Raw genomic sequence first — 55,354 nt, 5'->3', positions numbered from 1 at the left:
CGGGCCTGCTGGCAGAAGGCACCACCCAAGTCACCGAGCCGGCTCTCTCTCGGGACCACTCGGAACGGATGTTGCGGGCCTTCGGAGCCGACATTCACGTGGATCCAGAGGCGAAAACCGTGGCCGTGGTGGGGGGATCCCGCCTGGTGGGCCAGAGAGTTCAGGTGCCGGGAGATATCAGCTCGGCAGCCTTTTGGCTGGTGGCCGCCTCCATTGTGCCCGAGAGCGAATTGCTGCTCCGGGATGTGGGCCTCAACCCCACCCGTACCGGTGCACTACGGGTGTTGCAGGAGATGGGGGCTGACATCCAAATTGAGAACCTCCGGGAAATGGCCGGCGAGCCCCTGGGAGATCTGCGGGTGCGTTCGGCCCGCTTGCGCGGCTGCACCATCGCCGGCGATCTCATCCCCACCCTGATCGACGAGATCCCGGTTTTGGCGGTGGCGGCGGCCTTTGCCGAGGGGATCACGGTGATTCGCGATGCCGCAGAGCTGCGGGTGAAAGAAAGCGACCGTCTGGCTGCCATAGCCCAAGAGCTGAGCCGCATGGGAGCCCAGGTCACTGAATATCCTGATGGCCTGGAAATCAAGGGAGGGATCCCTCTTCACGGGGCCGAGGTCGACAGCCACGAGGATCACCGCATCGCCATGAGCCTGATGGTGGCAGCTCTAGGAGCGCAGGGATCCACCCTCCTCAGGGGAGCCGACTGTGCCCGCATCTCCTACCCCGACTTCATTCCCACCCTGCAACGATTGACTGCTTCCCCCCTGGAGTCTTGAGAGGGCCCATCTTTAACTTTGCCGCCTCTGCTCCTATGTCGACCTGCCCCAGCCCGCCCGGCCCTATCGCCATCGAACATCTCTGCTTCCGGGTTCCTCCCGGTGGGCAAGCAGCCTTTCTTGAGCAAGACGAGCGGGTTTGGGGATCCGCCCTGCGCCGGCATCCGGGTTTTCTGGGCAAAGAAGTTTGGCTGGATCAGCAGGATCCTGAACTTGTCCACCTCATCCTCCGCTGGGCCAGCCGCGCTGATTGGAAAGCCTTTTCCCCCGAGCAAGTGGAGGCATTGGATCGGCAAATGCGGCCTTTTTATGTGCGCTTGGAACAGGCCAAAGAATACCAGCTCTGGCAGCCCGGCCCTTCTGCAGGGACAGGAAAGCAGGATTAAGGGATCCCTTCAGTCTCAAAACCTACCTCAGAGCCCACCGAGTCAGCCCTGGGGGATCCTGCCACCCGCTCCTGCTCCACCAGCTCCCGCAAACTGGGCATGGTCACGGCCAAAGCTCCTTCTCGCCGCTGCAGCCCCGCTTCAAAACTCTCAGGGGTGACAATGCCGCCGGAAATGAGCATCTTAAAAGCATCTTCCACCGGCATGAACACTTCCACCACCTGGTCTTCCGGCACAATGGCGTACCAGCCCGTCGTTGGATTGGGGGTGGTGGGCACAAACAGGCCAAGGGAGCGCTGCGGCCCATCGGGCCGAATGGGAGTTTGAATGGTGCCCGTCACAAAGGCCAGCGCCCAAGCTCCTGGTCGGGGATATTCCACCAGCACCACCCGCCGAAAGCGCTGATTGTTGGGGGCAAACAAAACACTGACCAATTGCTTCAAGGTCTTGTACACCAGCCCCGCCACCGGAATCGCATGGAGCAACTGTTCGCTGAGATTGAGCAGCCACTGGCCGACAATGTTGCGGGCCATGAAGCCAATCAACAGGATGAGCACAATCGGCGTCAACAGGCCCACCGCCAGATCGATGAGGTTGATCAAGATCGGGTGCAAACCCTGGATGGGATTGAACTGCTTCGGAATGCTGGTCAGAAAGCCAATGCTCCAGGTGGCCACCTCCACCGTCAGCCAAATGGTAGTTGCCAGAGGGATCACCACCAGCAACCCCGCCACGAAGTAGTTCTTAAGATGCTGTTTCCATTGTGAAACCATGGTGAGGTCGTTCCGTCAAGTCAACCGAGTGGATGCACCGAACCTTTGCAAGTGGAGCTTGCAGATGGCAATCATGATACCTGCCTTCTGCATTGCCCTCATGGGGGGCAGCCGCAACTTGCTCGAAAAAGAAACCGGGCTGCCAAAAAGCGCAGAGCCCCAAACTTTCACGAGGCCGATAATGCTATCTTAGGTCGATATAAAATTTTGTAAAGGCAGGGATCCCGTCCCGAGGCGTTGTGGCCAAGCCCCTGGATGGTTTGTGTTTCTGCTGGGTGTTGCGTGGGAGGCCCTATGTCAGAGTCAGATTGGCTAGAGCATACCTGTCAGGTGGAGGTGCCTGTTCCCATTGAGCAGGTATGGGATTTGTGGGCCAACCTCACCCTCATGCCCCGCTGGATGAAGTGGATCCGCTCGGTGGAATTGCTGGATCAGGAGCTGTCCCGGTGGACACTGGATACCCGCGGCCTCACCTTCAGTTGGATCTCCCGCACCCACACGGTGGTGAAACACCAACACATCGGCTGGAGTTCGGTGGAGGGGCTGCCCAATCGGGGCGCGCTGCGCTTTTACGACCGCAAAGGCAGTACCATTGTGAAGCTGTCGGTGGCCTACAAGCTCCCGGGGATCCTCGGCAAAATCTTGGATGGCCTGTTTGTGGGCAAAGTGGTGGAGAGCACCATCCAGGCGGACCTGGAGCGCTTCAAGGCCTATGCCCTGGAGCATGCGGGGCCAACCGCCGAAGGTGCCTCGGCCAGCTAGCCTCAGTTTGTCAGGCCTAAGCGTTTTGTTGAACTTCCCCTTGCCAACCCTCACTGCTGCAAAGGTTTTCTTCATGCCCGATCCCTCTCCTGAGCCTGTCATTGCCCTCTCTCGTCAGCCGGTGGACAACCGCAACATTCGCTTCTCTCTGGAGCGGGGCGAGCTGGATCTGGATCAACTTCTCCTGCTGTTGAACCGCAACGCCTTTTGGGCGCAGAATCGCCGGCGGCAGGAGATGGAGCGGGCCGTTGCCCACAGCCATCCGGTGGTCAGCGCCTGGGATGGGGAGCGCCTGATTGGCTTTGGCCGCGCCACTTCCGATGGGGTTTACCGAGCCGTCCTCTGGGATATCGTGGTTGATCACGATTACCGACGTCAGGGCATTGGGCGCAAGTTGGTGGAAACCCTGATCAGCCATCCCCACCTGCAGTCGGTGGAGCGCATCTACCTGTTCACAACCCATCAGCGTGGCTTTTACGAGCGAATCGGCTTTGTGGAAAATCCCAGCACCACCTTGGTTTTACACGGGCGCCCTCTGGAGTTTTTAGTCCCGGCTGCCGAGCAGGAGCAGGCTTGACCGACAGGGATCCTGGGTGAGTGTATCTTGAACAACAGTGGGTTGGCTCTGCCTTGGGAGGAGGACGCGCTAGCCTGAAAAGCAAAAAGGGTGAGAGGGTGTACTCATGGCCAATCGCCTCGCCACAAGTTCCAGCCTTTACTTGCGCAAGCACGCCGAGAACCCGGTGGACTGGTGGCCTTGGATCCCAGAAGCTCTGGAGAAAGCGCGGGCCGAGGATAGGCCGATTTTCCTATCCATCGGCTATTCCAGTTGCCACTGGTGTACGGTCATGGAGGGCGAGGCTTTTTCCAACCCTGAAATTGCCGCCTTTTTGAATGCCCATTTTTTGCCCATCAAGGTGGATCGCGAGGAGCGGCCCGATCTCGACAGCATCTACATGCAGGCGTTGCAGCTCATGAGCGGGCAGGGGGGGTGGCCCCTCAATGTTTTCCTCACGCCCGATGACCTGGTGCCCTTTTACGCCGGCACCTATTTTCCCGTAGAGCCCCGCTTTGGCCGCCCGGGGTTTCTGGCCTTGCTGCAGCGCATCCTGCAGTTTTACCGGCAGGAAAAGGAAAAAATAGAGGAGATGAAAGGCCAGATTTTGACGGCTCTGACCACCCTCAGCGACTTAGTGCCGGAAGACCACATTCCCGCCGACCTGCTGCGCTCTGGGATCCCCAAGATCCAGCCTTTGCTCTCCAATGCCGGGGCGGTGCAGCAATTTCCCATGATGCCCTACGCTCAGTTGGTATTGCGTTCGGCCCGCTTCGACCCACCAGAAGGGATCCCCGGCTCGCAGAGCGCTCTGGAACGGGCCAAAGAGCGAGGCATGGCCTTGGTGCTGGGAGGGATCTTCGACCATGTGGCCGGAGGATTTCACCGCTACACCGTGGATCCCACCTGGACGGTGCCCCACTTTGAAAAGATGCTCTACGACAACGGGCAGATCCTAGAGTTTCTCTCCGATCTGTGGGCGCACGGTATCCAAGATCCGGCCATCGAGCGGGCGGTGCGGCTGACGGTGGAGTGGGTGGCGCGAGAGATGACCGCCCCTGCCGGGTATTTCTACGCCGCTCAAGATGCCGACAGCTTTGCCCGGGCAGAGGATCGAGAGCCAGAGGAGGGAGAGTTCTACGTCTGGCGCTGGCAGGAGCTGCAGGAGCTCTTGGGGGAAGAAACCTTCCGCGCCTTGCAGCAGGCGTTTGACCTATCGCCGGGGGGCAACTTCCCCGATCGGCCCGGCTGCATCGTCTTGCAGCGCCAACAGGGAGGAGCGTTGCCGCCAGAAGTTGAAGCCGCCTTGACCACCCATCTGTTTCAGGCACGCTATGGCTCTGCGGAGCGACGAGTTCCCTTCCCTCCGGCAGTGGATGCCCAGTCGGCCCGTCTGCAATCCTGGCCAGGGCGAATCCCACCTGTCACCGACACCAAGATGATCGTCTCTTGGAACGCCTTGATGATCTCCGGCCTGGCGCGGGCCTATCAAGTGTTCGGCAACGCAGACTATCTGCAATTCGCTCTGCGGGCAGCCCAATTCATCCTCAGCCAGCAGCGCCACCCTGAGACCGGATCCCTGTTGCGCCTGAACTACGATGGCACAGCTCAGGTGCCCGCCAAATCGGAAGATTACGCCCTGCTGATCAAGGCCCTGTTGGACTTGCAGCAAGCCTGCCTGCCCCTGGTGGGGGATCCCACCCCTCAAGACTGGTTGCAGGCTGCCCTCCAGCTCCAGCAGGAGATGGATGCGCAACTGTGGGATCCGGCCAGGGGGGGATACTTTGTCAGCGATGCCCAGAGTGCCCCTGAGCTGTTGGTGCGAGAGAAGGAGTTCCAGGACAACGCTACCCCTGCAGCCAATGGGGTGGCCATTGCCAACCTGGTGCGCCTGGCCGCCCTCACTGGAGATCTGGACTACCTGGAGCGGGCAGAGCAGGCCTTGAAAACCTTTGCCCACATCATGAGCACCCAGCCGCGCACCTGCCCCAGCCTTTTTGCCGGACTGGATTGGTATAGCAATTGGGTGAAAGTCACCCTGGAGGCCGATTCCATTCCCGCCTTTCAGCAACGATCTTGGCCCACCACCGTCTTTGCTCTCCCCACCGAAGCCGAACCTCTGCCGGAAGGAGCTCTAGGGCTGGTGTGCTGGGGCAACAAATGCCTGGCCCCTGCCAGTTCTCTCGAGCAAATCCAGTCGCAAATCGGCAAAGGCCAAAATCGAGCTTACTGACCTTTGCCCAACTTTTGCTCAGGGCAGCAGGGATCCCTTTGCCAAGGTTACTGCTGGGGCTCCGCAGGCTTTTCCACCCCAAAAAACTCAATGCGGTAACTTTGGATGCGGGTGCCCGTTTGTTGCTCCACTTGGGCCAGCAGTTCAGGCGGCAGCTCCACGTCCACATCCAAGATGCGGTTGCTATCCAGACAGTTCACGTGGCTGTGGGGATGGGTGCGGTTGCCGTAGCGGCGCCCATCGGCACGATCCAAGCACTCGACAATGTTGTGGCTGGCCAAAGCTTCCAGGTTTTGATAAACGGACGTGTGGCCAATCGGTTTGCCCTGCTGATTTAGGCGATCGTAAATCTCGCGGGCGGAGAGGTGCTCGCCACACTGCCACAGCAGCTCCAGGATGTAACGGCGCTGTCGGCTCAAACGCAGATTGCACTCCCGGCACCGTTCCAAAGCAGCTTCCAAAGAATCCAAGGGGCGAGGCATGGAAAACCTCAAGTCATACCGAGTCTGAGATAGGTAGTTGCTCATCTCTACCAAGGTAGCATTTGTGCGTCAACAGTTGTTCAAAAAACACCCCGAACTCTACAAGAGCTGCCGCGCATAGCCATCTTCGAGCCGAGTCCAGGCCGTGCGCAGATGGAAGAGCCCAACATCAGCCTTTTGATTTTCTACAATACCGCTGGAGTGTTGGGGGCAAAGATCATGCAGCGGCGCAAGGTAATTCTGGGTTTGTTGGGGTTGGCCAGCAGCAGTGGATTGGCAGGAGCCTATTGGGCCAGTCGGCAGCAGCCCTCTCATCTAGCCCCAGGGATGGGATCCCCTAGAGCCGCTCTCCCCTCTCCTACCCCCCAGCCCACCCCCACCGTCGTCCCCCATCCAGATGCCCCCCATGGCCTCTACATCCCCCCCCGCCGAGATCTGCGCCTCTTGGTCATCAGTGACATGAACGGCATCTACGGCTCGGTGGAATACGACCCAGAGGTGGATCGGGGCATCGGCCTCATCCCCTATCTTCAGCCGGATATTGTTTTGGGAGGAGGAGATATGGTGGCCGGTCAGGATCCCCGCCTGTCGGAGGAGCGCATTCGCGCCATGTGGGCAGCCTTCGACCGGCATGTGGCTGGCCCAATCCGTGCGGCCAAACTTCCCTACGGCTTTACCTTGGGCAATCACGATGCTTCCTGTGCCCGCACCACGCGGGGCGGCTTTCTCTTTCAAAAAGAACGGGATCTGGCCCGCGAGTTTTGGAACGATCCGGCCCACGACCCAGGTTTGAACTTTGTGGATCGGGGGGACTTTCCCTTCTACTACACCTTTGAAAAAGACGATGTGTTTTACCTAGTCTGGGATGCCACCTGCAATTACATCCCGCCCGAACAAATGGCCTGGGCGGAAGCGGCTCTGGCCAGCGAACGGGCTCAGAAGGCCAAGTTGCGCATTGTCATCGGCCATCTGCCCCTCTACGCCATCACTGTCGGGCGCGACGATCCGGGAGAAGTGCTGCTGGAGGCGGATGCCAAACGGGCTCTGCTGGAGAAGTACCGCGTCCACACCTACATCAGCGGCCACGACCACGGCTACTACCCTGGCCACAAAGGGCAACTGCAACTGCTTCACTGCGGCATTCTCGGCTCTGGCCCTCGTCCCCTCTTGGGCAGCCCTCTGCCCCCCCGCAAGACCCTCACCCTTATCGACGTGGATTTCGAGAGCCCAGATGTTACCTATTACACTACCTATCACATGCGGGATCTGAGCGTGATCGACCAAGCAGAGCTGCCCCGTTTCATCACTGGGCACAATGGCTTGGTGCTGCGCCGCGACGTCAATTGGGACAACCTCACCCCCCAAGAAATCGCCACCTGCCAAGCTCGTATTGGATCCCTGTGTCGGGATTAACGTCTCCGTCTTGGCAAAAGATTGATGAGCCGTTTGTAGATGCTCTCGCGAGGGTTCTGCACACTTCGCGAGCAGCCCAGGCTTTTCAACAGATGATTCAAAGCAGCTTTTTCCAGCAACACCAGCCATAGCCGGTGCAACTGTGTCTCTCGCATAACGGATCCCAGTGATTGATTTCAGCGAAACTGTGGAGAGCTTGTGAAGAAAGTGGTAACTGTACCACCGGCCTATACCTCACAGACTTGCCACAAATGCTTGCCCATTCATCCCGACTCTGGTAAGTCGTACCGGGATGGGAAGGGATTTAAGTGCGGGCATTGTGGTTGGGAAGGGGATGCTGATTTTAACGGTGCAAATGTGATTGCGCTTTTGGGGGCTGCTGTAAACCAGCCTAGAGGTCAAGCCTACGGCTCGCTTCGCGAACGTGGTTGGCTTGCCAACTACAGGGCTACCGTTCGCGCCAGCGGGCCGGAGGCCTTAAGCCTGCCCTGTACTGCGAAGCAGTCAGGGTCGGGTAGTTTACATGACCTATTTCCGAGAGCTGGACAAATCTTGGTACCTGACTCAAGCGGGCTTGGCGGAGTACCTCGATACCCTCAGCGAACTCACGGAACGCTTGGAAGGTTTGCAGTCTTTTGCGAATCTCTGTGAACAGGCCAATCAGAAAGATCCGTATCAACTGATCCCTTCTGAACCGGAAGGTCTGTATTTGCTTGCCTTCGAGTGAGATGCTGCCAAACTGGTTGATTGTCGCGCCTTTCCCCTGCCATCGAATCCATCAGCAGCCGCAGCGCAAAACTCCTGCTACCCTGGTTGGATGATGGTTTCGTTCCTGGTTGAGGTAGAGGGGAATTTGACAGATGAGCAGGTGCGGGAGGGATTCCACGCCCTCTCTGACCCGATTCGTCTGCGCGTGCTGCAACTGCTGCAGGGGCGTGAGTTGTGTGTTTGTGATCTCTGCGAGGAGCTGAAGGTGAGCCAATCCAAGCTCTCGTTTCACCTAAAAACCCTGCGGGATGCGAAATTGGTCAATGCTCGCCAGCAGGGGCGCTGGATTTACTACAGCCTCAACCCACCCGGTTTTCAGCTCCTGCAGCATTTTTTGGATAGATTGGGGCAAGCTGGCCCTGTCAAGGCCGCAGTTCCCTGTGTGGAAGACCTCTAAGGCGAGCAGGGATCCCAAAATGTCCCTAGAAAAACTGTCGGATCCCGCCCTTGTACATTCCGAAGACGGGCTTGCTGCAACACAAGAAATTACAGATGTGAATGGTGTTCCCTGCTGGCAACCCCAGGGATCCCGGCGGGTCAACTCGGAGAAAATGAGGATCCCATCTCCTAAAATCCATCAAAGTTCCCTGACACCGGCTCCCCTGTTGCTTAGTTAGGATTGATACAAGAGAGGTGGGAACAACATGATACGTGAACAGCGAGAAGAGTTGGAACGCATCCACCGAGCACACCTGTGGAATCGTCTCAAAGAGCGGGTGAAACGCGCCCAGTTAAATCCATCTCTGCTGGCTTTGCTGGCACGAGAGGCTTTTGAGTTGGGCTTTCCCCTTCCCTCTTTATCCGACCAACCCAAAGCCGATTCCCCTGCCGAGCAGCCAAAAGATGGAAGTAATCATCGCCGCACAAGGCCTCCGGCCCGCTGGCGCGAACGGTGAGCCCACCCTCTCGTCTGGCCGAGAAAACGGGCAGCCACGATCATCGCAGAACTTCTCTCCAGGGACTCTCAGAACAGCTAGTCTAGGCAATGATTTTGAATAAATCAGAGCCCATGATGAACACCGCCGAAGCCCTTCAGATTCTCAACCTTCCGCCGGACGCAACCGAGCGGCAGATCCGGGGGCGACTGTTTCAGGAATACCAAACCCTCAGTACTGCCCTCGCAGAACTGGAGGACGAGCGACAAAGACCCTTGCTAGAGGCGCAACTGGCGCGGCTGAATGAGGCGCGGGATGTATTGCTTAGCGGGGGATCCCAGGCTGAGAAGGGTTTGTCTTGGGTCAGCCCAGGAGACTTGCCCCCCCAGGTGATCGTGCTGCTTTACCAAGCCAATGGGCAGGAGGGAATCTGCACGCGCCAGGTTGGGGGTCAAGATATCGTCATTGCTTTCGAGAGCTCGTTTGCGGCAAGAAAATATGCGCAGCGGTTGGCTCAACAGGGACTGCCCAAGCCCGTGGCAGAACGCTTTGACACGCAGGAGATCGTCGATTTTTGCCGCAGCGGAGGGTATGGGTTGATGGTGGTTCCGGCCAGCGAAACGCTGGAGCCCCTACAAGAAAGCACGGAAGCTGCCCGTGATTGGCAGGGCAGGTCTTGATGCCGTTTGGCCTCGATCCACTTGCGTTAAGGGTGCCCTCGATGATTAGTGTGGAACCGATCTCCGCGGACGAGTTTCGCCAGCTCATGGCCGCCGATCTGGACGCTTGCTGCGAGGCCTTTGATTTGCGGGCGGAGTACCTGCGTTTGCAGCAACAGCGGCTACGCTCCTGGGGCATGCTGGCCTTTGGTTTGATAGCAATAGCCTTGGTCATCTTCTTGGGGATGCGGGATCCCGGCTCTTGGGTGTCCTATGCCGCAGCTACCGGGATCCTACTGCTGCTCCTGTTGGGGATCCTGAGAGTCAGCCTGCGCTTGGGAAAAAGCCTGCATCGCATCCGGCAGCGTTGGCAGGAAGCCCATCTGCTCAACAGCACCCCCGAGGTGATGAAGTTTGCCACCGATCTGGCCCGCAAAGTAAAAGACTACAACCACTGGGTCAACGAGCTCCAACAATCCCTGCAGGGGGGGCAGCATTGGCGGGATTTTCGGCAACTCAGTGAGGCTGAGCAAAAGTACATCCAGTCGCTGTTTTTGCAGGTGCGGGCCCAACTGGTGATGGCCCTACAGGTGTGCCGAGCTTTAGTCGAGGATCCACAAGCCTCTGTGGCTCAGTATCTCAACCAAATGGTTGCCCGGGATCAGCAACTGCTGGAGCAGTTTACCGCCAAAAACCTGACCGCCAACCGCTACGTGACCTTGGCTCGCCAGCTATCTGTGCTGGAGGAAGATTTGCAAGCCCAGCTCAGAGCCTTGGGATCCCGATGATACCCTGTTGGAGGTGTCCAGCAGCGTATTCATGGGCAGTAGAGGCACTCGAAAATTGTACGGCCTGTTGCTTGCCGGCGGACTGGGCTTGCTGGGATGCGGGGATCCGAATGTACCTCTGACCCAACCGCCCCCCGATGCTTTTCGGGTTAGCACCCCACGGCCACCGCGCCTAGATCTGTACCCCACCCCACCACCCACGCCAACTCCTACGCCGACACCACCCCCCAGCTTGCTGGAGCTCACAGCCCGTTGGTTGGGGATCCCTTGGCCGCCCCAAGAGACCAGCCTGGTGAGATTGAGCGCCCGTTTCCTGGAGATCCCCCTACCTCCCAAGCCGCGCCGCTCCGCCAGCCCCTCACCTCAGCCTTCCCCCAGTTCGGAAAGAGAAGAGAGAAAGCAGCAAGGCCGCGAAACCTAGTCCGCACCCCTGGCCTCTGGAGATCTAGGCGCCCGCAGTCACCGGCTCCGTTTCTCGAACGCGCAGCTTTTCACAGGGGATGGTGTCTGCCAGAATGGAGCTGGCCATCATACCCGTGTGAATCTCTAGCTTGGCTCCAGGCACCGCTTCAAAGAGCAGCCGCTGGCCTGGAAAGACCACCCGCTCAAAGTACCAGTTTTCGATATTCGTGATGCGAACCACCTGAATGGAGCTGGTCGCATTGATGTAGCTACAGGTTATTCGCTCTGCTCGTTTTTTATCGGGGATTGCATCGAGTGTTTGCATAATTCAGATTACCAGCCCACGTTGCTCAGCCTACCATCTACCCTAACACCGTCTGGGGATCACTGCGGTAGTCTGCGATACGGCGATCCCAACTGGCAGAAATCAATCCTGGAAAAAATAACTTCTGTATTTTACCTTACTGTTTCGATTTCCAAGAGGGTTCTGCAATTCGAGGAAGATTTGAATTAGGATTTTTCCCCAATATGGGACAATTTCTCATAGAAAATCTCCGCAGAGTAGTAGTCAAGACTACACTTTTAAGCTGCCTTGGAGTTTGGGGATCAGGGCTCTTGGATCCTCGATCCCGTCGTCGGCTGCGGCGAGGATTGGCCGGGATCCCAGTTCAGGCCCTCCACCCGCAGCTCCAGAGCCCCCGACTGGCGCACCGGATTGTACTGCAGGCTGAAGCCATAGGTGCGGCGGTCATAGCCCAGGCGATAGACGACATCCACCTGCTGGCCTGACTGCAAATCTACCGTCGTCTCTGCCCCCACCCGCAGCGGGCCGTACAGTTGTTGCAAAAAGCCCAGGACGAGCTGTTCCCGCGTGGTGATGCGGTCGAACAAAAATGGCGAGGCTCCGGCCAAAAAACCGTTGGAGTAGGTCACCCTCAGGTTGGTGTAGTCGAAGGTATCGGCCACAAAAGCCCCAATCACCGCATCAATGCCAATACTGCCGGCAGTATAGCTCTGGGCTCGGCCATTGGAGTAAAAAGACTGGCTGCTGCTCACACCGGTGCTGAGCCAGATCCCTTGCTCGATGGGCAGAGCGGAAAAGCGGGGTGGGGGATCCGCCGCCGTCTTGGGAGGGCTCCAGAGGGGAAAGGAGCGATTCAAGGTTGCCCCCAGTTGCAGGCGGGAGAGCTGAATGCGGTCGGTGGTGTTGGCTAAGGCCAACTCCGGATCCGTGTCGATTTCATCCGGCTGCCCCAAGGCATCGATGTAGTCGGCGGCTATGCGGTAGCTGAGATCCAAGCCGGTATTCCCTAGGCGCAGGGTGGGGGAGCGGTAGCTGGCACCGAGGCGGTTTTCCACAATTTGAAACCCCAGGCGACCGCTGAAGAAGCGTTCCCGATAGGCGTAGGTGTAGGCGACTTCTCCGCCATCGCCGGTGGTGATGCGGTGTTCGACCTGAGCTCGCAAGCGCTGAGCAAACTCCTGGAAGACGATCCCCCGCAGCTCGGCAAACAGCGAGGTTTGAGCGTTGGCTTCCGGTTGCCGCCAACGCAAATCGGCCCGCAGCCCGATCCCATCCAAAAGGCCCTGCTCACTGCCCCAAAGACGTTGTGGATACAGTTGCGGGGAGAGCACCAAGCTCACGTTGGGATCCCGCAGCAGCTCGATGTTGGACTGGAGGATCAAGCCGCGCCGCAATTCTTCCCTGTCGAAATCATCGTAGAAGATGCTGACCGGAGGCTGACGGTTCAACGAGTCGAAGCGCAACCGAATGGGCAGAGGCAGAAACAAGACCTGGTCGAAGGCCAGTTGGCCGGCCTCGGCAATCAAAAGGCTGGAGCCATCGGCTTGCAGGGTGGAGGTCACCCGTGGGCTGCGAATCTCCAACTCCGGCGGATCCAGCGGGTCGTTGGTCAGCCGCACCTGTTCTCCTTCCCAGGTGGTGGCATCGAAGCGGATGCGAACGGCACGAAAGCGCACCAGCCGCTGCGGAGAGAGGGCGGCTGCCGGGGATCCACTGGCCTGCAACTGGCCAATATCCACCTGCCCGAAGGCCTCTTCCAAAAATCCCCGCTCTTGCTCAAAGTCGTATTCTAGGCGGGATCCCTGAATGCGCTGCCGATCCAGTTGAATAGAAACATTGCCCTCGGCCACAGCCCGCCGCTGTCGCAGCTCAATGCGCAGGCGATCCGCCCGCAACACAGAGCGGCCCAGCCGCATCTCCACATTGCCTTCTGCTTGGAAGACTTCCGCCCGTTGATCGAAGGTTTGCCGGTCAGAACGCAGCCGTAACGTTCGGTCGGCAACGGCGCTGAGGTCAGTCGTATCCATGGGCTGAGCGCCCCCCTTCTTCTGGGACTCCACCTGAGCCGCAGTAGGGCCGGCAACTGCCAACCCCAGCACCCCCAAGCAGAGCCAGAGCAACCGCAACCCTCTCATAATCACCCGGCGCAAAACTTCAACACAGATCCCCTACGGCTTCCCCAGCCCGCTAGCTTGTGGCCAACTGGGAAAGGTTGAGGACTCGGTTGAGCTTGCCGCTGCGGTAGCCCTCCAAATCGAGACTGACATAGAGATAGCCGAAGGATTTCAGGGCCTTGACCAGCGCTTCCAGATTGGTTTTCTGCACAAACTCCACGATCTGATCCGGAGGAAGTTCGATGCGGGCGGTGTCCTTCTCCGAGCGCACCCTGACCTGCCGCCAACCCAAGCTGCGCAAGTAGCGCTCCGCCGCTCCCACCCGACGCAGCTTCTCAGGGGTGATTGCCTCCCCGTAGGGAAAGCGAGAGCTGAGGCAGGGTTGGGCCGGTTTATCCCACCAAGACAGCCCCAGGTGGCGAGACAATTGCCGCACCTCCAGCTTGCTCATCCCCACCTCCGCCAAAGGGGAACGCACGCCGCGCTCCCGAGCTGCCTGTGTCCCCGGTCGGTAATCGGCCAGATCGTCGGCATTGAGGCCATCCACCACATGGTCATATCCCTGGGCTTGGGCCAACAGGCGCAAGGTATCGTGCAAGTGGCTTTTGCAGAAGTAACACCGGTTAACGGGGTTGGCGGCGTAGCTCGGATCCTCCAGCTCGTGGGTTTCGACGATCTGATGGCGGATCCCGATTTGCCGAGCCTGCTGAATTGCCTCCTCCAAATCTTCCGGCAGCAGCGAAGGAGAAGCAGCGGTGACGGCCAGGGCCCGCTCCCCCAACTGATCCCAGGCCAACTTGGCCACCAGGCTGCTATCAACCCCCCCAGAGTAGGCCACCAAGACCTGCTCCATCTCGGCGAAGATCTGGACAAGCTGCTGGAACTTGCGCTGCAGGACGGGATCCCACTCCAGCAGGGGGTTGGCCGCTATTCCTCCCTCTCCGGGGGGGAGAGGGTCGAGACGAGAAGCGGTTGGGTCTTGGGTTGTGTTCATGAAGCCAGGAGATGCCAAACGTTTGGAGAACCAAGCAAGGGCACCGTCTCGCCACCGCCGGCAGGAGAAAAGCCGGTTGCTATCAGGGGCAGGGATCCCCCCTCTTTCTATTCTTTCCCAGAGATCCCCGACTTTCCAACGCTTCTCCCCAGCATGGGATGCGGGATCCCTCAAGGAAAAGTAGACAATTGGGCAATCTATCCGTAGTCCGCTCACCTGCTGTCGCGATGGTGCTATGCCTCCGGCACCCTACCGGGAACCGCACCGCTTCGCGATACGCTGAATGAAATGGGTTGCAGTGGCCCCTTATAATTTTTTCTGGGCTCTCTGCCGCAATTGACCTCACAGCTTTTTCCGGCGACACTTGCTACAGCCAATGCAGAGATATCTACTTGGTTATAGGGATCCCACCTATCTTGCAGAACTTCATGAAACTTAGAAAAAGCGGTACCCCTCTCCTAGCGCACCATGGCTTTGCAACTTGAACCCGCTAGCCCGCCAGAAGTGGCCGTTTATCAGCCCTATTACGCCGTTGCCCGCCGACAGTACCTAGCCCTCGCGGTGGGCCTCTACAAAAAAGCCAGCCTGGAAGGGCAGAGGGCCATCGAGGGGGAAGAGCCTGTCCGCTTCTTGGCCAGTTGGCATACGTCCCCGTTGCCTTCGGATCTGACGGTGGTTCAGGTCATCTTTGCTCAGGATGCAGATCTCACCTATCAGCTCTCCATCGCCAACTACGAGTTTGTGGATTATCTGATTGATGTCGTCTCTTTGGTGCAGCGCGGACAACAGCCGGATTTCTCCACCGCCTTTTACAAGAAACTGATGCGATATGAAGATTGATCTGGGTTGCTCAGCCACCATCACCCTCTACGACACCACATTGCGGGATGGGGCCCAGCGAGAGGGTCTATCGCTGTCGGTGCAAGACAAGTTACAGATTGCCAAGCTGCTGGATCGGCTGGGGATCCCGTTTATTGAAGGGGGCTGGCCAGGAGCCAATCCCAAGGATGTGCAGTTTTTCTGGCAGATGCGGGAAGAGCCCCTAGAGCAAGCCGAGCTGGTGGCTTTTTGTTCTACCCGCAAGCCGGGGCGGCGGGCGGCAGACGATCCCATGCTGCAGGCCATTTTGGCGGCGGGCACCCGCTATATAACCGTCTTCGGCAAGTCTTGGGATCTCCACGTCACCGAGGGCCTGGGCACCACGCTGCAGGAAAACCTGGCCATGATCCGCGACACCATTGCCTACTTGGGATCCCAGGGGCGGCGGGTCATCTACGATGCCGAGCACTGGTTCGACGCCTATCGCCACAACCCCGACTATGCCCTGCAAACCCTAGCGGCAGCGGCGGCGGCGGGGGCGGAGTGGCTGGTTCTCTGCGATACCAACGGCGGATCCCTGCCCCATGAGATCGCCCAGATTACCGCAGCCGTCTTGGCAGAATCCCATCACCTGCGGCATTTGCCTCTGGGCATTCACACCCACAACGACTCCGGCACTGCTGTGGCCAATGCCCTGGCGGCGGTGCAGGCAGGGGCGCGCATGGTTCAGGGCACTATCAACGGCTATGGGGAACGCTGCGGCAATGCCGACCTGTGCAGTGTCATCCCCAACCTGCAATTGAAGCTGGGCTATCGCTGTCTGCCGCAAGAGAAGCTGCAACACCTGACGGAGATCTCCCGCTCCATCAGCGAGGTGGTCAATTTGGCCCCGGATGACCATGCTCCGTTTGTGGGCCTATCGGCCTTTGCCCACAAGGGTGGGATCCACGTCAGCGCCGTTCAGAAAAACCCCCTCACCTACGAGCACATCGCCCCGGAGCAAGTGGGCAACTGTCGCCGCATTGTGGTCTCGGAACAGGCGGGGCTGAGCAACATCCTCCACAAAATGGCCGGATTCGGGATCCGGCTGGAGAAGTCGGATCCGCAGGTGCGCTTGATTTTGGAGCGGCTGAAAACCCTGGAGCTGCAGGGCTACCAGTTTGAGGCGGCTGAGGCCAGCTTTGAGCTGTTGGTGAGGGGCTTGCTGGGACAACGCTCCCATCCTTTTGAGGTGCTCAGCTTCAACGTGACGACCACCACACGCTCCGATTGGAACAGCAAAGACCGGGATCCCAGTGGCGAAGCAACGGATGTGCAATCGTTGGCAGCGGTGAAAATCGCGGTGCAGGGGCAGACTCGGGTGACGGCGGCGGAAGGCAATGGGCCGGTGGCCGCTCTGGATGGGGCGTTGCGCAAGGCGCTGCTGGAGTTCTATCCCCAACTGGAGGCGATTCACCTGTCTGATTACAAGGTGCGCATTTTGGATGGGCGAGCCGGCACCTCGGCCAAAACGCGCGTGCTGGTGGAGTTTAGCGACGGTCACCGCCGTTGGACAACGGTGGGGGTTTCCACCAACATCATCGAGGCCTCCTGTCGGGCTTTGGTGGAGGGCTTTGAGTATAGCCTGCTGCCGCCCAGCTCTCCTTTGCCGGCTGCGGCAGAGCACCGTTCTAACGACTCCGTCCGAGTAGCGCAAACGGCAATGGCCGCACCAGCGGCCTCTTCTTGACTATGGCCTACAGCTCGATGAGGATCATCGGCCTGACGGGCGGAGTGGGCACGGGCAAATCCACGGTGGCCCGCATCCTGGAGCAGCACGGGATCCCGGTGGCCGATGCCGATCAAATGGCCCGCCAGGCCTTGGCGGTGGGATCCCCCATTCGCGAGCGGGTACTGGAACGCTATGGGAAGGCCATCCAAACACCCTCCGGGGATCTGGATCGCCGGCGGTTGGGCCAGATCGTGTTTGCAGATGCCGCTGAGCGGGCTTGGCTAGAGGCCCAAATCCACCCTTTCGTTAGAGCTCAACTGCAAGATTTTCTGTCCGCGTTGGCGGAGCAGAGCTCTAAAGTCCATGGGGTGCCGCTTGAGGAAGAGCCTGCCTCCCAAAAGCGTAGCGGGGTAGGATTTTCTTCTGGGCAGGGATCCCAAACCGTTTGTCTGATGATCCCGTTGCTGTTTGAAGCCCACATGGAAAATTGGGCCAGCGAGATTTGGGTGGTGACTTGCACCCCAGAGCAGCAGCGGCAACGCCTTGCCCGCCGGGATCTTCTTACACCGGCAGAAATCGAAGCTCGCATCGCCAGCCAGTGGCCTTTGGCGGAAAAAGTGCGCCGTGCCGATGTGGTGCTGGACAACTCCGGATCCCTGGCTGAGCTGGAAGCCCAGGTGAAGCAAGCTTTGGCGTCGGCGGGCCAGAGGCCATTTGCCTCACCCCCGCGGGCCGGATACAGTGACGGATAGGGGATCCCCTACGCCCCGGTGGGACGGAGGGTAGCCATGTACGGGTGGGTTGAGGGAGAAACGATGCAGGAAGCAGGTTGCATCGGCAAGACGGAGTTTGCCCAAGCTCTGGCCGCGCGGGAGCGGGAAATCCAGCTTTTGCGAGAGCGCAATCGCATCTTGCAGGGCCAGATAGACCTTCTGGAGCTGCGCCAAGAAAAGCAACACCGGCAAATTCGCAGCTATGAGGCGGAGATCGAGCAGCTTTACCAAGAGAAGCAGTTGCTGGAGCAGATGATCCAAGAGTTGCCGGAGCTCTACCGGCGCAAGCTGCAGGCCCGCCTTCAGCCCATTCGCGAGCGCATCGCCGCCATCCAGGCCGAGAATCGCCAGCTCAGGAAGGAGGTGTATCAGCTCAGCTACCGCGTGCAGCACATGGATCAGCTCGACTCGCCCGGCTGGAGAGTGCAACTGCCCCAGCTTCCCTCTCTGCGTCGCCGGGATCCCAAGTCCTCAGCGGAGCGGAGCACAAAAGCTCTGCCGGTCTCCCCCCCTGGTGTCCAGCCCTGCTCTTGATGGGCAGGGAGGGATCCCGCCATCGAGAAGCCAGAATAGGGGAGCCCCGGTGGGATCGCGTCAGCAGAGCAGAGCTCTTGCGCGGTTCCGGTTGGGGCGCTGCTTGCTTGGAGATCCCGGAAATGGCCACCGCTGGCAACTATGAACCCCTGCATTTAAAATACCGCCCGCAGCGCTTTGCCGATGTGGTCGGCCAAGGAGCGGTGGTGCAGACTTTGGCCAACGCCATCCGGCTGGGGCGGGTTGCACCTGCCTATTTGTTCTGCGGGCCGAGGGGCACGGGAAAAACCTCCAGCGCCCGCATCTTGGCCAAGTCTTTGAATTGTGAACAGGGGCCGACGCCGGATCCCTGCCAGGCGTGCAGCCAATGCCGCGCCATCACTGCGGGAGCCTCCCTGGATGTTCTCGAGATTGACGCGGCCAGCAACACCGGCGTAGACAACATCCGCGAGCTGATCGAGCGGGCCCAGTTTGCTCCGGTGAACAGCCGCTACAAAGTCTATGTCATCGACGAGTGCCACATGCTCAGCAATGCGGCCTTCAACGCCTTGCTGAAAACTCTTGAAGAGCCGCCCCCCCGCGTGGTATTTGTCCTGGCCACCACTGACCCGCAGCGGGTTTTGCCCACCATTGTTTCCCGCTGTCAGCGGTTTGACTTCCGCCGCATCCCCCTCGACGACATGGTGGCCCACCTGGGCAAGATCGCCGCCCAAGAAGGGATCCCTATCACGCCGGAGGCGCTGCAACTGGTGGCCCAACTTTCCCAAGGGGGCCTGAGGGACGCCGAACGCCTGCTGGACCAGCTCAGCCTCTTGGAAGGATCCATCACCCCGGAGGCGGTTTGGGACTTGGTGGGCGGGATCCCGGAACAGCAGCTTTTGGCTCTGATGGATGCGCTGCTGGCTCAGGATGTGCAGGCGGTGCTCAGCCAAACTCGGCAATTGTTGGAGCGGGGCAAAGAGCCCTTAGCCCTGTTGCAGAACTTGGTGGCCCTTTACCGGGATCTGCTGCTGGTCAAGACAGCCCCCCAGCAACGGGAGTTGGTGGCTGTAACGGATTCCACCTGGGAAGCCCTGCAGCAACGGGCCCCTCGCTACTCGGTGGAGATACTGCTGGCAGCCCAGAGCCATCTGCGCCAGTGTGAGCCGCAAATTCGTCAAAGCGGACAGCCCCAACTGTGGTTGGAAATTGCCCTAGTGGATCTGCTGGGCCAGCTGCGCCCAAGCATGGTGGCTGAGGATTCAGCGGAACGGAGTCCTTTCCCAGCCCTTGACCTATCTCCTGCACCCCAGAGAACTCCCCCGGACGGGACAGCCCCTCCGGCCCCTGCTGCGACCATCAGCCCATCAAGCCCATCAACTGTTGGTGAGATAGATGAATTAACTGTTGGGCCTTCAGCCTCCCCTGCTGTTGCGTCGAGCCAGAAGGCAGATCGCGCTACTCGGACGGAGTCCTCGGAGCAGCCCAGAGAACCGGCAAGGGACGCCGCCACAGTCAAGCTGCTGCGCCCCCACTGGGACGAGTTCCTCAAGCGCCTCTCTCCCCTCACCAAGGCTCTGATGGGATCCGGCCACCTGCACCAAGAGACTCCTGAAGCAATTACCCTCGCCTTTCCCAGCAAGGGTCTGGTGGAAAAAGTGCGCAGCAAAGAAGCCGAACTGCGGTCGGTGCTCCACAACCTGCTGCAGCGCCCTGTGCAGCTCAACTTGATTGTGCAGCGCTCCAGCGGGCCGCATGTTTCCATTCGCGTCAGCGGTGCGGAGTCCTCGGCACTGCTCAGCCGAGAAACAGACCTGCCCCCCGCCCCCGTGGCCCCGGATCCTGTCACCACGCCGGGGTTGCAGAGCGATAGCACCAACAGTCGTGCTTCCTCAAGGGAGCCCAGAGCAGAACCGCAGAGCCACGGCCTTGCCCAGCGACAGCAACATTCCCCTTCTGACTCCAGCCCACCTTCGCCAGAGCCTGAGCGGGACAATCCTATGGGTGGCCCCAAGGTGGCTGGCTTGGCAACCCAAGGACTTTCTCCCGCCGGTGCGAACAAAGTGCTCCGCACCGCTGTCGCGACCGATTCTCCAAGTCGTGCAGAGCGCCGCGACACCCTGCACGGTGGGCAGTCCTTCGAGCTAACCCAGGAGCTGGCGGAGATTGCCCGCCGTTTTGCCGACCACTTCAACGGCAGCTTGGTGGATTTGGAAGGGGTGTTGGGGTCTGACGTGACGGGATCCACGGAAGAGCTCTCCTCAATAGAGGCTATAGAAGCCGAGGGATCCCCTGACCTGCTCTCCGGTGAGACCTACGGCTCGCCAACAGGAGCAGAGCCGTCCGCGTCAGCGGGGCGGAGTCCTCATCCCGTAGACTTTCCCAATGCAGTAAGGAATCCGTCCTACCGGCGTGAGCAGTCTTCTCAGCTTGCCGTTCGCCTCAGCGGGACGGAGTCCTTGGAGGAGGAGGTGCCTTTTTAAGCGCTATCTAGCGCTATCTTAAGTTTGATAAAGCCAGCCTCATCTTGCCGACGATGACCTTCCCCATCTCCCCCCTAATTCGCTACGCTGTGCAGGCTCTGTACTGGGGACTGGTTCTGCCCCTACCCATCCTGCTGGCTCGGCAACAGGCAACACCTCTTGAGCTGGGATCCCTTTGGATTGCTCTGCTGCTGGGATGGGGGGTAGTCCTGGGATCCCTGAGCCAGCAGATTCAGTTGGACGAAGAGGGCATGCAGGCCACCTACCCCAGTTGGGTGCCGCCTTTTGTGCGGCAGGAGTGGCAGATCCGGTGGGCCGATATCGAGCGCATTGAGCCCCGCTCCACCAGCCAGGGTGGTATGGTGTATTACTTGGTCAGCCGAGGGGGGGATCGCGTACTTTTGCCGATGCGGGTGACCAGGTTCAAGCAGCTGTTGGCTGAGATTCGACGGCACGCTCAACTGGAGATTGGCGGGCTGCGCCCCTACGTTCAGCCTTGGATGTACGGGCTCCTAGGATGTTTTGCTCTGCTTCTGTTGCTCTGGGATGGGATGGTCGCCATCTGGGTCTGGGCAAGCCCGGTAGGAACCTAGCCCAACCACAGGCGGTTCCGGGTCTGGCTGTCCAGGCAGGGATTCTGTCTTCTAAGGGCCAACGGCAATCCAGCTCCCTTCCGGGCCAGGCTCTATGTCGGAAAAGCGGATGGGGTTGGCGGAAAGGACTCCGTCCTGCTAGCGCGAACAGTTGAACTATCCCACCCTCGCCAGAACTTGCCCATGTCTGGGATCCCGATTGCCCCCTTTGAGGCTACGCCTGCTTCGCGACCAGGCTCTGCCCCTTCTCTGGAGAGGTTGAGTCTTGAGCAGGTCAACCTCTCCGCCTCTTCGCTGGCCTTGCTGGACCATTGCCCCCGCCTGTTTCGCTATGTGTACCTGGAGCGGTTGATCTGGCCCGCTGCCAGTGTTTTTGAGCACGAGCTGGAGCAGAGGCGCGGACGGCAGTTTCACCGTTTGGTGGAGTGGCACAGCCGCGGGCGGCAGGTGGAGCCGCGTTTGTCCGGCCTGGATGAAGGGGTGCAGCAGTGGTGGCAGGTGTTCTTGGCCAGCTCCCATGCCCATCCCCAGGGACGGGTGTTGGCGGAGTTGCCCCTGTGGCAACGGATTGAGGGCTTTAAGTTGATAGCCCGTTTGGATCGGCTGGTGATTATCCCCGGATCCCTGCACATCCTGGACTGGAAAACTGAGCGTCAACGTCCTCGCGATGAACAGTTGGCCCAAGACTGGCAGGTGCGCCTTTACCCTCTGCTGCTCTGCGAGGTGGCCCAGCAGCTGCCCCTGGAAGGCCCTTTTGAGCCGGAGCAGGTGCAACTGACCTTTTGGTATGTGCAACATCCGCAGCAGCCCTTCCACCGGTATTACAGCGCCGCCGCCTACGAGCAGGATCTGGCCCACCTAAGAGCCACTCTGAACCACCTGCGGCAACTGGAGGCGCAAGACTTTCCCATGACCCCCCACACTGAGCGCTGCAACAGTTGTCTGTTTCGCTCCCGCTGCCATGGGCTGCTACCGGAAGGGATCCCCTCTCAAGACCTCACGGATTGGGTCTGGCCAATGCAGGAGCCCGCGACACCTGCGGATCCCATCGCCGATACTTATTGGGAGCAGTAATGGGAGCAGTAAGGACTCCGCCCCGCTGACGCGATTAGATCCGATTAGATCAGGGTAGGGCGGGGCAGGATCTGTTTTGGCAGCAACCCATGCACACCTTTCATGGGGCTGTTCACCACCTGCGTGATGTGGAAGTGGACAGCAATGCTGCAAAGCGCATAGGCTTCCTCTCGCCCAATGCCGACAAACCGATGCAGAAAATCGATCATCCGCCTTAGGGCAATCTCAAAGGCCGCATCCAGATCCTCGGCAAAGCCCATGGTAATGAAATCGGTCGGGGTTTCCGCCAGCGGTGCCTCGAGCGGCAGATCTTTGCGCAGGATCAACTGCAAAGTGCCATTCATGGAAGTTTCAATGGCCGTTACATCAACTTCTCCGTCCCCTTGAGCGGAGTGGCCATCCCCCACCGAAAAAAGGGCACCGGGCACAAAGACCGGCAAAAAAACTCGGGATCCCGCCTGCAATTGGCGGTTGTCGATGTTGCCACCATAGTTGCCGGGGGGGATAGAGCTGCGGCTGGTTTCCTCGGTCGCCACCCCCAAGATGCCAAAGAAGGGGCGAATGGGGACGCGGATGCCGCTGCCGGGAGGAAATTCCGCTACTCCCTGGTCTATATCTAGGTCGATGAAGCGCAGTCGCGGCTGATCAAATTCTCCGGGCAAAGCCCCCCATCCGGGACGGATGGCATTGAAACCGATGGGCAAGCGGGGGGTGATCGCTTGCAAGCGCACTTCCAGCACATCTCCAGGTTCAGCTCCCTCAACGTAGATCGGCCCGGTCAACAGATGGGGGCCCGGCCCCACTCGGCGCTCGGCAGGCAAGGTTTGGCAAATTTCGAGGAATTCGGGCGTGAAGAAACGGTCCGGCGCTTTGCCGTAGTGGGCGAACCCCGAGTAGGTTTCCACCTGCACCACATCGCCCGATTGCACATACAAGGCCGGGGGCAGTTGGGAAGAAAAGCCGCCCAAGTGGACGGTATGGGGAGTGGCTTTGAGGGTGTGAACGGGCACGGCCAGGGATCCCTTGCAAAAGACCCATTCAAAAGAAAAATCCCCTCCAATCCTGAATTAGACTGTTCCTCAAGCCGGTATCTCTGGCTACTGTTTGCCCAGGGGTGGCGTGGCGACAATGTTCCCCACATTTGCTATCTTGAAGGGCTACGGCCAGGGATCCCCGGTTGCAGGGCTGAGCGTGGAACTGGTGCCCCTGGTGTGGAGGATAACTGCAATTTTCTCGGAGACTTGCATACTGGGTTAGATGGTTTTATCAGCGCTGTCAACTGTGATCGCGAGTGTCATCTCCAGTACTTCCACCGTCCGGGATCCCGACTGGGATGTAGAAGTGGCGGGCCTCTACAAGCGTTTTGGCGATTTTGTGGCTCTCAATGGCATTGAGCTGAACATTCGGCGGGGGGAGTTTTTCGGCCTGCTGGGCCCTTCCGGCTGCGGCAAGACCACCCTGCTGCGCATCCTGGCCGGCCTGGAGATGGCCGATGCTGGGGAAGTGGTGATTCGAGGTCGCCCGGTAGGCCACCTGCCCGCCCACAAGCGCAACGTCAACACGGTGTTTCAGAGCTATGCCCTTTTCCCTTTTATGACGGTGGAGGACAACATCGCCTTCGGCCTGCGCATGCGGGGTGTGCGGGGAGAAGCTCTGCGCAAGCGGGTAGCGGCTGCTATGGAATTGGTGGAGATTGCAGCTCTGGCCAAGCGGAAGCCCCATGAGCTGTCGGGGGGACAGCAGCAGCGGGTGGCCTTGGCTCGGGCTTTGGTGAACGAGCCGGAAGTGCTCTTGTTGGATGAGCCGCTGTCGGCGTTGGATGCCAAGTTGCGCAAGCAGCTTCAGGTGCAGTTGTGCGAGTTGCAGCGCCGCCTGGGCATGACCTTTATTTTCGTTACCCACGACCAAGAAGAGGCTTTGGTGACCAGCGACCGGGTGGCGGTGATGCGGGCGGGGCGCATTGAGCAAGTGGGCCTTATCGATGAGGTGTACGAGCGCCCGGCGACGGCCTTCGTAGCCGACTTTTTAGGGGCCAGCAACCTGATCGAGGGGATCGCCTGTGGGACGGACTGTGTGGATACGCCCTTGGGAAAGCTGAAGGTCTTGGGGATCCCGGCCAGCTCGGAACCGGTGCAATTGGCTATTCGCCCGGAAAAGATCCAGCTCTCTCGCAGCGGCTGGGATCTGCTGCCCAACCAGGTGCCGGTGCGGGTGGAAAACCTCATCTACACTGGGGCTGAGAACCAATACCTGTTGCGGACAAACCAAGGTCAGCAGCTCAAGGCCACGGCCCTCAACACCGATATTGAGGATGCAGGGTTTGAGATCGGCGCAGCGCTGGTGGCCCACCTACCCCCGAAAAGCCTAATCCGTTTGCGACCGGATCCCCGTCAGGAGGAGACTGGATGTTGAAGCTGCCATCTCCTGTGGGCAAGTGGATCCCTGGCCAAGCCCAGGTGCGATTTGGGGAGCTGCTCACCCCTTGGCAGGAGTTGGGGCGCAGCCTAATTTTTGCTGGGCCAGGGGTGCTGTGGGTGATGTTTTTTCTGGTGCTGCCGGGGCTGTTGCTGTTGGTGTGCAGCTTTCTCAGCCGCGGGGAGTTTGGCCAGATTCAACTGCCCCTGACCCTGGAGAACTATCTGCGCATTCTCGGCTTTGGCCCCTTGGGATGGACGCCCATCTACTGGCAGATCTTGGGCCGCAGCCTGCTGGTGGCGGGGGTGACCACCTTTTTTTGCGTGCTGCTGGCCTACCCATTGGCTTTCTTCATTGCCGCCCACCCACCCCGACAACGGGATCTGTTGCTCACCTTGGTGGTGGTGCCCTTTTGGACGAACCTGGTGATCCGCACCTATGCCTGGATGGTGGTGCTGGCCCCGGAAGGGTGGCCGGCTCGCTTGGCGGCCTGGCTGGGCTGGATCCCACCGCAAACGGCTCTGTATCCCAGTTGGCTGGCGGTTTATCTGGGCATGGTCTACACGTTTTTGCCCTACATGGTCTTGCCCCTGTACACGGCGGTGGAGCGCATCGATTGGCGGCTGGCGGAAGCGGCACGGGATCTCTATGCCAAGGGTTGGCAGGTCTTTTGGTGGGTGCTTCTGCCCCAGACCTTGCCTGGACTGGCGGCGGGCCTCATTCTGGTGGGGATCCCGGCTTTCGGCATGTTCGTGGTGCCGGATCTGTTGGGGGGCAGCAAAACGCTGTTGATCGGGAATGTGATTCAGTTGCAGTTTGGCTCCAGCCTGGACTATCCCTTCGGGGCGGCCCTCAGCTTTTTGGTCACCGGCCTCACCCTGGGGTTGATCTACGCCTACAGCCGCTACGCTGGCACCCGCAGCCTAGAAAATCTGGTTTGAGGAGCTGCTGTGGGCTTTAAGCAGAGCCGCCAATTGCTTGCGCATCAGGATCCCGGGCTTATCGGTGAGCATGTGCTGTTCGGTGCTGAGGGTGAGAGGAACGTCGGGATCCGTGGTCTCCAAAATGGCTTTGTCTTCCAAAGTTACAGCCCGGTCAAAGCGGATAACCTCGGCGGCTGGGGTATCGGCTTCGGTGTCGTTGCGCAAACAAAACTGCACCACCTGGGAGGCTCGGTCGTTGATGGGGGTGGGGATGTTGACGATGACATGGCTGCGGCCATTGGGGTAGCGGATGTGAAGGTGGTTGGTGAAGGGCAAGTGCCAGGTTGAAGTGGTGGTGCGCTCGGTTTTGGCGGCGGCAATGCCCAGGTTTTTTTGTTGCAGCTCTGGGTTGGCTACACCGAGCACTGTGCGGGTGCGGATCCCGTAGTCCAGCTCCTCGACCTCGAAGTGGCTGGGTACCAAGTCTTCCATACTGCCAAAGGTGTTCTGGTGTACAAAGCTGATGTGGGCGGCATCGAACTCGTTCTCGCAGATGCGCAAGCTGGCACATTCCCAGCGTTCGTAGAACTCGTGGATGAGCCGGTAACTGGGATCCTCGGCTTCTGGGATGACCGGGATCCCCCGTAGAGGCTGGGGATGCAAGCACACCCAAGCATAGCCATAGCGGGCCTGGCAGAGATAGGCGGGAATGCGGTAGCTCTCTGGGATGCGGGCCTGATCCGGCAGTTGCGGCACCTTGACACAGGCTCCCGTGCCATCGAACTCCCACCCATGGTAGGGGCAGCGGATATGGTCATCACAGACGATTCCCTTGGACAATTGCGCCGACCGATGACAGCAGCGATCTGCGGCTGCCTGGGGCTGTCCGGCTTTGTCCAGCCAAAGGACGATCCTCTCTCCCAGCAGCTCGAAAGGTTGCGGGGATCCCTGCTCCAATAGGCTGAGGGGCATCACCGGATACCAGAAGCGCCGAAAGACAGGATGCTGGGTCACCAACATGGCAAAACCATCTGTGTCGTGTGGCCGGATTCTGTATAGCAAATTCGTGAATTCGGTTCCGTAGCCCGCGCCACAATCTCTATTTGGGGATCTTGCAGATCTGGGCAAACTCATTCCCAGGGGAGCTCAACTCATGGGGAAACCCTAGAACCTCTGGTACGGTAAAGATACTGATCTTGCGTTTGAGTTTCCAGAGGGATCCCTTGACCTCAACTTTGCCTTCTCAGACCCTCTTGCAGGCTCTGTACACCCCTTCCCCTGCTTGGGATGCCATCGTCATCGGTGCTGGGATCGGGGGATTGGTCGCGGCCAGCCAGTTGGCTGCCAAAGGATACCGTGTGCTGGTGCTGGAAAAATACCTCATTCCAGGGGGCAGTGCCGGCTATTTTGAGCGTCCGGATCCCTTAGGCAAGGGGAGCTACCGCTTCGACGTGGGCGCTTCCATGATCTTTGGGTTGGGCACCCAGGGTACCACCAACTTGCTGACCCGCGCCTTGGCAGCCGTGGGCCAGTCCATAGACTCTATCCCCGATCCGGTGCAGATTGCCTACCACCTGCCCAAGGGGCTGAATCCCCGAGTACACCGGGATTACGAGCAGTTTTTGCAGGAGCTATCCGGCTACTTTCCCCGGGAAGCCGCCGGCATTCGCCGGTTCTACGATAGCCTGTGGCCCATCTTCAACAGCCTCAACGCCATGGAGCTGCTCTCGTTGGAGGAGTGGGGCTATCTATTTCGTTCTTTTGTGAGCAATCCCCTCGGCTGCCTGACCTTGGCGCGCTATTTGCCGGTGAATGTGGGCCAGGTAGCGCGGCGCTGTCTGCGGGATCCGGATTTGCTGCGCTTTGTGGATATGGAGTGCTACTGCTGGTCGGTGGTGCCGGCGGATCGCACGCCCCTGATCAATGCCGGGATGGTGTTTTGTGACCGACACTACGGCGGTATTAACTATCCCAAAGGGGGGGTGGGGCAGATCGCCCAAAAGTTGGCCCAGGGGCTAGAGGCCCATGGCGGGCAGATCCGCTACAAAGCACCCGTGCGGCGGATCCTGGAAGAAAGAGGTCGGGCGGTGGGCGTAGAACTGGCCAGCGGGGAAAAGCTCTTTGCCCGCACAATCATCTCCAATGCCACCCGCTGGGACACCTTTGAGCGCCTATGGCCGGGATCCCTGCCCAGGGCGGAGCGGCAGTGGCAAAAACGCTACCAGCAATCCCCTAGCTTTTTAAGCTTGCACCTGGGGGTGCGGGCCGAGGCCCTGGCCGGCGAATGCCATTGTCACCACATTCTCCTGGAAGACTGGGATCAGATGGAGGCTGAGCAGGGCACCCTTTTCGTCTCCGTCCCCACCCTGTTGGATCCCGACCTGGCTCCCCCGGGCCGCCACATTGTTCATGCCTTTACCCCCAGTTGGATGTCCACCTGGCAAGGGTTGAACCCAAGCCAGTACCAGATCCAAAAACAGCAAGCCGCCGACCGGCTTATCCGCCGCCTGGAGGCCCTTTGGCCCCAACTGGGATCCCACATTGAACTGAAGGAGATAGGCACCCCCCGTACCCACCGCCGCTTTTTGAGCCGCAGCAACGGCACCTATGGGCCTATCCCCAGCCGGGATCCCTGGGGCTTGCTGGGCATGCCCTTCAATCGCACCGCCATCCCCAACCTATACTGCGTGGGGGATAGCACCTTCCCCGGCCAAGGGCTCAATGCCGTTGCCTTCTCCGGCTTTGCCTGCGCCCACCGGGTGGCAGCGGATTTGGTTTAGGTTGCCCTTATCCTTGCTACTCCCTTCTCCCTCTGGGAGAGGGGCAGGGGATGAGGGTTGAGCGGCGCAGAGGGTTTGGGAGGCAGTTGATGGTCAATTCAAACAACAATGAGACGCTAGCCAGTAAGATAGCGTCCGTTCCCGAAAGCAGGCTGTAGGCCTTTGAATCAGGACATTGTCCAGAATCAACACAGATGTCCTCTTCAAACTCGGTATTCAGTATCTGATACATTTACGCTGAACACTGCTGAACATCACTGTTCAACTATGCAGCGATAGCATTCTGTTTGTTTCCATTCGCGTTAGCGGGACGGAGTCCAAACAGAATGGCGGTATCCCGCAAAGCTTTGAGTAGAATACCCAAAGCGCAGTTTCCGTGTCGTCTTACTACCAATTTTCTGCTTTGCTTTGGCTACCATGTTGGCAGACTCGAAAGTAAACAGAAAGATCAACTGGTAGTAATCCGTACTGAACATATTATACATTATTTTCAGTATAGTTGAGCTTATTATTGACTAGAGTCATGCTCTCCAGCCACCCCTCAAATCCTTATTGGCTATAGTTGCGGCTGTCCGGAAGTGATAGCAGCAGACTTGCTGGACCTGCCGCGGCTGGAGCTGTATGTGGAAGAGGGGTTTGGGGATCCCTGTGCCCTGCTGCAGCAGAAGGGAGTGCCCGAGCGAGTTCATGAGGTGAGGGGGGAGCCAGCCAGTTGGCCTAGTTTTGATGCTGTGGTGTGCACAGCTGAGGACTTGCAGCGGCTGGGGCGGCCTGTGAGGGCCAACTTTGCTTTTGTCTTGGCAGAGGACCACCAACTTCTTTTGGCCAATGCCAGTAAGTTAATGGAAGCAGTGTTGACTGGCTTTGACTTTGGCAAACTCAGGTTTTCGGTAAAGCTCTACCCAGACACCGTTTTTTACGAGAGGACGTATCTTAACTTTCCTGTGTTTCTGTCTAGTCAGGTGCAGACGGTTATCGACATCGGAGCTGGGGTAGGCCTTGGTAGCGTTTGTTTTCGGGGTTTCTGCCCTGAGGCGGCCATTCATTGTTTTGAGGTGGATCCCTTGGCCTTGCACCTGCTGCAGCAGAATGCTCTTGGCCTGGGCAACTGCTTTGTGCATCCGGTGGGGCTGGCGGGGCAGAATAGCTGCAGAACTTGTCGGCTCTGGCCGGAGGATCCTCAGGCCGAGTGGGGAGTGGAGCAGGTGCTCCCTTTCCGGGAAGCCAGGGCAGCTCTCAAGGAGCTGGGTCTGGAGTTCATCGATGTGCTCAGGGTGGCTACGGGTGGGGATGAGGTGGAGGTATTGGCTAACCTGCAGCCGCAGCTTAGGGACATCAAGGTGATTTACGTGGAGTTTACCTCTGAGCAAGACCGCAAGCGGATTGACCAGATGCTGGATCCCTCTCATCTCCTCTGGCAGGGGGAGATCATAGCCGGTCAAAAGGGAGCTCTTTGCTACATAAACAGATTTCATCTTTTCGACAAGAAGTAAGGTCTTAGAGAGGAGAGATAGAAGTCATGAACTCAACTATCATCGTTACAGGTGCCGATAGCAAGTTTTTTGAATTGGTTCAGGGAACTATTCTCTCTATTCGAGAAAAGCCACAGGGCAACTCTGTAGATATTGGATTTTTTGATGTAGGGTGTACGCCAGAGCAGTTGCAATGGATAGGTCAGTACGTTGACTATATCGTAGAGCCAGATTGGAATTACAACGTTCCTAATGTCGATAAACAACCTAGGTACCTCAAAGCGCTGGTCTCTAGACCTTTTTTGCCTGAATATTTCCCAGGTTATGAAGTTTACATTTGGATTGATGCAGATGCTTGGGTGCAAGATTGGTCTGCAATTGATCTTCTTGCTTTGGGAGCAAAAAGAAAGGGCTTTGCAATAGTCCCGGAGTTATTTGCTAAACACAGCACCAGATCTGTGCAACACGCTTGGATAACTTTGCAATATAGTCGCTACTTTCACTACACGGATTTTGCTGGTTTAGAGATAGAGCCTTTGCTGAATGCCGGTGTGTTTTCTGGGACTGGGCGATCTCCTCACTGGTCAGCGTGGAGCAGAAGACTGAGTCAAGCCATTTATAACTGCCTTGACTTCCTCACAGATCAATTTGCTTTAAACGTAGCTATTTACAAGGACTTAGGTCTGGATAGAGTTGAACTTTTGCCATTAAATTGCAACTGGCTAGCCCATTATGAGATACCCCAATGGGATTTGCAAAGGAAGATTTGGGTGGATCCTTTTCCACCTCACAATCCACTAGGAATCATACATCTTACAGCCGAAGTTAAGGTGAGACCAACTCATATTGCGCTTACAACTGAAGGTTTTAAGATTGAAGCTAGCTTGCGGTATGCAGGCATCATCTCCACTCCGGTCAAGAGATACGACTACGTATCGCCTAACCAGATTAGAATACATCTTGACCATAGCTTTCCTTCAATGATTGCGGCCGAGCCAAGCTCTCACCCCTGGCCTTATCTACGGAAAGAAGTTCCTCACCTTTGGCATACGGATCTACGTCAACCTACCATCGGCTTTGTTAGTCGGGACGAGGCACACATTCTGTACAATACTGCGCTAAAGTTTCGAGGAAAATCTGCTCTGGAGATCGGCTGTTGGTTGGGCTGGTCAACTGCTCACTTGGCAGCAGGCGGGGTTATTCTCGATGTTGTCGATCCAATTTTGGAAAATCCACTGGCTTATGAGAGCGTGAACCAGTCTCTCTGCTCGGCTGGAGTTCGCTCTAATGTCAATCTCTACCCTGGCTATAGCCCAGGGAAGGTGGAGGAGATTGCCCAGCAAGAGGATTGTCGCTGGTCTCTGATTTTCATCGATGGGAATCATGACTCACCAGCCCCCTTGCAGGATGCTCAAGTGGCAGAGCGCTATGCTGCTGAGGATGCCTTGATTCTGTTTCATGATCTAGCCTCGCCGGATGTGGCTGAAGGTTTGAATTACTTGAGAGACAGGGGCTGGAACACGATGATTTACCAGACCATGCAAATTATGGGAGTGGCCTGGCGAGGCAATGTCAAGCCCGTTGAGCATATTCCAGACCCTGCTGTGAATTGGACATTGCCAGAGCACCTCAAGGACTATCCGGTCTGTAACCTTGAGTTGTCTAGGGTGCTAGAGAAAGTTAAATCTTTTACCTTGCTGGGCTTTGAGCGTCTTTGGAGCCTTTATTCACTGGCTAAGCAGGTTTGTGAAGAAGACATTCCTGGGAACTTTGTAGAATGTGGTGTTTGCAGGGGTGGAAGCTCAGCTTTGCTGGCCTGGGTGATTAAGAACTACAGCCGTCGACCTCGCAGGCTATATGCTTTCGATACCTTCTCAGGTATGCCTGATCCAACAGAGGTGGATCGAGATTCTCGAGGAGTTGCTGCCAACGATACGGGTTTTGGATCCGGTGCCTTAGCAGCACCCATTTCGGAGAACTTAGAGGTGGTTGCCAAGGAACTGGGAGTTTGGGATCTCATTGTCCCCGTGCCAGGGCTGTTTGCTGACACCTTGCCTATCTATCGAGATCAAGTGGGCGAGGTTGCTCTGCTGCATGCAGATGCTGACTGGTATCAATCAACGATGGATATTTTTCATCATTTCTATGATCAGGTTCATTCCCAAGGATTCATCCAAATCGATGATTACGGACACTGGCAAGGATGTTGGAAAGCTGTTCATGACTTCGAGCAGGAAATCGGAGCCTTTTTCAGGTTGCATAGCGTCGATTACACAGGGGTTTGGCTGAGTCCTTCAGAAAACCTGGTAGTGATGAGAGATAGCCTAACAGAAACCTCCAAACCACAAGGGATCCGCCTGAGCAAGATCAACGTGGGCCTTTTCCCCTATTGGGAGATGGAGACAGAGCAGCTTATCCAAGAACTGGAGGGCTTGCTGGAGCCAATTCTGCGCAGTCCTCAGCCAGAAGACTATGCTCTGATCTTCCTAGGGGATCCGGATCCGCAAGTGGCTAATCGAACCCTGGAGATAGCTGCAGGCAACATAGCTCTCAGGCTCATGGAAGAGGGGTTAGAGCTCAGTAGAGAGCCGTTCTGTTCAGTGGTAGCTGGCTTGAACCCCTATCAATGGGAGAGACTTATTCCCCAACTCAACTATCGCTATCTCTTGAAGCGGGAGCGCTTTCCCAAGGGATTACGGCCTGCTATTCAAAAGCTACCTGTGTTGCTGTTGGCCTCCTAGGGATCCATCTGTTGTCTTGAGTTACTTGGCTGTCTACAGGACGTCTGGATCTACCCCTAGCTCTTGTAGCTTCCGGGCCAGGCGCCCTGCCCGTTGTTCGGCCTGCTCAGCCCTTTGCCGCTCCAGTTCGGCCTCGGTGGGTACCAGTTCCCCAGCAGCAGTGGCCCAGCGAATCCAGGTGGCCTCGATGTCCCGAAACCTGCCCTCCCACTTCACTAGGCACAATCCCAAAACCTCGCTCGGCAAGCAACCCTCGGCATCCTCTTGAATTGGCTCATAGCGGTCGCCCCTCAGCCGAAACCCCGCCCAGTCTTCTGGATCAAACGGGTCAAACCAAAAGTACTCCGGCACCCGGATAATCTGCTCATAAAGTTGCTTTTTGCTTGTTTTATCCTCCTGGGCAGTGCTGGGAGAAAGAAGCTCAATCACCACGTCCGGCCCTTTGCCCTGCTCCCAAATCACCCAGCTTTTGCGCTCGCCTTTAGGCACGCCCAACACCACAAAATAATCCGGCCCTTTGAAATTGCGGCCGCTGGTCTGCTCCAAGCTGTAGTAGAGAAACATATTGCCACCGACAAAGCCATCAGGGCGCTGCTGCAGCCAGGTTTGGGTAGTGGAGATGAGCAAGTCCATCTGGCACCTGTGCCGCCAGCTTTCCATAGGTTCGCTGTCGTCGTAGGGGAGCTCGTCTTGGGTGGGGGGCAACTCGGGTAGATAAACCGGATCCAGCACCTCAGTAATTGGGTTTGGGTTAGCTTATGGGGGTGTGGGGGTAGCTAAGGCCCCGCACTGTACCCGTAGGGTCAGTGCCGGGATACAGATACCCCCACATGGTGTATGATAGGAGTAGTTGCACAAAACGGCTTTTGCCGGAATCTGGTGCAACTACGCGGTAGGACATTCCGTGTCTGCTCGTGGAGGGTTCTTGCGTAGGCTCCCCGATGAAGCGAGAAGCCCGCTCCGTACTGCCAGCAGTCGGGGTCGGGAGTATGTCACTCATTGCCAGTTCTCCTCTCTTTACCCTTACAAGGTATCGGGATCCACCCCCAGCTCCCGCAGCTTCTGGGCCAGGCGCTCTGCTCGCTGTCGCTCTTGCTCAGCACGTTGGCGCTCGATTCTCTCAGCTTCTTCAGGAGTAGGCACCAGCTCCCCATTGGGGAAAAAGTAGCGCAGTTGTTGGTTATGGATCCCCAGATACAGCTCCAGCATCTCGCTCCAGCGCCAGCCCTGCTCCGTTGGCTCAATCTCCTCGTACTTCTCCCCCCTCAGTCGCAAACCCATAAACTCCTGCGTCTCCGGAGAATAGTAAAAGTACTCCGGTGTCCTGAAAATCCTTTCGTAAAGCTCCCGCTTCTCACCCCGATCCACTTTGGCAGTCGATTCCGAAAGCAGCTCGATGATCAAGTCCGGGTATTTGCCACCTTCTTCCCACACCACCCAAGAAGGGCGGGGGCGGTTTTCTACCCCTTTGACCAAAAACAGATCTGGCCCGCGGAAGTCTTTATTTTTGAGTTGCTCTCGGCTGTAGTAGACGGTGAGGTTCCAGGCGAGGAAGTAGTCGTTGCGGTCTTGCCAGAGGCGGGCGAGGCAGCTGACCAGAATCAAAAGCTGCAGGGCATGCAGGGAGTGTTCCATTTCGGGTTCATCGCTGAGCAGCCCCTGGGCCGAGGGCATGAGCTCCGCCAGTTGCTGGCGGGTGAGGGGAGTAATCTTTTCCTCGGCTTTCTCTTGGAGTTTTTCTTGGGCCAGCATTTTTGCACTCGGGGCAAGTGAATTAGCTGTAGGCTAACCCATCGATAGAACCGCCGGCAGGTGCTCTGCTTCAGGCTGACAGGGTGATAACAGGAGCGTTCTACTAACTGAAAGGCATAATAAGAGATGTAAACTTCTCCTTTTGTCCGCATGTCTTTCTGGAAACTTTTGGTGGTGATAGCGGTGCTGCTTTTCGGCTTGGCAAGCGGGATCCCCACCTTACAAGCGGCCACCCTGGGTGGATCCCCCTACAATCGCGCCCAACAGGAAGTTGTGATTGCAGCTAGCCCAGACCAGGTGTTAAAAGCGGCTGAGCAAGCCTTTCAAGTTTGGAAGCGGGGGGAACTGGTCTCTGTGGATGCTGAGGCGATGGAAGTGAAGGGGATCTCCCGCACCAACTTTTTTAAGTTCGTGGACGATCTAACGGTTTCGCTGTCGCCAATAGAAGGGGATCCTGGCCATACTCGTCTACACATTACTTCCGAAGGCCGTGTTGGGGAATATGATTTCGGCGGCAACCGGCGCAACATCAACGAGTACCTGAACACTTTGCGGTCGTTGCTGGAGCAGAGCTAGGGCCGACAGGACAAGGCGGGAGACTTATGTGGATCCACGTCTTTTGCCGTCTCTTATGATTCCTCGTTCTGTTCCAGCTTGGCCACACGAGCTTCCAGCTTGCGCAAGGTACGTTGCAGCTCAGGCAAGTGCCGCTGGACGGCCATGCTCTTGCGCCATTCGGCAATGGGTTGGTGGGGGTAGCCGGCCACCGTTTGACCAGCAGGGATATCGCTGGTTACACCTGTCTGGGCGGCTACACGCACGCCATCGCCAATGTGCAGGTGCCCGGCCAAGCCACATTGCCCGGCCAAAATGACGTGGTGGCCCAATTGGGTACTGCCGGCAATGCCCACCTGAGCCACGATCAGGCAGTGGGATCCGGTGCGCACGCCGTGGCCAATTTGCACCAGATTGTCGATCTTGGTGCCGCGGCCAATACGGGTCTCGCCAACGGCGGCCCGGTCGATGGTGGTGTTGCTGCCTACCTCCACGTTGTCTTCCAGCACCACTCGGCCCGCCTGCAGCATGCGCCGCCAGGAGCCATCTGCCAGAGGAATGTGGCCAAAGCCGTCGTCGCCAATGACAGCGCCGCTGTGGATCAGACAGTCGTCGCCAATTTCTGTGCGCTCGTGGATGACGCAATTGGCCAAGAGCTGACACCGGGATCCAATCCGCACGTGGGGATAGATGGTGACATTGGGGTGAATTTGGGTGTGGTCGCCAATTTTCACTCCCTCCATCACCACTGCGTGCGGCCCGATGGCCACCCCCTCCCCCAGCTCGACGCTGGGATCGATCACAGCGGTGGGGTGGATGCCAACGGGCAGGCGGTAGGGTTGGTAGAACAGCTCAATGGCCTGGGCAAAGAGCAGACGGGGATCCCTGCCCCGCAAGCAGGCAATGGAACAGGGCAAAGCCAGCCCTTCCTCCACGATGACGGCGCTGGCCTGGGTTTGCTCCAAGAGAGGTAGGTAGCGGGCCTCGCTGAGAAAGCTCAGCTCCCCTGGGCGAGCCTCCGCCAGGCTGGCCACGCTGTGAATTTCCAGGGTGGGATCCCCCTCGTAGGCACACCCCAATTTTTGGGCAATCTCCTGTAGCTGCATTGGGGTTGACATCCTGATACATTTACGCTGAACACTGCTGAACATCACTGTTCAACTATGCAGCGATAGCATTCTGTTTGTTTCCAACCAGAATGGCGGTATCCCGCAAAGCTTTGAGTAGAATACCCAAAGCGCAGTTTCCGTGTCGTCTTACTACCAATTTTCTGCTTTGCTTTGGCTACCATGTTGGCAGACTCGAAAGTAAACAGAAAGATCAACTGGTAGTAATCCGTACTGAACATGTTATACATTATTTTCAGTATAGTTGAGCTTATTATTGACTAGAGTCATGCTCTACGATTGCAGCAGCCGCACGTCCATCACGGTGCCGCGCAAGTTGTAGTCAAAGGTCTCTAGCTCTAGGGGAACACCGATTTTGACGCGATTGTTGCCCAGGACGATGCCATTCTCGGTGCGCTGGCCCCGCCCCCGCAACGTAAATACCAGGTCGAGGCGATAGGCTTCGGGATCGGGCAAGTTCTGCACCCGCCCATCGGGGAAAACCACTGGCACCGTGCGGCTGACATTCTCCACTCGCACCACCTCCACCTGGCCGTAGGGCTGGTTGCGGATGATCAGGTCAGCCTTCTGCCCCGCCTGAAAAGGTTCCATAGAGCGGCTGCTGACCCCGCGCACAATCATGTCCACTTCCACCGGCAGCGTGGGGCCACCTCCCACCTGGACGACACTGCCCGCCTGCCGACCCGGAAAGAACAAGACGGCGACAATGGCCACCACCACAATTGCCAGAGCTCCCAGATCCAAGAGGCTGACCTTTCCCAAAAGCCGCCCCTGCTCGTCAATGAGCCGCATATCACCTCTCCTCGCACACCCTGTCTTGATTCTAGGCAGGTTTGTTCTCCAAGTGGCTTTCTCGCCCTAAGGGATCCAGGCTAGGGCGCTGCTGCCCAGCGGTAGGCGGCGTTCCCGCCAGCGGTGCGAACCACTTTGTCCATCAGGAATGGGCAGCCCGTCCTGCAAATCCACCAACCACACTTGCGAGGCCATGATGGCTTGCCCGCTACGGCTAAGGGGAGCCGAGGGATCCGGGATCCCTGGGAACGGTTCCAAGAGCGTGTAGGCCAGCATGCGTCCATCCGGGGAAATGCTGAAGTCCAGATCGACGGGATAGGTGGCTCGAACCACCTCTATGGCGTTGCCTGCTTCAGTGCCGAGCGTTATCGCCAGCAGGCGGGGCGACTCGGTGTAGCTGGGGGAGTCCATCGCGACCTCGCCAACAGAATAATGCTCCGCACCGCTAACGTGAGAGACCTCACTGACCAAGGCGTAGAAGATGGGCGCCCGAGGGGAAAAAGCCCCTTTCAGGATGGATCCCTGGGTTCTCAAAATCTCCTCGCTGTTGCCGGTATTGCTGACGATGGAGAGGCTGCGGGTGTAGTCGGGATTGAAGCGCAGCAAAGCCCCGAAAGCCCCATCGGGGCGGATGGCTAAGGTTTGGCCGAACTGGGCTAGAAAGCTCTCCGCTGCCGCCCGTGGATGCAAGGGTACGATCCCCACCCCCTGTCCCTGCGAGATGAGCAGGCTGCTCTCATCGGGGCTAATGAAAAAATCTCCCCCCACCGCCGTATCCAATTCCAGTCGCTCGAAGGGATCCCGGCTTGTTTTCTGGATCCACAGCTCCGTCTGGACGGCAGCCATGGGATCCCGTTGCAGCGGGATCCGCTCTGCCACCACCAGTTCCCCCGTCGGCGAGACTTGGAAGCGCAGGTTTTGGTAACCCTGATGATCCAGCAGCAACCGCGAAGACAGATCCTCCAGATCCAGCCGGTACAGATCCTGGTGCTGTAGGTTGGTGGCCGTGGCGAAATAGTACACGAAGCGGCCATCAGCACTGGGCTGCATTTGGGTTACCTTGACCCCAGCTGGAGTCAGCAGAGTAGCGGCTCCCGTCTCCAGGTTGAACAGAAACATTCGCCCTCGCTGGGCAGGTTCGGTGCTGATCCCCAGCAACTGCCGATCCGGCGTGCGGAATTCTCCCTCGAAAGGCCGGGCCATGGGCTGGCCCCGTTCATCTACCGCTGCCTGCAGGCGCACCCGGTAGGTCTGGCCGTAAGGGGCTGGTTCTGTCAGCGTCCAAAAAAAGCGGCGACCCAGTTTGCGCATTCGACCCGGCAGAGGGGGCTGGATCTGCAAGTGCTCTTCAACGCTGACGGGATCCATCGGGCGGTTGAAGGTGAGCACCATCTGCACTTCTTGCGCCCCCACCCGTTGCTGTTGCCAGTTAAAGTCCCGCACGTAAGGAGCTGTGTGGTTGCCCAACACCACCAGGATCACCCCGATGGCCAGGTTGCAGAGGGTAATCCGGGCAACCCAGCGATCCAGAGGCTGTGGGAACCACCGCGTCAGGGTTGCGCGCCAGTAAGATCCCGACCGGGCAGACATCTGACTCATAGGTTACAAACAACAGACAGGTATGGGCAGCCAGAACTTGGGGAGCTGCCTATTGCAGCATCAAAAAAAGAAAGTCTTCTAGGTTGGTTAGGAAGGTCAGCACCTCAGCGGTTGTTCGTTCTTCATCTGGGGATCCCAACTGGACGGCCTGTTGAATCAGCTCTCGAACCGGCGTTGGTCCTTGAAGCAGTGGCGCCAACCAGCTCACTTTCTCGGCAGGGATGCTGATCCGCCCGTGGGTGGCCCCTGTCCACTGCATTTCGTAGGGCCGCTTCTCTTGCAGGGCTTTGCTGTACTCCTGGCGAAAGCGGGGGTTGTCCATCAACAGGGGATTGAATTGTACGGATCCCGACAGCCAATCTTCGTCGCTCCAGGGCAGCACCGGCGAAGAGCCGGCATGCTCCGCCCAAAAGTCGATGAGGCGATGGACAGGGCGAAGGAGTTCATACAGATGCAGCCGCTCCATGATGCTGAGGGTTGCCAACCGCTGCCGCACAAACTCAGGCACCTCTTTAAACAAAGACTCCACCGACCAGTCGGGCCTATCCACCAAGCTCAAAAAGCTCAACCCCGCCTGCTGCAACATGCGAAACAGGTCGGGGATCGTGAACCCCTTGTCGTTGGAGAGTAGGTAATTATTCATAATGGCCGCATCTTCGGCATAGTTGGCCGGGTTCCAGAGCACCGCCTGGGCCACTTCTTCTCGCAGGGATCCCATGAACTCCCGCACATTCTTGGCCCCTACTGCTGGCGGAACGTCAAATTGCCCCACCTTTTGCAACCCCTCTTGCAGGCGGAAAAACACCTGCCGTTGGTAGCGGCTGTGGAGATTGGCCCGGATGATGCCATCGGGCTTGAGGACATTTTTCATGGCCCGCAGGCCCTCGGTGGGATCCTCCAGCAAATACAAAACATCATTGAGGCTAATGAAATCAAACTGGATCCCCAGGCGATCCAGCTCCAGCAGATTGAGGACATAAAACTCGGCATCTGCGAAGCCGTGGTGGCGCAGGCGTTCCTCGGTAAGCTTGACCGAAGCCGGAGACAGATCACAGGCAACGATCTGGGCCCCTGGATTGGCCTCAGCCATCATCAACGTTTCCCAACCGGAGCCACAGCCGGCATTCAACAAAACCTTGCCCTCTGGCGGGACGATAGCATGGGTGCGCAGGTACTGAGCCGTGGTGTAGCTCATCTTAAACATCTCCGGCAAGGCATTGCGAGCCGTCTGCGAGAGGGGCACATTAGGGTAGGGCAGAGCCTCGTAAAGGCTCAAGGCTCGTTCCGAAGCGGAGAGGGCAGAGCTGGCCATAGGCAGGGGAAAGGCTCAACGGTTCAATTTATGATTGAGTGTAGCCCTGGTCGCGACAGCCTCAGGGATCCGCAAAAAACTTGCCATGACTGCTGCTTCCTTGCCCCGTCGTCGCTCTCGCTTCTCCCTGGCAGGCACTCTGGCCGCCGTTGGGGGGGCGTTTCTGTGTGGGATCCTGGTGGTGCGGCTGCAGTTGCCGATGCTGGAGCGGATCAATCTGGGAGAATTGGAAAATGCCGAGGCCCGCAAAAACCGCAACATTGCCCTGGCCAATACGCTGGGGTGGCTGGGCTACCGTAACTTGGGGGCTTCCTGGCTGTGGCTGGAGCTGATCCAGTACTACGGGGATGCACCGGCTCGCACCCAGACTGGCTATGGCCTGGCCTACGACTACTTCGATCACATGCTGCGGCTGGATCCCCGTTTCTTCTTGGGCTACCGGCTCTCCAGTTTGGTGTTGGCCTATCGGGCCGGCCAGCCGGAAAAAGCCGTCGAGATTTTGGATCGCGGCCTGCAGCAGTTCAACCCCCAAAACAACCCTGACGCCTGGCGACTTTATGTGGATCGCGCCCTACTTAACTTTATGTTTCTGGGGGATGCGGAAGCGGGCCGCAATGACTACTACCAAGCTGCTGCCTGGCGAGAGCAGGTGGGCCTGCCTGGAGATGAATTTCGTCAACTAGGAGATAACATCGCCCGCAGTCCTCTCAGCCGCCGTTCCCAATTCGATGTTTGGCTGAGCGTGTATAACTCCACCACCGACCGGGATACCCGCCTGTTTGTCTTGGAACAACTGGTCCAGTTGGGTACCGTGCTGCAAACGCTGCCTACGGGGGAGATCGAGATCCTGCCCCCTCCTCTGCCCGACTTCCCCGACGAAGAACCCTATCGCTTGCGCCTGTGATTTGATCCGGGGGACAAAGATTGCGCCTTAGGGCTGTGACGTTGCCCCAAAAGGTGAGCTAAACTCTAACCCAAATTAAGCCGACCCCACGAGCCGACTCTTCGAGAGCCGCAGCTTTTCGTGGGAGAGGTTCGCTTTTCCGACGTAGGGAGCAGCTGGCTCTGTTGCCTTTGCCAGGGAAGAGCAGCAGCCAGCCTCACGGCAATCCCCAAGGACGCTCTGGGATTCCGGTTTGTTCCCCCAAACTTCTCTATCTTATTATTTCTTAACTTTTGTTCTTGTTCTGCACAATAGGAGTGACCCCCATGACCTCAAGAACTTCCCTTCTGATGACTGTGGCTGTCCTTTCGGGCAGTTGGCTTGTTCTTCCAGCGGCAGCACAATCTTCCGGGACGGCACGGGTGCGGTCGGTGGTAGATGGGGATACCTTCTGGGCGGACTTGAACGGCAGGCCAACCCGTTTCCGTCTGGCCTACGTGGATGCGCCGGAGCTAACCCAAGGGCGCTGGGGGAAGCTATCCCAAGAGGCTTTGCAAAACTTGCTCCCGACGGGATCCCTGGTGCAGGTGGATACCCTCTATGTCACACCGGAAGGGCTTCACATTGCCCAGGTGTACAACGCCGATGGTTTGGTGAATTTGGAGATGTTGCGCCAGGGTCAGGCGGTGGTTTACGAGCGCTTTTTGCACGGGGCCAATCGGCAACGCTACCTAGAAGCCCAAGAGGCGGCCCAAGCGGCGCGGTTAGGCTTCTGGCAGCAACGCAATCCGGTGATGCCTTGGGAGTTTCGGGAGACGGCCACGCAAACCTCGGCCTTTGCGGGGGTCAATGTTTTGGATGGTTCTTTGATTCGTGAAAATCCGGCGGCGGCTGCGGGTGTGGGGATTGCTACTGCGGTGGTGATGGTGGGTCTGAGCAAGGTGCTGTGGAGAAAGCCCAGCCGACAGAGGGTGAGCATCCGGCAGATGGAGCGGGATCTGAAACAATTGCAGCGCAGCCTCACCACAACCCTGGCCAGTCGCAAGCAACTGGAACGGCGGTACGACGAAATTTTGCAAAAGGCCGAAGATTGGTTTGTCAGAGCTGAGAAAGCCAGCCAACAGAACCAAGATGACCTTGCCCGCGAGGCTTTGGTCCGGCGCAACCAGCACATGAGCGCAGCAGAAGCGGTTCGCAAATCTTTGGATGAAGTTGAAGCACAGGTGGCAACCCTTCGCGAAGGCATTTCCCGCCTGGAAAGCCAGATCTCGATGGCCAAGCTGGAGCGGGAGATGAACAACTGACGCGAACGCAACCATGCCCAACTCCTCTTTTGCGTCTTTTGCGCTAGAGGAGGGGATCTGCGCACTTGGGCTAAGGCAAGGAGGGGGGCAGGTTTTGCAGGATGGTGCGGACAACTGCTGCTGAGTTGAGCGCTGCTGTTTGAAAAAAGCTCAAGAAATCCGTATCGTCCCCTGCATCGCTAACCGAGCGCACCAGCAAACAAGGGATCCCGGCTTCTTGCGCTACTCGCACCACGGCTGCCCCCTCCATCTCCACCACCAAAGCGCCGGTGCGTTCTCGGATTTGTCGGCGTAGGTCTGCGTCGGCCACAAACACATCGCCGGTGGCCACCAAGCCTTGATGAATGACGGGATCCCGGCCTTGTAGGGGGTGGAGAGGGATCCGCTCGGGATGGGCCACAATCAGGTCGTAGAGGGCGCTATCGGCCTCGGCCAGTGGGTGGCGCAGCTCTGGGATAAAGTCGATCCCCAAGACAAAGCCCTCGGGTCGTCCGGTGCCAAAGTCGTGCTCGATCGCCGCATGGGCCAGCACCACATCTCCCATGTGCAGGTGATCGGCCAAGGCCCCGGCCACACCGGTAAAAATGATCCCCTGCAAAGGGAAATGGGCCACCAACAAAGCCGCTGTGGTTGCCGCCCGCACCTTGCCCACCCCACCTTGTACCACCACCACCGGTTGCCCCGACAGGGATCCCTGGTGGAACTGTCGCCCCAGATGGGTATGGATGGAGCAGGTTTCCATTGCTGCGGTGAGCATGGCCACTTCCTCGGGCAGGGCTCCAAGAATACCAATGGCTTTCTGGGGGAGATGAGATGGAGATTCCATAGAGCTTCCCTCAGGTTCTTCGAAAGACTTTTGAACAGGCTCTCTCTCCAGTTGGCGGGGGGGATCGCTTGCCCTCACCTGTCCGGCCACTTAGTGAACCATTGCCAACGGTTTCATTCTCGCCTGAGTTGAGGATCCCAAAGCGATGACCGGATAGGTCGGAGTCTTAGGCGGTATAGCGGTATAGTTGAGGTGGTTGGATAGGGAATAGGGGAAAGATCATGGTTTACAGTGAGCCGCTCATGAGCACCTTTAACCCTTCGCCAGAGGTTTTTCCAGAGCCCCTTCGCTGCGTTGAGGTTGTCTCGGCGGTGGTTTCCAGCCTCAAAGAGGATGCGGCCTACGAAAACCATGAGCAAGGTCACACCTGGAAATTCACCTACGGCACGGCAGAAGTGTTCGTCCATCTGAGCGGCGAATCGCCAGAAGACACTCTTTTGGTATGGTCTCCCGTTCTCTCTCTGCCGGTGGCAGAACCGGCCAAGCTGATGCAGAAGCTCCTGGAGAAGAATTGGAGCGACACCCTAGAGGCGCGCTTTTGCATCTGGAACAACCAGGTGGTGCTGAACCACTACCGCACCTTGGAAGGGATCACAGCGGGCGAAATTTCCCGGGCCATCACCATTGTGGCCAGCTTGGCCGATGAATACGATGAGCCCCTCCAGGCCGAGTTTCCCAAAGTTTAGGGTCTGGCTTTGCCGGGATGGGATCCCAGGGATACTGGCTCCCCTACCGCGTGGCCTCTGGGGCCCGGCAAATGGAGCAGGATGCCTGGCTTCTGCAGCGGCTGCGCCATGACCCTCACCCCTGCCTGCGCTTTTATGGCTGGGATCGGCTCACCCTCTCGCTGGGGCGGCACCAGGTTTGGCCAGATCCCCTGCCAGGGATCCCGATTGTGCGCCGACCCACGGGGGGAAGGGCGGTGCTCCATCAGGCGGCTGAGGATGCAGCAGAGCTGACCTACAGCTTGGTGTTGCCCCTTTCTTACTTGCAAGCCAGGTTGCCCAGTTTGCAGCGGGCCTGGGTGTACGACTTCTGCTGCCGCTTTTGGGTGCAGGGGTTGGCGGAGCTGGGTATTGCCATAGATGGGCCTGCTTTTGCTCGCGGCCAAGGCCACCAAGATCCCGGCTACCGCAACAAGACCAGTTGCTTTGCCTCCCGTACCCGTGCTGACTTGAGCTGGCAGGGCAAAAAGCTGATGGGCAACGCCCAACTGTGGCAACCTTGGGGGATCCTGCAACAGGGATCCCTCCTATTGCAACCCAATCTAGAGCTGTGGGAACGGTATCTGCCCGGCTCGCAGGTGATTGGTATCTACGACATTTGCCCCACGGCGCCAGGGATCCCTGCTTTGATCGAACATTTTCTCCAGGCCGCCCGGGAGTGCTTTGAAGTGGAATGGCAAGAAGAAGCCTGGCTCCCTTGGCCGGACTGAGGGCCGGTTGCTGTTAACAATTACTAGCAACAAGAAGCGGCTTGTCTCAACCGTTCCCCAACTCCCCTCTCTCCCTGGGAAAAGGACTGCCAGTCTAGCCGAGACAGCTGTGCTAGAACCTAGGCAGCGCTCAGCCAGGTAAGCCATGCCGAAAGTTTGGGCGGCAGTTTTGCTAGTTGTATCCCTGCTGCCGCAGCCCGCTTGGGCCATTACCCTTGAACAAGTGCCCAACCCCCGCCGTCAGTATGGAGGGTGGGTTTCCGATACCGCCAACATCCTCAGCAGCAGCACCGAAAACGAGCTCAACCGTCTTATCACTCAGCTTGAGCAGCGCACCAGTGCCGAGATGGCAGTGGTTACCGTGCCGAATACTCAGGGATATGCAACACCAAAAGACTTCACCACGCAGCTATTTAACTACTGGGGGATCGGCAAGGCAGGCCAAAACAACGGGGTTTTGTTTCTCATCTCGGTAGGGGATCGGCGGGTGGAAATCGAAACGGGCAGGGGCCTGGTCGCTATCCTCCCCGACAGCCGAGTCCAGCAGATTATCGACCAGCAGATCCTGCCTCGGTTTCGCAATGGGGATTTTGATGGCGGCACTCTGGCGGGGGTGCGGCAGTTGACCTCGGTGTTGCAGGGCCAGCCCGTTGCAAATGTTCCTGCGGCAGCTTCTGGAGTTACCACCTCAACGATTGCAACTTCTTCTGGGGCAGTGGCCCAGGGCATTGATTCTTCCCTGGTGGAAGGGATCCTGCTGCTGCTGGGGATCATCATTTTGGGACTGGGGTGGCAGCGCTCTCGCATGCCCGTCTCTCTAAGGGCTGAGCGAGGGGGAAGACAAGTCCTCTCCCTGACACGCAGAGATCCAAGAACAGGTGCTGTGCTCTCTTCGGTTCAGAGCGACCCCATTCGTCTCTTCCTCTATTCGGGATCCCTCTGCCTTGGCGTGTTCCTAGGATTGTCCAGCGGCAACTGGCTGGGGTTCGCTCTGCCGGTTGTGGCTGCTATGGCCACTGACGGCACCTTGGGCCGGAAGCGTGGGATCCCTTTTCAGCCAGTGGTCTGTCAAGCCTGTGGTCGACCCATGCGACTCATCCAGCCCCAGCTTCTGGATAAGTACCTTCCCCAAGAGCATCGCCTGGCCAGGAGCCGCGGCAGAGCTCGCTACTACGGCTGGTTTTGTCCTACCTGTCAAGGAATAGCTGTGGTTGTGCGCGAAGGCACGCTCTCCCGACACCTTTACTGCCCTCGGTGCCAAGCCCTCACTTTGGATCTCTCCACGGAGATCCTTGTGGAGGCTACCTATTCCCAGAGCGGTTTGAAGCGGGAAATCTTTAGCTGCCCTTTGTGCTCCTACCGCACTGAGCGAGAGGTGGTCATCCCCGAGCTCAGCCACACAAGCGATCGCGACACAAGCGATTGGCACACAAACGATAGCAGCAGAGATTCAGACTTCGGTGGCGGCAGCAGCGGAGGTGGCGGAGCGGGCGGCAGTTGGTGAGACCCAACTCTAGAGATTTCTCTATCGATCTGAAAAAGGAGTCGGGCTTCTCTTAAATCCGCCAGGACAGTACAGTGGTAAGGGAGCAGCAATAGAAACTGGCTAAGGACGGATCTCTCATGACCCTCGGAGAAGGCGTACAACTGGTTACGTTTGTGGTGCTATCGGCGATGGCCATTGGCTTCGCGCTAGGCGTGGTTTGGGCCCCCAGCATTGTCTATTCCGGTTTTCTGCTCGGGGGCGTTTTCCTGAGCATGGCCGGGTTGTATCTCCTCTTGAATGCCGATTTTGTGGCCGCAGCCCAAGTTCTGATCTACGTCGGCGCGGTTAATGTGTTGATCCTGTTTGCCATCATGTTGGTGAATCGGCGCTACACCTTTGCCCCCCTGAAGCTGGGCTGGCTGCGCAACGGAGTGACGGCAGTCGTGTGCTTGGGGTTGTTTGCCCTTCTGACGGCGATGGCCCTGAATACCCCCTGGCAGTTAGAGCCAATCCAACCCATGAGCAGTGTTTTGGTGATGGGTGGGCATTTCTTCAGGGAGTATCTGTTGCCTTTCGAGCTGGCCTCTATCCTGCTGTTGATGGCTCTGATCGGTGCTATTGTGCTGGCGCGTCGAGAGTTTGTCATTCCCCAAGCCGGAGAAGGGGATCTGAGCTTGCTGGAGCGGGCCCGACCCCAGCTTGAATCGGAGTCGGAACGGCAAGCAGAGCTGGTGAGCACCCGCTAAAGCTGACTGCTCTCGGCCATAAAACCTAGAGCTTTCCCGAGGCCCCTGTCATTGTGTATCTACATGGAGCTCATCGCGATGTTGCAACTGCAGTTTTTCTTGGTGGTGGCAGCGGTTCTTTTTTGTATTGGCATCTACGGCCTGATCGTCAGCCGCAATGCGATTCGCGTGCTGATGTCGATTGAGCTGATGCTCAATGCGGTGAACCTGAACTTCATGGCTTTCTCCAACTTTGTCGATTCAGCGATGATTCGCGGCCAGGTGTTCTCGGTGTTTGTCATCACTGTGGCGGCTGCCGAGGCCGCAGTGGGCTTGGCCATCGTGTTGGGGATCTACCGCAACCGCGCCACTATCGATATGGAGAGCTTCAACTTGCTTAAGTGGTAGCCTTTTTCCGTTGCTTATTTTGCATCAAGGCAAGGCTAGCAAGCTGAAGTCAAGTGAAGCCAGAATGCCTAAGTAAAGGAAAAGGATAGAGGGGTCAAGTGGTAATTTTTTCTGGGAAAAATAGGAGGGTGGCGAGAGATTGTAACCAGTATAGTCATTTTAAACAGGGATGAAACATTTCCGTTGTATTGCTTTCTAGCTCCCCTCTCCTCTGGGAGCGGTCACGGAGGCGAGGCGGAACGCTTGGGGAGTGTCCCAGTCTAGTTTGGAATGACTATAATTTGTAATTTTTTACAGAAAGAGGCGTTTTTCAAAAGCTGAGCTGGCACTTGTTCTCTCGTTTTAACAAGTTGGCCAGAAACTTCTTAAGCTTTCTCTACTCTGTAGGCACGCTCTTCTGGATCCAGCTGATCCAGCTAGACCAGGGCATGGGGTAAGACTACTCCAAGATCCTATTCTCCCTCGGGGGGTGCTGCCGCCTCAGAATCCAAAATGGCCCCTGCTCCGTAAGAGTCAATATCGATGGCCTGGGATCCACCGGCAGCCAACAGAGCCATCAGGGATCCCAACTGCCACCACACCAAGCCTGCCGTGCTCAACACTAGGATCCCACCGACGCAGGCGGCCAAGGCCATAGACAGGCCAAACACGTTCAGACACGCGGCCACAAACCCAGAGGTAAACAGGCAGCAGAGACTGTAGGTGAGGATCACCCCAGGAGTGCGGTAGCGAATTTGCGCTTGGCTATCCCGGTTGAGCTGCCAAAGGGCCACCTGGTATTCCAAATTGTCCTTGAAAATGATGCCAAAGATAACAGCAAAAAAGCTGAATAAGGCGATGGCAGAGTAAATGGGGGGATTGACGAAGGGATCAGAAAGGGATTCCATAGGGCTGACCTCGGTTTGGGATCCAAGTCCTTAGCTTAACACTTCTTAGCATCACAGAAGATGTCTAGCAGGTCAATGTCAACAACACAACCGATAACGCCAGACCCAGTTGGGGCATGATGAGAACTGGTCGGGTATCACCTCATCTGCAAAAGGGCTGTAATCTGAGATGGGGGCTAAGAGCAGTAGGATGTTCGACAAGGGGCTGTAGCTCAGATGGATAGAGCAAGCGCCTCCTAAGCGCTAGGTCGGCGGTTCAAGTCCGCCCAGTCCCGCTTCCTCAAGCCGCCAGACTCCTGCCTGGGCAGGTCAACGATAGAGGTTGCAGGAGTTGTGTAGGTTGTAGCCGGAGACCAAAACCTCTTGCTGGCGATCCCCAAGGCCGATGTCACAGCGCAGGGGATTCCCACCAGCAGCTGTGTAGGTGTGAGACTCCGTCATCCAACGCATGCCAGCTGGGCCAGGAGTGGGAGGAACAACTTCGGGGAGACGATAGTTGGGGGCTTGCCAGGGATCTTGCAGATAACGATCCCCTTGGATCCCTCCGAATTGAATATCGGCGTAGCTGGAAGGATAAACCGTAAAATCCATGCGGAAGATTTCTGAAGCGCGGCCAATGGTCGCCAAAGCTGTTTGGGCTTCAGCAACTCTGGAACGGCGAATGTGGTTAAGCAGGTTGGGAATGGCCACCGCGCAGAGAGTACCGACAATCACAATGACCACCAGCAACTCGATCAATGTCATGCCACGAGGAGCCGCAGTGGCCAGACGGAAAAGGATTCTCCTGAGATAGACTTCATGAAGGGAAAACCGATTCATGACAGCCTCAGCCCCACTTTGGGAGAAATCAGGCACCCGGCTAAACCCGAAGGATCTTGCCCTGGTATTCAAGCCTTTTCTTGGTCTCAGGTTACCCTTCGCAGACCCAAAACTTTCCTCATCAAATCATGTGAACTCCTGAATCCAAAACCCCACTGGATATCAACTGTAGGTAAATTTTTTGTAAACTGGCTTCAAGTTTTAAGGCCAGATAAATCTGAGTTCACTGTGAACTGTTTTCGCGGCTGTCTATGGGGTGACACTGCCAGTTGCTACTGCCCCAAACTTTTTATGTGTTACCCATTTTTGGAACAGCAACAGATGAATTTTTGCCTGTGGCTATCTCAATCCTATGGACGGGAATGTCAGACTTATGGTCATTTCGATTCAAACCGGGGCACTGACCCACGCCTAAAACCTTTACTTTCAGAGCGGCGGGAGCTTTGGCAGGATGAGTACGTTGTTCTCAGCCCCCTGTTGGGATGGGGCAATACCCCGATTAGCCCAAGATGTCTATACAGCGGCGAATCAATACCTCACTCATGCGTTGGCGGTAAAGGGCGCTGGCCCGAAAATCCGCGATCCAGCCGTGGGCTTGCTCTGCCAAAAGTTGGGGAAGATGTTCTGGATCGGGCCGGGATCCCATCTGGATCAGTTGTGGGGGTGAAAGGGCAGCATTGAGTCCGAAGCGATAATCGCCTGAGTCGGGATCGCGCGATCCGGCAACGATCACCAAGGCGGGATCCGTTTGGGTGATGCCGAGCCGCTGAAAGGTGCTGGGGCTGCGCAGGCGTTGGGCCGGGATCCAATCGCAAGGCTTCCCCCGGCTGCAGCAGAGTTTGTTGGGGGCCGGTTTGAAAGTCCTGAGCGGGGATGTGGCGCAGGGATCCCTGCAGATCGATCAGCGTGTAGGTGGCCTCAAGGGCGATCAACACGGGTGCTACGACACCGACACTCAGGGCCAGGCAGAGATTTCCCCCTATCGTTGCCAAGTGGGCCACCTTAAAAGAGGCCAAAGACGCCATTCCCTCGCACAGGGCGCGGATCCCTGGCCAATGGGGTGGCCAATCGTATTGCAACAGTTGCTGGAAGGTACAGGTTGCCCCCAGTTTTAACCCTTCTGCACTGATTTCCAGCTCGTTCCAGTCCAGAGGATGCAAATCGATCAGTCCCCGCAGGTGGGGTTGCGGCTGTGAGAAGAGCCAAGTCCCCCCGGCCAGCCAGTTCCAGCCGGGATCCCATGCGGTCAAGTCCTCAAGCTGTTGGGGACGAATGTAGGTGTGCAGATGGTGCAGATCCATCGGTTCTCTCAGGCGCTGAAGGGAATCAAGGGGTTGTAGCTTCGCCCCAAAAACCCTGGGCAGGGATCCAGACTGCAGGCTTCAGGGGGCTAGAGAGCTTCCTGAAAGCATTGGGCGAGGGCCTGGCATAGCTCAGGGACAACATCAGCAGGCCAAAAACCTTCTCCGCGCCGGCCTTGATGCAATTGCACGTAGAGGCCCCAGGCGGTGGCGCTGCCGCTGGCAATCAACGTCAAAGCAGGGCAAGTCTGCTCCAGCGTAATGCTCTCCTCCGCCATCAGTTGGGAGGCGATGGCCTCCATATCCTGCTGCAGGCGCTGCACCCCCTGCACAAACGCTTGCCACTCCTCCTGAGTGAGCTCCAGCGCCCAGGCTTCTCCCCCCACCAGCGCAACAAAAGGGGAACGGGTGGGATCCCAGCCCAGCCTCCAGCCGGATCCCTTGTGCAAAGAGGGGCGGCGTCCCGCCGTGGCGATTGGGAACCCGTCGTCGGGAACAGACATGCGAGGAAAAGCATCCATGGTGCTGATACATTTACGCTGAACACTGCTGAACATCACTGTTCAACTATGCAGCGATAGCATTCTGTTTGTTTCCAACCAGAATGGCGGTATCCCGCAAAGCTTTGAGTAGAATACCCAAAGCGCAGTTTCCGTGTCGTCTTACTACCAATTTTCTGCTTTGCTTTGGCTACCATGTTGGCAGACTCGAAAGTAAACAGAAAGATCAACTGGTAGTAATCCGTACTGAACATATTATACATTATTTTCAGTATAGTTGAGCTTATTATTGACTAGAGTCATGCTCCCCACCGCTAACGCAACCGCTGCAGGTAGGCCAAAAAAGATGGGGGTAAAATCGACAGGGTGTGTTTTAGGATAAAGCGGCCATGGCCAGTTGTCAGGCTCTCACTGCCAAACCCCGTCGGTTTTTAGGGGCTCCGTCCCGCTGGCGCAAACAGAGCACCCTCATTTCCGGCTTGGGCCTGTTGCTGGCGGCCTTAGCGCTCCATGCCGCCGACGCAACCGGAGTTCGTGAAGAGACCTTGGCCACGGCAGCCACCCCCGAAAACCCAATCCTGCATATAGGCATTTTGCAACGCTTTGGCCGTTCTGAGACGGATCAAGTGGAGCTGGCGGCGCCGACGGGATCCCTTCTCACCCTGGAATTCCCTCAAGCAGACGGCAGCACCCAGACCCAGCGAACGCCTCGGGTCAGCATCGGCATTGTCAATCGCGCCCTGACCACCCCGGAAACCGTATACCGTCTAATCCTCAGCAGCCACAAAAGCTTTGAGAGTGCCGAGGCCAATGCCAACCATTGGCAGTCTCTGGGCATCAGCACCGAGATCGCCCAGCCGCAAGAATGGCAGGTGTGGGCCAACCGCGCCTACACCCCGCAACAACTGGCCCAGATTCAGCAGTATGCCCAGAAAGAAGGGATCCCCCATGTGCGGCTCGAGGTGCAGGAGCGACGCGAACGGGCGGAGCTGAGCTGGGTTCATGAACACTTTCGCTACCACCGCACCCGCCTCAGGGTGACCTCTGATGCCGGCTATCTACGGGTGAACGACCACTACTATGCCGGATCCATCACCTTTCAGCCCAATGCCTACGGCAGCTACACTGTGGTCAATGCCGTGCCTCTGGAAACCTATTTGCGGGGGGTAGTTCCCCACGAGGTGGGGCCAGGGGCCCCTTTTGCCGCGATGGCCGCCCAGGCGATTTTGGCGCGCACCTACGCCCTCAAGAACCTCCACCGCTTTCAGGTTGACGATTATCAGCTCTGCGCCAATACCCATTGCCAGGTTTACAAGGGATTGACCGGAACTCACCCACGGGCAGACGAAGCCATTCGCCAGACCAGCGGCCTGGTGCTCACCTACAATGGCGAGCTGGTGGATGCTGTCTATTCCTCTACCAATGGCGGCATCTCGGCGGCCTTTGAAGATGTTTGGGACGGGGATCCGCGCCCCTACCTACGCCCGCAAGCGGATATTGCCCATCAACCGGGTAAGCCCCTGGATTTGCGGCAGGAGAGCAGCTTCCAGGCGTTTTTGGCCCAACGAGAGGGCTTCAACGAAGCAGGGGTATCCCGCCTATTCCGCTGGGAGTTCTCCCTATCTCTGGAGGAGCTGAACACCCAGTTGCGCGCCGGCCAAGACTACCTAGGGATCCCGATGCCCACCTGGAGCAGCATCGCGGGGATGCAGATCCTGGAGCGCTCCGCCAGTGGCCGGGTGCAGGTGATGCAATTGGACTTGCAGACGGCAGAAGGGATCCGCTCGATTCTTTTGCGCAAGGATCAGGTACGCTTGGCTTTTCCTCGCCTGTACAGCACCCTGTTTCGGATAGAGCCTCTGAAACAAGGGGAGCGATTGGCAGGCTATCGCTTCATCGGTGGCGGCTTCGGCCATGGGGTGGGCTTGAGCCAGTACGGCTCCTATACCCTGGCTCGGCAGGGGTTTAACGCGGCGCAAATCCTCGCTTTTTACTACCCCGGCACCACCTTGGCCCCGCTGGGATCCCTATCCTTGCAGTTGCCTGCCGCCTCAGCAGCCTACTCTATCCGCTAGAGGTTGGGTGAAAGTTATGGCCGTGAAGGGATCCCAGCTTGCTTGCAGAGATCACGCCGGTTCTCTTCTGCCCGTCCAGGCCAGGAGATGACAGACTTAGACTTGGAGTACCCGCTCAAAGTTATCTCGTCAAATCCCCATGAGTTCTCGCTACCTGCTGCCCCCCGCTGAACCCAAGTCTGTCGGTACTGCCTATATCCTCTGGGCGTTGGGCATCTTCGGGATCTGTGGCGTCCATCGCCTCTACCTGGGCAAGACCGGCACAGGCGTTCTCTGGCTGTTCACCTTTGGCCTGTTGGGCATTGGGCAGTTGATTGACCTGTTTTTGATCCCAGGCATGGTGGAGAACTACAACTTCAAGCTGGCCGTCCTGCAGGGATCCCGACCCTCCCCATCCCCAGCTTCCTCTCGCGACAGCGGGACAGAGCCTTTAGAAGAGCTACGAGAGCAGAGCGCCGGATCTTCCCACTCTCCTCCAGACGGGAGGGATCCCTCCCCTGAGGGACAGGGATCCATTGGCGACGGCGGGACAGAGTCCTCCGCTGCTGCAGCAGAAGGGGAATCGGCGCCCGGTCGTGTCAGCAGTGGGGAACTGTCTGCGATCCCGGCTGCCCCGCCAGGGTTTAAGTCGGGGTTTGTGGGGCTGATCGGGCGGCCCAATGTGGGCAAGTCCACCCTACTCAACGCCCTGGTGGGACAAAAGATTGCCATCACCTCTCCCGTGGCCCAGACCACCCGCAACCGCCTACAGGGGATCCTCTCCCTACCCCAAGCCCAGATCATCTGGGTGGATACCCCTGGCATCCACAAACCCCACCACCGCCTGGGGGAAATCTTGGTACACAACGCCCAGGCAGCCATTGCCGCTGTGGACGTGATCCTCTTCGTGGTGGATGGATCGGTGCCGGCAGGACGCGGGGATGCTTTTATTGCCGAGCGGATCCCTGCTGCTTCCCCCTGCCTGATCGTCTGCAACAAAGCGGATCTGCTTCCTCGGGATGCTGCCGTGCGCCAAGCTCACCAAGAGAGCTACCAAGCCCTGCGCCCCGGCGCTCCTGTCGTTTGGGTGTCTGCCTTGGATCCCAGCAGTTTGACACCCCTGATCCAAGCCACCATCGATCTGCTGCCCACCGGCCCCTACTACTACCCGCCGGATCTGGTGACGGATCAGCCGGAGCGGTTCATCATGGCGGAGCTGATCCGAGAACAGGTGCTGCTGCAGACCCGCGAGGAAGTGCCCCATTCCGTGGCCGTGACCATCGACCAGGTGGAAGAAACCCCCAACGTCACCCGCATCTTGGCCACCCTCTATGTAGAGCGGGACTCGCAAAAGGGGATCCTCATTGGCAAAGGAGGGGAAAGGCTCAAGCAGATCGGCCAGGCAGCCCGCCTGCAGATTCAAAAGCTGATCCTGGGCAAGGTGTACCTGGAGCTGTTTGTCAAGGTGCGGCCCCACTGGCGGCGCTCTGAGCACCTTCTGCGCGACTTGGGCTACAGCGCTACGTCCCCCTAGCGGGAATAAGCCATTTGCGTCAGCAGGACGGAGTTCTTATGCCCCCCTCTCCCCTTGTGGGTAGGAGACTGGGGTATTTGCGCGAGCAGCACGGCGTGCCTGGGGGGAATGCTGCAAAAATGCCTTAAAAATGCCTTGGATCTGCTTGGAATAGATGCCGGATGGGATCCCTGCGTTAGCTTGGATAGCAAAGCCTCTGGAGTCCCACAGCAGTTTTTCTTATCGCTGCTTTGCCCCATGACCGCTTTCTATCCCGCTACTGTTCAACCCGGCGCCCGCACCCTGCCGGGCCACTACTACGTCTCCTCCAGCCGTTTTGAGGCGGAGATCGAGCGGATTTTTTATCGGCAGTGGTTCTGCGTGGGGCGCAGTGCCGATCTGGCCCAACCTGGAGACTTTTTGCAGGTGCAGGTGCTCAGGGAAAGCCTGATCCTGGTACGGGATCCCAAGGGGCAAGCCCATGCCTTCTTCAACCACTGTCGCCATCGAGGAACCCGACTCTGCAGCGAGCTCCAAGGCCATTTTGCCGATGGGATCCCTTGCCCCTACCACGCCTGGCGCTATGGGCTGGATGGACAATTGTTGGCGGCTCCCCAGATGCACGAGGTGGAAGACTTTCGCCGTGAAGATTATCCCCTCCACTCCGCTGCCTTGGCAGAATGGGAAGGCTTCGTCTGGGTCAACCTCAGCCGCAATCCTCAGCCCTTCGATGAGGTTTTTGCCCCATTGCAAGGTCGTTTCCGAGAGTGGAACCTGTCCGCTCTGCGGCGAGGTCATCGTATTGAATACAACGTTCAGGCCAACTGGAAATTGCTGTTTGAAAACTACTCTGAGTGCTACCACTGCCCCCTCATTCACCCGGAATTGGCCCGTCTTTCGCCGGCTCGCAGCGGTCGCAACGACCTGATGGAAGGCCCCTTTTTGGGCGGCTACATGTTGCTCAATCCAGATGTGACCAGCCTAAACATGAGTGGCCAACGCAGCTTGCCCCTGATCTCCACCGTGCGAGGCGAGAACCAACGGCGGGCCTACTACTACACCCTTATGCCCAATCTATTCTTGAGCCTGCAGCCGGACTATGTCATGACCCACACTCTGTGGCCCCAGGGATCCGACCGGACGCGGGTTGTCTGCGATTGGCTGTTTGAGCCGGAGACCTTGGCGCTGGATGGTTTTGATCCCAGCGAGGTGGTGGAATTGTGGGATCGCACCAATCGACAGGATTGGCACCTGTGCGAGCTCACCCAGCAAGGGGTGGGATCCCGTGCCTATGAAGCAGGGCCTCTTTCCCATGCAGAAGGGTTGCTGCAAGCCTTTGGGCGGGAATACCGCCGGCAGATGCAGGAGTTGGAAGAACAAAGCTGCTAAAAAAGTGTTAGGTCGTGTTGATCTTATGTTAGGATAGAGAGAATAATTTATAGAGGAAAGAGGATGAAGTTGGTTTTTTTAGATGAAAACAAATGGCAGAAG

Annotated in this window: 53 protein-coding genes, 1 tRNA gene and 4 pseudogenes (1 of these 58 cut by a window edge); 38 read left to right on the top strand and 20 right to left on the bottom strand. The window is 58.0% G+C overall.

What is annotated here, in order from left to right; genetic code table 11:
- A protein-coding gene (gene aroA / locus ACVWXZ_RS06950; RefSeq protein WP_457402666.1) for a 3-phosphoshikimate 1-carboxyvinyltransferase crosses the window boundary here: on the top strand, positions 1 to 779 show its 3' portion. The gene continues 556 nt to the left of window position 1, outside the view; the window shows 779 of its 1,335 coding nt (coding positions 557-1,335); the start codon falls outside the window, past its left edge; it ends in the stop codon at positions 777 to 779.
- Between the two features lie 35 nt (positions 780 to 814).
- On the top strand, positions 815 to 1,165 hold the full coding sequence (locus ACVWXZ_RS06945; protein ID WP_414417226.1) for a TIGR03792 family protein: 351 nt from the start codon (positions 815 to 817) through the stop codon (positions 1,163 to 1,165).
- Here the strand turns inward: ACVWXZ_RS06945 and ACVWXZ_RS06940 are convergent.
- A complete protein-coding gene (locus ACVWXZ_RS06940; RefSeq protein ID WP_238376947.1) occupies positions 1,162 to 1,938 on the bottom strand; it encodes a DUF502 domain-containing protein in 777 nt (258 codons plus the stop codon). The two genes, ACVWXZ_RS06945 and ACVWXZ_RS06940, sit on opposite strands and share 4 nt — an antisense overlap.
- 294 nt (positions 1,939 to 2,232) lie before the next feature.
- On the opposite strand from ACVWXZ_RS06940, the gene ACVWXZ_RS06935 reads away from it, so the two are divergent.
- The 3 genes from ACVWXZ_RS06935 to ACVWXZ_RS06925 all read left to right on the top strand — a co-directional run bounded on the left by ACVWXZ_RS06935 (position 2,233) and on the right by ACVWXZ_RS06925 (position 5,489).
- Entirely contained in the window at positions 2,233 to 2,700 is a 468-nt protein-coding gene (locus tag ACVWXZ_RS06935; protein ID WP_414522411.1) for an SRPBCC family protein, read from the top strand.
- A gap of 73 nt (positions 2,701 to 2,773) precedes the next feature.
- A complete protein-coding gene (locus ACVWXZ_RS06930) occupies positions 2,774 to 3,277 on the top strand; it encodes a GNAT family N-acetyltransferase (RefSeq protein ID WP_457402668.1) in 504 nt (167 codons plus the stop codon).
- Positions 3,278 to 3,383: 106 nt separating this feature from the next.
- Complete coding sequence (locus tag ACVWXZ_RS06925) at positions 3,384 to 5,489, top strand: thioredoxin domain-containing protein (RefSeq protein ID WP_457440493.1); 2,106 nt, start codon at positions 3,384 to 3,386, stop codon at positions 5,487 to 5,489.
- Positions 5,490 to 5,536: 47 nt separating this feature from the next.
- Here the strand turns inward: ACVWXZ_RS06925 and ACVWXZ_RS06920 are convergent, their stop codons facing one another.
- Positions 5,537 to 5,971, bottom strand: a complete 435-nt coding sequence (locus tag ACVWXZ_RS06920) for a Fur family transcriptional regulator (RefSeq protein ID WP_414331897.1) — start codon at positions 5,969 to 5,971, stop codon at positions 5,537 to 5,539.
- A 219-nt stretch (positions 5,972 to 6,190) separates the two neighbouring features.
- Here ACVWXZ_RS06920 and ACVWXZ_RS06915 point away from each other — a divergent pair, with 219 nt between their 5' ends.
- The 8 genes and pseudogenes from ACVWXZ_RS06915 (at position 6,191) to ACVWXZ_RS06880 (ending at position 10,895) form a co-directional block, all read left to right on the top strand.
- Positions 6,191 to 7,384: a metallophosphoesterase gene (locus tag ACVWXZ_RS06915; RefSeq protein ID WP_041437268.1), complete on the top strand. Its 1,194-nt coding sequence runs from the start codon at positions 6,191 to 6,193 to the stop codon at positions 7,382 to 7,384.
- Between the two features lie 207 nt (positions 7,385 to 7,591).
- Positions 7,592 to 7,902, top strand: a pseudogene (locus ACVWXZ_RS06910) (zinc ribbon domain-containing protein); the annotation flags it as partial.
- 5 nt (positions 7,903 to 7,907) lie between these two features.
- Positions 7,908 to 8,111 carry a hypothetical protein gene (locus ACVWXZ_RS06905; protein ID WP_414408983.1) on the top strand — a complete coding sequence of 68 codons (204 nt, stop codon included), beginning with the start codon at positions 7,908 to 7,910 and terminating at the stop codon, positions 8,109 to 8,111.
- Between the two features lie 93 nt (positions 8,112 to 8,204).
- The gene (locus tag ACVWXZ_RS06900) at positions 8,205 to 8,549 is read left to right on the top strand and encodes an ArsR/SmtB family transcription factor (protein ID WP_414330075.1); all 345 of its coding nucleotides are present in this window, start codon (positions 8,205 to 8,207) and stop codon (positions 8,547 to 8,549) included.
- Between the two features lie 247 nt (positions 8,550 to 8,796).
- On the top strand, positions 8,797 to 9,048 hold the full coding sequence (locus tag ACVWXZ_RS06895; protein ID WP_457402671.1) for a hypothetical protein: 252 nt from the start codon (positions 8,797 to 8,799) through the stop codon (positions 9,046 to 9,048).
- Positions 9,049 to 9,161: 113 nt separating this feature from the next.
- A complete protein-coding gene (locus ACVWXZ_RS06890) occupies positions 9,162 to 9,707 on the top strand; it encodes a DUF3110 domain-containing protein (protein ID WP_457402673.1) in 546 nt (181 codons plus the stop codon).
- Between the two features lie 41 nt (positions 9,708 to 9,748).
- Positions 9,749 to 10,474, top strand: coding sequence for a hypothetical protein (locus tag ACVWXZ_RS06885; RefSeq protein WP_457482325.1), 726 nt, complete (start codon positions 9,749 to 9,751; stop codon positions 10,472 to 10,474).
- 31 nt (positions 10,475 to 10,505) lie between these two features.
- On the top strand, positions 10,506 to 10,895 hold the full coding sequence (locus ACVWXZ_RS06880; RefSeq protein WP_414357066.1) for a hypothetical protein: 390 nt from the start codon (positions 10,506 to 10,508) through the stop codon (positions 10,893 to 10,895).
- 24 nt (positions 10,896 to 10,919) lie between these two features.
- On the opposite strand, the gene ACVWXZ_RS06875 is transcribed toward ACVWXZ_RS06880, so the two are convergent.
- The 3 genes from ACVWXZ_RS06875 to larE form a co-directional block, all read right to left on the bottom strand.
- Positions 10,920 to 11,204, bottom strand: a complete 285-nt coding sequence (locus ACVWXZ_RS06875) for a DUF1830 domain-containing protein (RefSeq protein ID WP_457402739.1) — start codon at positions 11,202 to 11,204, stop codon at positions 10,920 to 10,922.
- 278 nt (positions 11,205 to 11,482) lie between these two features.
- A complete protein-coding gene (locus tag ACVWXZ_RS06870; protein WP_457482324.1) occupies positions 11,483 to 13,315 on the bottom strand; it encodes a DUF3769 domain-containing protein in 1,833 nt (610 codons plus the stop codon).
- A gap of 52 nt (positions 13,316 to 13,367) precedes the next feature.
- Complete coding sequence (gene larE / locus ACVWXZ_RS06865; protein WP_457482323.1) at positions 13,368 to 14,288, bottom strand: ATP-dependent sacrificial sulfur transferase LarE; 921 nt, start codon at positions 14,286 to 14,288, stop codon at positions 13,368 to 13,370.
- A 468-nt stretch (positions 14,289 to 14,756) separates the two neighbouring features.
- Between larE and ebsA the strand changes: the two genes are divergently transcribed.
- The 7 genes from ebsA to ACVWXZ_RS06830 all read left to right on the top strand — a co-directional run bounded on the left by ebsA (position 14,757) and on the right by ACVWXZ_RS06830 (position 22,254).
- The gene (gene ebsA, locus ACVWXZ_RS06860) at positions 14,757 to 15,128 is read left to right on the top strand and encodes a type IV pilus biogenesis protein EbsA (protein WP_414343182.1); all 372 of its coding nucleotides are present in this window, start codon (positions 14,757 to 14,759) and stop codon (positions 15,126 to 15,128) included.
- Complete coding sequence (gene cimA, locus ACVWXZ_RS06855; protein WP_457402681.1) at positions 15,118 to 16,836, top strand: citramalate synthase; 1,719 nt, start codon at positions 15,118 to 15,120, stop codon at positions 16,834 to 16,836. Before ebsA ends, cimA begins: the two co-directional genes overlap by 11 nt.
- 17 nt (positions 16,837 to 16,853) lie before the next feature.
- On the top strand, positions 16,854 to 17,570 hold the full coding sequence (gene coaE / locus ACVWXZ_RS06850) for a dephospho-CoA kinase (RefSeq protein WP_414424703.1): 717 nt from the start codon (positions 16,854 to 16,856) through the stop codon (positions 17,568 to 17,570).
- Positions 17,571 to 17,606: 36 nt separating this feature from the next.
- Positions 17,607 to 18,125 carry a hypothetical protein gene (locus tag ACVWXZ_RS06845; protein WP_457441463.1) on the top strand — a complete coding sequence of 173 codons (519 nt, stop codon included), beginning with the start codon at positions 17,607 to 17,609 and terminating at the stop codon, positions 18,123 to 18,125.
- Between the two features lie 122 nt (positions 18,126 to 18,247).
- Positions 18,248 to 20,587, top strand: a complete 2,340-nt coding sequence (locus ACVWXZ_RS06840) for a DNA polymerase III subunit gamma/tau (protein ID WP_457482322.1) — start codon at positions 18,248 to 18,250, stop codon at positions 20,585 to 20,587.
- A 53-nt stretch (positions 20,588 to 20,640) separates the two neighbouring features.
- Positions 20,641 to 21,180 (top strand): hypothetical protein, encoded by a 540-nt coding sequence (locus tag ACVWXZ_RS06835; RefSeq protein ID WP_457402684.1) that lies wholly within the window; start codon positions 20,641 to 20,643, stop codon positions 21,178 to 21,180.
- 183 nt (positions 21,181 to 21,363) lie between these two features.
- The gene (locus tag ACVWXZ_RS06830) at positions 21,364 to 22,254 is read left to right on the top strand and encodes a PD-(D/E)XK nuclease family protein (RefSeq protein ID WP_457482321.1); all 891 of its coding nucleotides are present in this window, start codon (positions 21,364 to 21,366) and stop codon (positions 22,252 to 22,254) included.
- Positions 22,255 to 22,298: 44 nt separating this feature from the next.
- Here the strand turns inward: ACVWXZ_RS06830 and ACVWXZ_RS06825 are convergent, their stop codons facing one another.
- The gene (locus ACVWXZ_RS06825; RefSeq protein ID WP_457482320.1) at positions 22,299 to 23,264 is read right to left on the bottom strand and encodes an acetamidase/formamidase family protein; all 966 of its coding nucleotides are present in this window, start codon (positions 23,262 to 23,264) and stop codon (positions 22,299 to 22,301) included.
- A gap of 262 nt (positions 23,265 to 23,526) precedes the next feature.
- Between ACVWXZ_RS06825 and ACVWXZ_RS06820 the strand changes: the two genes are divergently transcribed.
- Positions 23,527 to 24,666 carry an ABC transporter ATP-binding protein gene (locus tag ACVWXZ_RS06820; RefSeq protein WP_148202818.1) on the top strand — a complete coding sequence of 380 codons (1,140 nt, stop codon included), beginning with the start codon at positions 23,527 to 23,529 and terminating at the stop codon, positions 24,664 to 24,666.
- On the top strand, positions 24,660 to 25,610 hold the full coding sequence (locus ACVWXZ_RS06815) for an ABC transporter permease (protein WP_414342559.1): 951 nt from the start codon (positions 24,660 to 24,662) through the stop codon (positions 25,608 to 25,610). Before ACVWXZ_RS06820 ends, ACVWXZ_RS06815 begins: the two co-directional genes overlap by 7 nt.
- Here ACVWXZ_RS06815 and ACVWXZ_RS06810 read toward each other — a convergent pair.
- A complete protein-coding gene (locus ACVWXZ_RS06810; protein ID WP_457482319.1) occupies positions 25,593 to 26,612 on the bottom strand; it encodes an aromatic ring-hydroxylating dioxygenase subunit alpha in 1,020 nt (339 codons plus the stop codon). The genes ACVWXZ_RS06815 and ACVWXZ_RS06810 overlap by 18 nt on opposite strands.
- A gap of 203 nt (positions 26,613 to 26,815) precedes the next feature.
- Between ACVWXZ_RS06810 and crtH the strand changes: the two genes are divergently transcribed.
- The 3 genes from crtH (at position 26,816) to ACVWXZ_RS06795 (ending at position 32,585) form a co-directional block, all read left to right on the top strand.
- Positions 26,816 to 28,372 carry a carotenoid isomerase gene (gene crtH, locus ACVWXZ_RS06805; protein WP_457482318.1) on the top strand — a complete coding sequence of 519 codons (1,557 nt, stop codon included), beginning with the start codon at positions 26,816 to 26,818 and terminating at the stop codon, positions 28,370 to 28,372.
- Between the two features lie 593 nt (positions 28,373 to 28,965).
- On the top strand, positions 28,966 to 29,865 hold the full coding sequence (locus ACVWXZ_RS06800) for a hypothetical protein (RefSeq protein WP_457482317.1): 900 nt from the start codon (positions 28,966 to 28,968) through the stop codon (positions 29,863 to 29,865).
- 26 nt (positions 29,866 to 29,891) lie between these two features.
- The gene (locus ACVWXZ_RS06795; protein ID WP_457482316.1) at positions 29,892 to 32,585 is read left to right on the top strand and encodes a TylF/MycF/NovP-related O-methyltransferase; all 2,694 of its coding nucleotides are present in this window, start codon (positions 29,892 to 29,894) and stop codon (positions 32,583 to 32,585) included.
- Positions 32,586 to 32,618: 33 nt separating this feature from the next.
- On the opposite strand, the gene ACVWXZ_RS06790 is transcribed toward ACVWXZ_RS06795, so the two are convergent.
- A complete protein-coding gene (locus tag ACVWXZ_RS06790; protein ID WP_457482315.1) occupies positions 32,619 to 33,317 on the bottom strand; it encodes a Uma2 family endonuclease in 699 nt (232 codons plus the stop codon).
- 291 nt (positions 33,318 to 33,608) lie between these two features.
- Positions 33,609 to 34,337 (bottom strand): Uma2 family endonuclease, encoded by a 729-nt coding sequence (locus ACVWXZ_RS06785; protein ID WP_457384496.1) that lies wholly within the window; start codon positions 34,335 to 34,337, stop codon positions 33,609 to 33,611.
- Between the two features lie 150 nt (positions 34,338 to 34,487).
- On the opposite strand from ACVWXZ_RS06785, the gene ACVWXZ_RS06780 reads away from it, so the two are divergent.
- Entirely contained in the window at positions 34,488 to 34,913 is a 426-nt protein-coding gene (locus tag ACVWXZ_RS06780) for a DUF1499 domain-containing protein (RefSeq protein ID WP_414342567.1), read from the top strand.
- Between the two features lie 53 nt (positions 34,914 to 34,966).
- On the opposite strand, the gene lpxD is transcribed toward ACVWXZ_RS06780, so the two are convergent.
- The 5 genes and pseudogenes from lpxD to ACVWXZ_RS06755 form a co-directional block, all read right to left on the bottom strand.
- Complete coding sequence (gene lpxD, locus ACVWXZ_RS06775) at positions 34,967 to 35,998, bottom strand: UDP-3-O-(3-hydroxymyristoyl)glucosamine N-acyltransferase (RefSeq protein ID WP_457482327.1); 1,032 nt, start codon at positions 35,996 to 35,998, stop codon at positions 34,967 to 34,969.
- Between the two features lie 55 nt (positions 35,999 to 36,053).
- A pseudogene (locus ACVWXZ_RS06770) lies at positions 36,054 to 36,237 on the bottom strand (hypothetical protein); the annotation flags it as partial.
- A 55-nt stretch (positions 36,238 to 36,292) separates the two neighbouring features.
- Positions 36,293 to 36,811: a DUF4330 domain-containing protein gene (locus ACVWXZ_RS06765; protein ID WP_414522513.1), complete on the bottom strand. Its 519-nt coding sequence runs from the start codon at positions 36,809 to 36,811 to the stop codon at positions 36,293 to 36,295.
- Positions 36,812 to 36,877: 66 nt separating this feature from the next.
- Positions 36,878 to 38,401, bottom strand: a complete 1,524-nt coding sequence (locus tag ACVWXZ_RS06760; protein ID WP_457482314.1) for a hypothetical protein — start codon at positions 38,399 to 38,401, stop codon at positions 36,878 to 36,880.
- A gap of 58 nt (positions 38,402 to 38,459) precedes the next feature.
- Positions 38,460 to 39,722, bottom strand: coding sequence for a class I SAM-dependent methyltransferase (locus ACVWXZ_RS06755; protein ID WP_457482313.1), 1,263 nt, complete (start codon positions 39,720 to 39,722; stop codon positions 38,460 to 38,462).
- 85 nt (positions 39,723 to 39,807) lie between these two features.
- On the opposite strand from ACVWXZ_RS06755, the gene ACVWXZ_RS06750 reads away from it, so the two are divergent.
- On the top strand, positions 39,808 to 40,626 hold the full coding sequence (locus ACVWXZ_RS06750; protein WP_457482312.1) for a hypothetical protein: 819 nt from the start codon (positions 39,808 to 39,810) through the stop codon (positions 40,624 to 40,626).
- Positions 40,627 to 40,955: 329 nt separating this feature from the next.
- The gene (locus tag ACVWXZ_RS06745) at positions 40,956 to 41,909 is read left to right on the top strand and encodes a PspA/IM30 family protein (protein WP_414421752.1); all 954 of its coding nucleotides are present in this window, start codon (positions 40,956 to 40,958) and stop codon (positions 41,907 to 41,909) included.
- Between the two features lie 70 nt (positions 41,910 to 41,979).
- Here ACVWXZ_RS06745 and ACVWXZ_RS06740 read toward each other — a convergent pair whose 3' ends face one another.
- Positions 41,980 to 42,735 carry a 5'-methylthioadenosine/adenosylhomocysteine nucleosidase gene (locus ACVWXZ_RS06740; protein ID WP_457402708.1) on the bottom strand — a complete coding sequence of 252 codons (756 nt, stop codon included), beginning with the start codon at positions 42,733 to 42,735 and terminating at the stop codon, positions 41,980 to 41,982.
- A gap of 221 nt (positions 42,736 to 42,956) precedes the next feature.
- Here ACVWXZ_RS06740 and ACVWXZ_RS06735 point away from each other — a divergent pair, with 221 nt between their 5' ends.
- The 5 genes from ACVWXZ_RS06735 to nuoK all read left to right on the top strand — a co-directional run bounded on the left by ACVWXZ_RS06735 (position 42,957) and on the right by nuoK (position 46,789).
- Positions 42,957 to 43,421, top strand: a complete 465-nt coding sequence (locus ACVWXZ_RS06735; protein WP_414328810.1) for a YbjN domain-containing protein — start codon at positions 42,957 to 42,959, stop codon at positions 43,419 to 43,421.
- A 17-nt stretch (positions 43,422 to 43,438) separates the two neighbouring features.
- Complete coding sequence (locus ACVWXZ_RS06730; protein WP_457402709.1) at positions 43,439 to 44,170, top strand: lipoyl protein ligase domain-containing protein; 732 nt, start codon at positions 43,439 to 43,441, stop codon at positions 44,168 to 44,170.
- Between the two features lie 145 nt (positions 44,171 to 44,315).
- The gene (locus ACVWXZ_RS06725; RefSeq protein ID WP_457402711.1) at positions 44,316 to 45,674 is read left to right on the top strand and encodes a TPM domain-containing protein; all 1,359 of its coding nucleotides are present in this window, start codon (positions 44,316 to 44,318) and stop codon (positions 45,672 to 45,674) included.
- A 119-nt stretch (positions 45,675 to 45,793) separates the two neighbouring features.
- Positions 45,794 to 46,402 carry an NADH-quinone oxidoreductase subunit J gene (locus ACVWXZ_RS06720; RefSeq protein WP_414342577.1) on the top strand — a complete coding sequence of 203 codons (609 nt, stop codon included), beginning with the start codon at positions 45,794 to 45,796 and terminating at the stop codon, positions 46,400 to 46,402.
- 81 nt (positions 46,403 to 46,483) lie between these two features.
- Positions 46,484 to 46,789 (top strand): NADH-quinone oxidoreductase subunit NuoK, encoded by a 306-nt coding sequence (nuoK, locus tag ACVWXZ_RS06715; protein ID WP_041437244.1) that lies wholly within the window; start codon positions 46,484 to 46,486, stop codon positions 46,787 to 46,789.
- A 452-nt stretch (positions 46,790 to 47,241) separates the two neighbouring features.
- Here the strand turns inward: nuoK and ACVWXZ_RS06710 are convergent, their stop codons facing one another.
- Complete coding sequence (locus ACVWXZ_RS06710; protein WP_011432900.1) at positions 47,242 to 47,676, bottom strand: hypothetical protein; 435 nt, start codon at positions 47,674 to 47,676, stop codon at positions 47,242 to 47,244.
- Positions 47,677 to 47,877: 201 nt separating this feature from the next.
- Here ACVWXZ_RS06710 and ACVWXZ_RS06705 point away from each other — a divergent pair.
- Positions 47,878 to 47,951, top strand: a tRNA-Arg gene (locus tag ACVWXZ_RS06705).
- Between the two features lie 34 nt (positions 47,952 to 47,985).
- On the opposite strand, the gene ACVWXZ_RS06700 is transcribed toward ACVWXZ_RS06705, so the two are convergent.
- The 4 genes and pseudogenes from ACVWXZ_RS06700 to ACVWXZ_RS06685 all read right to left on the bottom strand — a co-directional run.
- Entirely contained in the window at positions 47,986 to 48,420 is a 435-nt protein-coding gene (locus ACVWXZ_RS06700; protein ID WP_457388703.1) for a type IV pilin protein, read from the bottom strand.
- Between the two features lie 611 nt (positions 48,421 to 49,031).
- On the bottom strand, positions 49,032 to 49,796 hold the full coding sequence (locus tag ACVWXZ_RS06695; protein WP_457402713.1) for an FAD binding domain-containing protein: 765 nt from the start codon (positions 49,794 to 49,796) through the stop codon (positions 49,032 to 49,034).
- Between the two features lie 89 nt (positions 49,797 to 49,885).
- Positions 49,886 to 50,353 (bottom strand): DUF1818 family protein, encoded by a 468-nt coding sequence (locus ACVWXZ_RS06690; RefSeq protein WP_457441482.1) that lies wholly within the window; start codon positions 50,351 to 50,353, stop codon positions 49,886 to 49,888.
- 10 nt (positions 50,354 to 50,363) lie between these two features.
- A pseudogene (locus ACVWXZ_RS06685) lies at positions 50,364 to 50,547 on the bottom strand (hypothetical protein); the annotation flags it as partial.
- A 138-nt stretch (positions 50,548 to 50,685) separates the two neighbouring features.
- Here ACVWXZ_RS06685 and ACVWXZ_RS06680 point away from each other — a divergent pair.
- The 4 genes and pseudogenes from ACVWXZ_RS06680 to ACVWXZ_RS06665 all read left to right on the top strand — a co-directional run bounded on the left by ACVWXZ_RS06680 (position 50,686) and on the right by ACVWXZ_RS06665 (position 55,252).
- The gene (locus ACVWXZ_RS06680) at positions 50,686 to 52,371 is read left to right on the top strand and encodes a SpoIID/LytB domain-containing protein (protein ID WP_457402717.1); all 1,686 of its coding nucleotides are present in this window, start codon (positions 50,686 to 50,688) and stop codon (positions 52,369 to 52,371) included.
- Between the two features lie 139 nt (positions 52,372 to 52,510).
- Positions 52,511 to 52,684 (top strand): annotated as a pseudogene (locus ACVWXZ_RS06675) (TM2 domain-containing protein); the annotation flags it as partial.
- Between the two features lie 279 nt (positions 52,685 to 52,963).
- Positions 52,964 to 53,884: a GTPase Era gene (era, locus tag ACVWXZ_RS06670; protein ID WP_414417179.1), complete on the top strand. Its 921-nt coding sequence runs from the start codon at positions 52,964 to 52,966 to the stop codon at positions 53,882 to 53,884.
- Positions 53,885 to 54,121: 237 nt separating this feature from the next.
- Entirely contained in the window at positions 54,122 to 55,252 is a 1,131-nt protein-coding gene (locus ACVWXZ_RS06665; RefSeq protein ID WP_041437237.1) for an aromatic ring-hydroxylating oxygenase subunit alpha, read from the top strand.
- The last annotated feature ends 102 nt before the right edge of the window (positions 55,253 to 55,354 follow it).

Source organism: Thermostichus sp. MS-CIW-38 (assembly GCF_054058415.1).
This window is presented reverse-complemented; position numbering and strand designations above follow the sequence as displayed.

Bases quoted from the DNA above. Each gene is read 5' to 3' on its own strand.
- ACVWXZ_RS06925 (WP_457440493.1), top strand. From the start codon at position 3,384: ATGGCCAATCGCCTCGCCACAAGTTCCAGCCTTTACTTGCGCAAGCAC.
- ACVWXZ_RS06815 (WP_414342559.1), top strand. From the start codon at position 24,660: ATGTTGAAGCTGCCATCTCCTGTGGGCAAGTGGATCCCTGGCCAAGCC.
- ACVWXZ_RS06930 (WP_457402668.1), top strand. From the start codon at position 2,774: ATGCCCGATCCCTCTCCTGAGCCTGTCATTGCCCTCTCTCGTCAGCCG.
- ACVWXZ_RS06890 (WP_457402673.1), top strand. From the start codon at position 9,162: ATGATGAACACCGCCGAAGCCCTTCAGATTCTCAACCTTCCGCCGGAC.
- cimA (WP_457402681.1), top strand. From the start codon at position 15,118: ATGAAGATTGATCTGGGTTGCTCAGCCACCATCACCCTCTACGACACC.
- ACVWXZ_RS06840 (WP_457482322.1), top strand. From the start codon at position 18,248: ATGGCCACCGCTGGCAACTATGAACCCCTGCATTTAAAATACCGCCCG.
- ACVWXZ_RS06755 (WP_457482313.1), bottom strand. From the start codon at position 39,722: ATGGCCAGCTCTGCCCTCTCCGCTTCGGAACGAGCCTTGAGCCTTTAC.
- ACVWXZ_RS06780 (WP_414342567.1), top strand. From the start codon at position 34,488: ATGTCTTTCTGGAAACTTTTGGTGGTGATAGCGGTGCTGCTTTTCGGC.
- ACVWXZ_RS06720 (WP_414342577.1), top strand. From the start codon at position 45,794: ATGACCCTCGGAGAAGGCGTACAACTGGTTACGTTTGTGGTGCTATCG.
- ACVWXZ_RS06830 (WP_457482321.1), top strand. From the start codon at position 21,364: ATGTCTGGGATCCCGATTGCCCCCTTTGAGGCTACGCCTGCTTCGCGA.
- ACVWXZ_RS06945 (WP_414417226.1), top strand. From the start codon at position 815: ATGTCGACCTGCCCCAGCCCGCCCGGCCCTATCGCCATCGAACATCTC.
- ACVWXZ_RS06935 (WP_414522411.1), top strand. From the start codon at position 2,233: ATGTCAGAGTCAGATTGGCTAGAGCATACCTGTCAGGTGGAGGTGCCT.
- ACVWXZ_RS06905 (WP_414408983.1), top strand. From the start codon at position 7,908: ATGACCTATTTCCGAGAGCTGGACAAATCTTGGTACCTGACTCAAGCG.
- ACVWXZ_RS06895 (WP_457402671.1), top strand. From the start codon at position 8,797: ATGATACGTGAACAGCGAGAAGAGTTGGAACGCATCCACCGAGCACAC.
- ebsA (WP_414343182.1), top strand. From the start codon at position 14,757: ATGGCTTTGCAACTTGAACCCGCTAGCCCGCCAGAAGTGGCCGTTTAT.
- coaE (WP_414424703.1), top strand. From the start codon at position 16,854: ATGAGGATCATCGGCCTGACGGGCGGAGTGGGCACGGGCAAATCCACG.
- larE (WP_457482323.1), bottom strand. From the start codon at position 14,288: ATGAACACAACCCAAGACCCAACCGCTTCTCGTCTCGACCCTCTCCCC.
- ACVWXZ_RS06880 (WP_414357066.1), top strand. From the start codon at position 10,506: ATGGGCAGTAGAGGCACTCGAAAATTGTACGGCCTGTTGCTTGCCGGC.
- ACVWXZ_RS06730 (WP_457402709.1), top strand. From the start codon at position 43,439: ATGGGATCCCAGGGATACTGGCTCCCCTACCGCGTGGCCTCTGGGGCC.
- ACVWXZ_RS06680 (WP_457402717.1), top strand. From the start codon at position 50,686: ATGGCCAGTTGTCAGGCTCTCACTGCCAAACCCCGTCGGTTTTTAGGG.
- ACVWXZ_RS06920 (WP_414331897.1), bottom strand. From the start codon at position 5,971: ATGCCTCGCCCCTTGGATTCTTTGGAAGCTGCTTTGGAACGGTGCCGG.
- lpxD (WP_457482327.1), bottom strand. From the start codon at position 35,998: ATGCAGCTACAGGAGATTGCCCAAAAATTGGGGTGTGCCTACGAGGGG.
- ACVWXZ_RS06900 (WP_414330075.1), top strand. From the start codon at position 8,205: ATGGTTTCGTTCCTGGTTGAGGTAGAGGGGAATTTGACAGATGAGCAG.
- ACVWXZ_RS06915 (WP_041437268.1), top strand. From the start codon at position 6,191: ATGCAGCGGCGCAAGGTAATTCTGGGTTTGTTGGGGTTGGCCAGCAGC.
- ACVWXZ_RS06885 (WP_457482325.1), top strand. From the start codon at position 9,749: ATGATTAGTGTGGAACCGATCTCCGCGGACGAGTTTCGCCAGCTCATG.
- ACVWXZ_RS06785 (WP_457384496.1), bottom strand. From the start codon at position 34,337: ATGCTGGCCCAAGAAAAACTCCAAGAGAAAGCCGAGGAAAAGATTACT.
- ACVWXZ_RS06725 (WP_457402711.1), top strand. From the start codon at position 44,316: ATGCCGAAAGTTTGGGCGGCAGTTTTGCTAGTTGTATCCCTGCTGCCG.
- ACVWXZ_RS06745 (WP_414421752.1), top strand. From the start codon at position 40,956: ATGACTGTGGCTGTCCTTTCGGGCAGTTGGCTTGTTCTTCCAGCGGCA.
- ACVWXZ_RS06765 (WP_414522513.1), bottom strand. From the start codon at position 36,811: ATGCGGCTCATTGACGAGCAGGGGCGGCTTTTGGGAAAGGTCAGCCTC.
- ACVWXZ_RS06870 (WP_457482324.1), bottom strand. From the start codon at position 13,315: ATGAGAGGGTTGCGGTTGCTCTGGCTCTGCTTGGGGGTGCTGGGGTTG.
- ACVWXZ_RS06795 (WP_457482316.1), top strand. From the start codon at position 29,892: ATGAACTCAACTATCATCGTTACAGGTGCCGATAGCAAGTTTTTTGAA.
- ACVWXZ_RS06695 (WP_457402713.1), bottom strand. From the start codon at position 49,796: ATGGATCTGCACCATCTGCACACCTACATTCGTCCCCAACAGCTTGAG.
- ACVWXZ_RS06810 (WP_457482319.1), bottom strand. From the start codon at position 26,612: ATGTTGGTGACCCAGCATCCTGTCTTTCGGCGCTTCTGGTATCCGGTG.
- ACVWXZ_RS06700 (WP_457388703.1), bottom strand. From the start codon at position 48,420: ATGACATTGATCGAGTTGCTGGTGGTCATTGTGATTGTCGGTACTCTC.
- ACVWXZ_RS06750 (WP_457482312.1), top strand. From the start codon at position 39,808: ATGACTGCTGCTTCCTTGCCCCGTCGTCGCTCTCGCTTCTCCCTGGCA.
- ACVWXZ_RS06835 (WP_457402684.1), top strand. From the start codon at position 20,641: ATGACCTTCCCCATCTCCCCCCTAATTCGCTACGCTGTGCAGGCTCTG.
- ACVWXZ_RS06740 (WP_457402708.1), bottom strand. From the start codon at position 42,735: ATGGAATCTCCATCTCATCTCCCCCAGAAAGCCATTGGTATTCTTGGA.
- ACVWXZ_RS06690 (WP_457441482.1), bottom strand. From the start codon at position 50,353: ATGTTCAGCAGTGTTCAGCGTAAATGTATCAGCACCATGGATGCTTTT.
- ACVWXZ_RS06710 (WP_011432900.1), bottom strand. From the start codon at position 47,676: ATGGAATCCCTTTCTGATCCCTTCGTCAATCCCCCCATTTACTCTGCC.
- ACVWXZ_RS06665 (WP_041437237.1), top strand. From the start codon at position 54,122: ATGACCGCTTTCTATCCCGCTACTGTTCAACCCGGCGCCCGCACCCTG.
- ACVWXZ_RS06760 (WP_457482314.1), bottom strand. From the start codon at position 38,401: ATGTCTGCCCGGTCGGGATCTTACTGGCGCGCAACCCTGACGCGGTGG.
- ACVWXZ_RS06845 (WP_457441463.1), top strand. From the start codon at position 17,607: ATGTACGGGTGGGTTGAGGGAGAAACGATGCAGGAAGCAGGTTGCATC.
- ACVWXZ_RS06940 (WP_238376947.1), bottom strand. From the start codon at position 1,938: ATGGTTTCACAATGGAAACAGCATCTTAAGAACTACTTCGTGGCGGGG.
- ACVWXZ_RS06735 (WP_414328810.1), top strand. From the start codon at position 42,957: ATGGTTTACAGTGAGCCGCTCATGAGCACCTTTAACCCTTCGCCAGAG.